General features: G+C 58.3%; 55 protein-coding genes and 1 riboswitch (2 of these 56 only partly in view). Of the genes, 25 read left to right on the top strand and 30 right to left on the bottom strand.

Annotated elements, in window-relative coordinates; genetic code table 11:
• The 4 genes from hslO to gatC all read right to left on the bottom strand — a co-directional run.
• Window positions 1-87, bottom strand: partial view of an Hsp33 family molecular chaperone HslO gene (gene hslO / locus EDC23_RS03530; protein ID WP_134081168.1) — the start only. 786 nt of this gene lie to the left of the window's left edge; only the first 87 of its 873 coding nucleotides appear in the window; the start codon lies at window positions 85-87; its stop codon lies beyond the left edge, outside the window.
• Between the two features lie 43 nt (window positions 88-130).
• Entirely contained in the window at window positions 131-1,564 is a 1,434-nt protein-coding gene (gene gatB, locus EDC23_RS03525) for an Asp-tRNA(Asn)/Glu-tRNA(Gln) amidotransferase subunit GatB (protein WP_134081310.1), read from the bottom strand.
• A gap of 154 nt (window positions 1,565-1,718) precedes the next feature.
• Window positions 1,719-3,173, bottom strand: a complete 1,455-nt coding sequence (gatA, locus tag EDC23_RS03520; protein ID WP_134081166.1) for an Asp-tRNA(Asn)/Glu-tRNA(Gln) amidotransferase subunit GatA — start codon at window positions 3,171-3,173, stop codon at window positions 1,719-1,721.
• A 69-nt stretch (window positions 3,174-3,242) separates the two neighbouring features.
• Window positions 3,243-3,530 carry an Asp-tRNA(Asn)/Glu-tRNA(Gln) amidotransferase subunit GatC gene (gatC, locus tag EDC23_RS03515; RefSeq protein WP_134081164.1) on the bottom strand — a complete coding sequence of 96 codons (288 nt, stop codon included), beginning with the start codon at window positions 3,528-3,530 and terminating at the stop codon, window positions 3,243-3,245.
• Window positions 3,531-3,698: 168 nt separating this feature from the next.
• On the opposite strand from gatC, the gene EDC23_RS03510 reads away from it, so the two are divergent.
• From EDC23_RS03510 to EDC23_RS03450, 13 genes are all read left to right on the top strand, one after another.
• Complete coding sequence (locus EDC23_RS03510) at window positions 3,699-4,745, top strand: rod shape-determining protein (protein WP_134081162.1); 1,047 nt, start codon at window positions 3,699-3,701, stop codon at window positions 4,743-4,745.
• Between the two features lie 54 nt (window positions 4,746-4,799).
• Window positions 4,800-5,720 carry a rod shape-determining protein MreC gene (mreC, locus tag EDC23_RS03505; protein ID WP_208321269.1) on the top strand — a complete coding sequence of 307 codons (921 nt, stop codon included), beginning with the start codon at window positions 4,800-4,802 and terminating at the stop codon, window positions 5,718-5,720.
• A complete protein-coding gene (gene mreD, locus EDC23_RS03500) occupies window positions 5,717-6,205 on the top strand; it encodes a rod shape-determining protein MreD (RefSeq protein WP_243830694.1) in 489 nt (162 codons plus the stop codon). Before mreC ends, mreD begins: the two co-directional genes overlap by 4 nt.
• An 8-nt stretch (window positions 6,206-6,213) precedes the next feature.
• On the top strand, window positions 6,214-8,085 hold the full coding sequence (gene mrdA, locus EDC23_RS03495; protein ID WP_134081158.1) for a penicillin-binding protein 2: 1,872 nt from the start codon (window positions 6,214-6,216) through the stop codon (window positions 8,083-8,085).
• Window positions 8,072-9,211 carry a rod shape-determining protein RodA gene (rodA, locus tag EDC23_RS03490; RefSeq protein ID WP_134081156.1) on the top strand — a complete coding sequence of 380 codons (1,140 nt, stop codon included), beginning with the start codon at window positions 8,072-8,074 and terminating at the stop codon, window positions 9,209-9,211. The genes mrdA and rodA overlap by 14 nt, the downstream gene beginning before the upstream one ends.
• Window positions 9,212-9,233: 22 nt before the next feature.
• Window positions 9,234-10,226, top strand: coding sequence for a lytic murein transglycosylase B (gene mltB, locus EDC23_RS03485; RefSeq protein ID WP_134081154.1), 993 nt, complete (start codon window positions 9,234-9,236; stop codon window positions 10,224-10,226).
• A 24-nt stretch (window positions 10,227-10,250) separates the two neighbouring features.
• Window positions 10,251-11,141 (top strand): septal ring lytic transglycosylase RlpA family protein, encoded by an 891-nt coding sequence (locus tag EDC23_RS03480; protein WP_134081152.1) that lies wholly within the window; start codon window positions 10,251-10,253, stop codon window positions 11,139-11,141.
• Window positions 11,142-11,414: 273 nt separating this feature from the next.
• A complete protein-coding gene (locus EDC23_RS03475) occupies window positions 11,415-12,560 on the top strand; it encodes a D-alanyl-D-alanine carboxypeptidase family protein (RefSeq protein ID WP_134081150.1) in 1,146 nt (381 codons plus the stop codon).
• 16 nt (window positions 12,561-12,576) lie between these two features.
• Window positions 12,577-13,437, top strand: a complete 861-nt coding sequence (locus EDC23_RS03470; RefSeq protein ID WP_134081148.1) for a D-amino acid aminotransferase — start codon at window positions 12,577-12,579, stop codon at window positions 13,435-13,437.
• Window positions 13,438-13,642: 205 nt separating this feature from the next.
• The gene (locus EDC23_RS03465; RefSeq protein ID WP_134081146.1) at window positions 13,643-13,909 is read left to right on the top strand and encodes an HP0495 family protein; all 267 of its coding nucleotides are present in this window, start codon (window positions 13,643-13,645) and stop codon (window positions 13,907-13,909) included.
• A 2-nt stretch (window positions 13,910-13,911) separates the two neighbouring features.
• Window positions 13,912-14,577: a lipoyl(octanoyl) transferase LipB gene (gene lipB / locus EDC23_RS03460; RefSeq protein ID WP_208321250.1), complete on the top strand. Its 666-nt coding sequence runs from the start codon at window positions 13,912-13,914 to the stop codon at window positions 14,575-14,577.
• The gene (gene lipA, locus EDC23_RS03455; protein WP_134081144.1) at window positions 14,570-15,544 is read left to right on the top strand and encodes a lipoyl synthase; all 975 of its coding nucleotides are present in this window, start codon (window positions 14,570-14,572) and stop codon (window positions 15,542-15,544) included. The genes lipB and lipA (EDC23_RS03455) overlap by 8 nt, the downstream gene beginning before the upstream one ends.
• A gap of 52 nt (window positions 15,545-15,596) precedes the next feature.
• Window positions 15,597-16,355, top strand: a complete 759-nt coding sequence (locus EDC23_RS03450) for a YdcF family protein (RefSeq protein ID WP_208321249.1) — start codon at window positions 15,597-15,599, stop codon at window positions 16,353-16,355.
• A 361-nt stretch (window positions 16,356-16,716) separates the two neighbouring features.
• Here EDC23_RS03450 and EDC23_RS03445 read toward each other — a convergent pair whose 3' ends face one another.
• The 4 genes from EDC23_RS03445 to EDC23_RS03430 are packed head-to-tail and all read right to left on the bottom strand — an operon-like array spanning window position 16,717 to window position 20,835.
• Window positions 16,717-17,742, bottom strand: coding sequence for a M14 family metallopeptidase (locus tag EDC23_RS03445; RefSeq protein ID WP_134081142.1), 1,026 nt, complete (start codon window positions 17,740-17,742; stop codon window positions 16,717-16,719).
• Window positions 17,726-19,159: a glutamate-cysteine ligase family protein gene (locus EDC23_RS03440; protein ID WP_134081140.1), complete on the bottom strand. Its 1,434-nt coding sequence runs from the start codon at window positions 19,157-19,159 to the stop codon at window positions 17,726-17,728. The genes EDC23_RS03445 and EDC23_RS03440 overlap by 17 nt, the downstream gene beginning before the upstream one ends.
• Before the next feature lie 6 nt (window positions 19,160-19,165).
• Window positions 19,166-19,828, bottom strand: coding sequence for an N-acetylmuramate alpha-1-phosphate uridylyltransferase MurU (gene murU, locus EDC23_RS03435; RefSeq protein ID WP_134081138.1), 663 nt, complete (start codon window positions 19,826-19,828; stop codon window positions 19,166-19,168).
• Window positions 19,825-20,835, bottom strand: coding sequence for an aminoglycoside phosphotransferase family protein (locus tag EDC23_RS03430; protein ID WP_243830692.1), 1,011 nt, complete (start codon window positions 20,833-20,835; stop codon window positions 19,825-19,827). The genes murU and EDC23_RS03430 overlap by 4 nt, the downstream gene beginning before the upstream one ends.
• A gap of 191 nt (window positions 20,836-21,026) precedes the next feature.
• Between EDC23_RS03430 and EDC23_RS03425 the strand changes: the two genes are divergently transcribed.
• From EDC23_RS03425 to EDC23_RS03390, 8 genes are all read left to right on the top strand, one after another.
• The gene (locus EDC23_RS03425; protein WP_166668757.1) at window positions 21,027-23,231 is read left to right on the top strand and encodes an LPS-assembly protein LptD; all 2,205 of its coding nucleotides are present in this window, start codon (window positions 21,027-21,029) and stop codon (window positions 23,229-23,231) included.
• 68 nt (window positions 23,232-23,299) lie between these two features.
• On the top strand, window positions 23,300-24,595 hold the full coding sequence (locus EDC23_RS03420) for a peptidylprolyl isomerase (RefSeq protein ID WP_243830691.1): 1,296 nt from the start codon (window positions 23,300-23,302) through the stop codon (window positions 24,593-24,595).
• Window positions 24,592-25,584, top strand: coding sequence for a 4-hydroxythreonine-4-phosphate dehydrogenase PdxA (gene pdxA, locus EDC23_RS03415; RefSeq protein WP_243830690.1), 993 nt, complete (start codon window positions 24,592-24,594; stop codon window positions 25,582-25,584). Before EDC23_RS03420 ends, pdxA begins: the two co-directional genes overlap by 4 nt.
• Before the next feature lie 4 nt (window positions 25,585-25,588).
• Window positions 25,589-26,365, top strand: coding sequence for a 16S rRNA (adenine(1518)-N(6)/adenine(1519)-N(6))-dimethyltransferase RsmA (gene rsmA / locus EDC23_RS03410; protein ID WP_134081130.1), 777 nt, complete (start codon window positions 25,589-25,591; stop codon window positions 26,363-26,365).
• A gap of 285 nt (window positions 26,366-26,650) precedes the next feature.
• Window positions 26,651-27,136: a hypothetical protein gene (locus tag EDC23_RS03405; RefSeq protein ID WP_243830689.1), complete on the top strand. Its 486-nt coding sequence runs from the start codon at window positions 26,651-26,653 to the stop codon at window positions 27,134-27,136.
• 257 nt (window positions 27,137-27,393) lie between these two features.
• Window positions 27,394-27,780 carry a Co2+/Mg2+ efflux protein ApaG gene (apaG, locus tag EDC23_RS03400; protein ID WP_134081126.1) on the top strand — a complete coding sequence of 129 codons (387 nt, stop codon included), beginning with the start codon at window positions 27,394-27,396 and terminating at the stop codon, window positions 27,778-27,780.
• Between the two features lie 4 nt (window positions 27,781-27,784).
• A complete protein-coding gene (locus tag EDC23_RS03395; protein ID WP_134081124.1) occupies window positions 27,785-28,390 on the top strand; it encodes a class I SAM-dependent methyltransferase in 606 nt (201 codons plus the stop codon).
• Window positions 28,390-29,223: a symmetrical bis(5'-nucleosyl)-tetraphosphatase gene (locus tag EDC23_RS03390; protein ID WP_134081122.1), complete on the top strand. Its 834-nt coding sequence runs from the start codon at window positions 28,390-28,392 to the stop codon at window positions 29,221-29,223. The genes EDC23_RS03395 and EDC23_RS03390 overlap by 1 nt, the downstream gene beginning before the upstream one ends.
• A 223-nt stretch (window positions 29,224-29,446) precedes the next feature.
• On the opposite strand, the gene folA is transcribed toward EDC23_RS03390, so the two are convergent.
• The 5 genes from folA to EDC23_RS03365 all read right to left on the bottom strand — a co-directional run bounded on the left by folA (window position 29,447) and on the right by EDC23_RS03365 (window position 34,423).
• Window positions 29,447-29,953, bottom strand: coding sequence for a type 3 dihydrofolate reductase (gene folA, locus EDC23_RS03385; protein WP_134081120.1), 507 nt, complete (start codon window positions 29,951-29,953; stop codon window positions 29,447-29,449).
• 284 nt (window positions 29,954-30,237) lie between these two features.
• Window positions 30,238-31,071, bottom strand: coding sequence for a thymidylate synthase (locus EDC23_RS03380; protein ID WP_134081118.1), 834 nt, complete (start codon window positions 31,069-31,071; stop codon window positions 30,238-30,240).
• 232 nt (window positions 31,072-31,303) lie between these two features.
• Window positions 31,304-32,233, bottom strand: coding sequence for a hypothetical protein (locus EDC23_RS03375; protein WP_134081116.1), 930 nt, complete (start codon window positions 32,231-32,233; stop codon window positions 31,304-31,306).
• Window positions 32,234-32,318: 85 nt separating this feature from the next.
• Window positions 32,319-33,113 carry a prolipoprotein diacylglyceryl transferase gene (lgt, locus tag EDC23_RS03370; RefSeq protein WP_134081114.1) on the bottom strand — a complete coding sequence of 265 codons (795 nt, stop codon included), beginning with the start codon at window positions 33,111-33,113 and terminating at the stop codon, window positions 32,319-32,321.
• Window positions 33,114-33,223: 110 nt separating this feature from the next.
• Window positions 33,224-34,423, bottom strand: coding sequence for a class I SAM-dependent rRNA methyltransferase (locus tag EDC23_RS03365; protein WP_134081112.1), 1,200 nt, complete (start codon window positions 34,421-34,423; stop codon window positions 33,224-33,226).
• A gap of 135 nt (window positions 34,424-34,558) precedes the next feature.
• On the opposite strand from EDC23_RS03365, the gene EDC23_RS03360 reads away from it, so the two are divergent.
• The 3 genes from EDC23_RS03360 (at window position 34,559) to EDC23_RS03350 (ending at window position 38,346) form a co-directional block, all read left to right on the top strand.
• Window positions 34,559-36,649 carry a thioredoxin domain-containing protein gene (locus EDC23_RS03360; RefSeq protein WP_134081110.1) on the top strand — a complete coding sequence of 697 codons (2,091 nt, stop codon included), beginning with the start codon at window positions 34,559-34,561 and terminating at the stop codon, window positions 36,647-36,649.
• Between the two features lie 271 nt (window positions 36,650-36,920).
• The gene (locus EDC23_RS03355; protein WP_134081108.1) at window positions 36,921-37,538 is read left to right on the top strand and encodes a class I SAM-dependent methyltransferase; all 618 of its coding nucleotides are present in this window, start codon (window positions 36,921-36,923) and stop codon (window positions 37,536-37,538) included.
• Window positions 37,539-37,617: 79 nt separating this feature from the next.
• Window positions 37,618-38,346 (top strand): DUF429 domain-containing protein, encoded by a 729-nt coding sequence (locus EDC23_RS03350; RefSeq protein WP_134081106.1) that lies wholly within the window; start codon window positions 37,618-37,620, stop codon window positions 38,344-38,346.
• A 5-nt stretch (window positions 38,347-38,351) separates the two neighbouring features.
• On the opposite strand, the gene EDC23_RS03345 is transcribed toward EDC23_RS03350, so the two are convergent.
• The 3 genes from EDC23_RS03345 to EDC23_RS03335 form a co-directional block, all read right to left on the bottom strand.
• A complete protein-coding gene (locus EDC23_RS03345) occupies window positions 38,352-38,591 on the bottom strand; it encodes a YdcH family protein (RefSeq protein WP_134081104.1) in 240 nt (79 codons plus the stop codon).
• Between the two features lie 77 nt (window positions 38,592-38,668).
• Window positions 38,669-39,592: an alpha-E domain-containing protein gene (locus EDC23_RS03340; RefSeq protein WP_243830688.1), complete on the bottom strand. Its 924-nt coding sequence runs from the start codon at window positions 39,590-39,592 to the stop codon at window positions 38,669-38,671.
• Window positions 39,589-41,046 (bottom strand): circularly permuted type 2 ATP-grasp protein, encoded by a 1,458-nt coding sequence (locus tag EDC23_RS03335; protein WP_134081102.1) that lies wholly within the window; start codon window positions 41,044-41,046, stop codon window positions 39,589-39,591. The genes EDC23_RS03340 and EDC23_RS03335 overlap by 4 nt, the downstream gene beginning before the upstream one ends.
• Before the next feature lie 132 nt (window positions 41,047-41,178).
• Here EDC23_RS03335 and EDC23_RS03330 point away from each other — a divergent pair, with 132 nt between their 5' ends.
• Complete coding sequence (locus EDC23_RS03330; RefSeq protein WP_134081100.1) at window positions 41,179-41,916, top strand: proteasome-type protease; 738 nt, start codon at window positions 41,179-41,181, stop codon at window positions 41,914-41,916.
• A gap of 111 nt (window positions 41,917-42,027) precedes the next feature.
• Here EDC23_RS03330 and EDC23_RS03325 read toward each other — a convergent pair whose 3' ends face one another.
• The 14 genes from EDC23_RS03325 to pepP all read right to left on the bottom strand — a co-directional run.
• Window positions 42,028-43,116: a zinc-binding metallopeptidase family protein gene (locus tag EDC23_RS03325; RefSeq protein WP_134081098.1), complete on the bottom strand. Its 1,089-nt coding sequence runs from the start codon at window positions 43,114-43,116 to the stop codon at window positions 42,028-42,030.
• A gap of 86 nt (window positions 43,117-43,202) precedes the next feature.
• The gene (locus EDC23_RS03320) at window positions 43,203-44,132 is read right to left on the bottom strand and encodes a carbohydrate kinase family protein (RefSeq protein ID WP_134081096.1); all 930 of its coding nucleotides are present in this window, start codon (window positions 44,130-44,132) and stop codon (window positions 43,203-43,205) included.
• A gap of 23 nt (window positions 44,133-44,155) precedes the next feature.
• Window positions 44,156-44,515, bottom strand: coding sequence for a diacylglycerol kinase (locus EDC23_RS03315; RefSeq protein ID WP_134081094.1), 360 nt, complete (start codon window positions 44,513-44,515; stop codon window positions 44,156-44,158).
• Between the two features lie 22 nt (window positions 44,516-44,537).
• Entirely contained in the window at window positions 44,538-45,986 is a 1,449-nt protein-coding gene (gene gcvPB, locus EDC23_RS03310; protein WP_134081092.1) for an aminomethyl-transferring glycine dehydrogenase subunit GcvPB, read from the bottom strand.
• A 233-nt stretch (window positions 45,987-46,219) separates the two neighbouring features.
• Window positions 46,220-46,720, bottom strand: coding sequence for a thiol peroxidase (gene tpx, locus EDC23_RS03305; protein WP_134081090.1), 501 nt, complete (start codon window positions 46,718-46,720; stop codon window positions 46,220-46,222).
• A 64-nt stretch (window positions 46,721-46,784) separates the two neighbouring features.
• On the bottom strand, window positions 46,785-48,149 hold the full coding sequence (gene gcvPA / locus EDC23_RS03300) for an aminomethyl-transferring glycine dehydrogenase subunit GcvPA (protein ID WP_134081088.1): 1,365 nt from the start codon (window positions 48,147-48,149) through the stop codon (window positions 46,785-46,787).
• Window positions 48,150-48,193: 44 nt separating this feature from the next.
• Window positions 48,194-48,589: a glycine cleavage system protein GcvH gene (gcvH, locus tag EDC23_RS03295; RefSeq protein WP_134081086.1), complete on the bottom strand. Its 396-nt coding sequence runs from the start codon at window positions 48,587-48,589 to the stop codon at window positions 48,194-48,196.
• Window positions 48,590-48,621: 32 nt separating this feature from the next.
• Window positions 48,622-49,713 (bottom strand): glycine cleavage system aminomethyltransferase GcvT, encoded by a 1,092-nt coding sequence (gene gcvT, locus EDC23_RS03290; RefSeq protein ID WP_134081085.1) that lies wholly within the window; start codon window positions 49,711-49,713, stop codon window positions 48,622-48,624.
• A 45-nt stretch (window positions 49,714-49,758) separates the two neighbouring features.
• Window positions 49,759-50,682 carry a lipoyl synthase gene (lipA, locus tag EDC23_RS03285; RefSeq protein ID WP_134081084.1) on the bottom strand — a complete coding sequence of 308 codons (924 nt, stop codon included), beginning with the start codon at window positions 50,680-50,682 and terminating at the stop codon, window positions 49,759-49,761.
• A gap of 144 nt (window positions 50,683-50,826) precedes the next feature.
• Window positions 50,827-50,914, bottom strand: a riboswitch (glycine riboswitch).
• Window positions 50,915-51,246: 332 nt separating this feature from the next.
• Window positions 51,247-52,860 (bottom strand): ABC transporter permease, encoded by a 1,614-nt coding sequence (locus EDC23_RS03280; protein ID WP_134081082.1) that lies wholly within the window; start codon window positions 52,858-52,860, stop codon window positions 51,247-51,249.
• 102 nt (window positions 52,861-52,962) lie between these two features.
• Entirely contained in the window at window positions 52,963-53,961 is a 999-nt protein-coding gene (locus EDC23_RS03275) for an extracellular solute-binding protein (protein WP_134081080.1), read from the bottom strand.
• A 226-nt stretch (window positions 53,962-54,187) separates the two neighbouring features.
• Entirely contained in the window at window positions 54,188-55,381 is a 1,194-nt protein-coding gene (locus EDC23_RS03270) for a UbiH/UbiF/VisC/COQ6 family ubiquinone biosynthesis hydroxylase (RefSeq protein ID WP_134081078.1), read from the bottom strand.
• A complete protein-coding gene (ubiH, locus tag EDC23_RS03265) occupies window positions 55,378-56,643 on the bottom strand; it encodes a 2-octaprenyl-6-methoxyphenyl hydroxylase (protein ID WP_134081076.1) in 1,266 nt (421 codons plus the stop codon). Before ubiH ends, EDC23_RS03270 begins: the two co-directional genes overlap by 4 nt.
• Window positions 56,640-57,671, bottom strand: the 3' portion of a protein-coding gene (gene pepP, locus EDC23_RS03260; protein WP_134081074.1) for a Xaa-Pro aminopeptidase. Its footprint extends 276 nt past the window's final position; the window shows 1,032 of its 1,308 coding nt (coding positions 277-1,308); the start codon falls outside the window, past its right edge; its stop codon occupies window positions 56,640-56,642. The genes ubiH and pepP overlap by 4 nt, the downstream gene beginning before the upstream one ends.

Here is a 57,671-nt window from a genome sequence, read left to right as displayed (position 1 = left end):
AACCGCCTGCCAGGTAGCATCCAGTTGCACCAGATCGCCACGGATCGCGAGGTTCTCGAATAAAAAGCGTTGTAAAGTATCACTCATGCTGCATCCCCGGCCCTCATTGGCCGGCCGTGCGTTATCAGAATCATTTACCGAGTTTGTCGCGCAGCATCTGATTGAGCTGGGCCGGGTTGCCCTTGCCGCCGGTGGCTTTCATACACTGGCCGACGAAAAAGCCCAGTACCTTCTCCTTGCCGGCCCTGAACTGCTCGACCTGTTCGGGATTGTCGGCGATCACTTTATCAACGATCGCCTCCAGCTCACCCGTGTCGGTGATCTGCTTGAGACCTTTTTGCTCGATAATGGTGTCGGCATCGCCTTCGCCGTTCCACATGGCATCGAACACATCCTTGGCGATCTTGCCGGAGATGGTGTTGTCGCTGATCCGTTTGATTACCCCGGCCAGCATCCCGGCAGTGATCGGGCTGTCGCCGATCGCGATATCTTCCCTGTTCAGGTAACCGGCCAGCTCGCCGATAACCCAGTTGGCGGCCAGTTTCGCTTCGCCGGAAGATTCGACGACCGCCTCAAAATAATCGGCCATCTCCCGGCTGGCGGTCAGAATCACCGCGTCTTCCGCCTTGAGACCATAGTCACTGATAAAGCGATCTTTTTTGGCTTCGGGCAGTTCCGGTAAAGTCGCGCGGATCGACTCGATATGCTCTGAGGTAATTTCCACCGGCAACAGATCGGGATCGGGGAAGTAGCGATAGTCCATCGCCTCCTCCTTGGAGCGCATGGAGCGGGTCTCGTCCCGGTCGGCATCGTACAGTCGGGTCTCCTGAATCACCTCGCCGCCGGCTTCGAGCAGATCGATCTGGCGTTCCACCTCGAAGTTGATCGCACGCTCCACAAAGCGGAAGGAGTTGATGTTCTTCAGTTCCGAACGGGTACCGAACTCGATCTGCCCTCTGGGACGTACCGACACATTGGCGTCACAGCGGAACGACCCTTCCTGCATGTTGCCGTCGCTGATGCCCAGATAGCGCACCAGCGCATGGATCTTTTTCATGTAGGCGACCGCCTCTTCCGCCGACCGCATATCCGGCTCGGAGACGATCTCCAGCAAGGGGGTGCCCGCGCGATTGAGATCGATCCCGGTCATGCCGTGGTAATCCTCGTGCAATGACTTGCCGGCGTCCTCTTCCAGGTGCGCGCGGGTCACACCAATGATCTTTTCGCTGCCGTCCTCCAGACGAATGGCGAGCTTGCCCTGCTCGACGATCGGCAGCTCATACTGGCTGATCTGATAGCCCTTGGGCAGATCGGGATAGAAGTAGTTCTTGCGCGCGAAGATCGAGCGCGGCGCGATCTGCGCCTCGATGGCCAGACCGAACTTGATGGCCATATTGACCACCTCTTTGTTCAGCACCGGCAGCACGCCCGGCAGACCCAGATCCACCGCGCAGGCCTGACTGTTGGGCGGCGCACCATAGGCGGTCGGGGCGCCGGAGAAGATCTTGCTCTGCGTCGCCAGCTGGGTATGAATCTCAAGCCCGATAACCGTTTCCCATTCCATCATGTCAGTTCCGAGGTACGAGGGACGAGGGACGAGGAAATAAAGCCATACCTGTCACTGTCCACATTTTTCAACATAGTCATAATCATCACTAATAACGAATTCTTGATTCCGGGGACAAGACAAATCCTCGTAACTCGTCCCTCGTGACTCGTCACTCGAATCCCGAAGGGATTCGCTGGTGCCAGTCGGTGACCTCTTGGTAACGATGAGCAACGTTGAGCAGGCGCGCTTCGTCGAAGTAGTTGCCGATGATCTGCAGGCCGACCGGCAGGTTGTTCACAAACCCGGCCGGCACCGACATGGCCGGCAGGCCGGCCAGGTTGGCGGCGATGGTGTAGATGTCCGACAGGTACATGGTGATCGGATCGTCGGCTTTTTCGCCCAGCTTGAAGGCAGGGCTCGGGGCGGTCGGACCCATGATCACGTCCACCGACTCGAAGGCCCGTACGAAGTCGTCGCGGATCAGCCGCCGCGCCTGTTGCGCCTTTATATAATAAGCGTCGTAGTAGCCGGCCGACAGGGCGTAGGTGCCGACCATGATGCGCCGCTTGACCTCGGGGCCGAAGGCCTCGCCGCGGCTGCGCTTGTAGAGATCCGCCAGATCCGTCGGATTCTCACAGCGGTAGCCGAAGCGCACCCCGTCGAAGCGCGACAGGTTAGAGGAGCACTCGGCCGGGGCCACCACGTAATAGGCCGGCACCGACAGATGGGTGTTGGGCAGGCTGATCTCCACCACTTCGGCGCCCAGTTTTTTGTACTCGGCCAGTGCGGCATCGACCGCGTCGGCGACGCCCCCGTCCAGGCCGGGATCGAAATGCTCCTTGATCAGGCCGATTTTCAGCCCCGTCAGATCCGCGCCCAGCCCGGCGCTGTAGTCGGGCACCGCTCTGTCCAGGCTGGTGGAGTCGCGCGGATCGAAGCCGGCCATGGCGTTGAGCAGCAGTGCCGCATCCTCGGCGGTTTGGGTGAGCGGACCGGCCTGATCCAGGCTGGAGGCGAAGGCGATCATGCCGTAGCGGGAGACCCGCCCGTAAGTCGGCTTGAGGCCGGTGACCCCGCACAACGCCGCCGGCTGGCGAATCGAGCCGCCGGTATCGGTGCCGGTGGCCGCCGGGGCCAGCCGGGCCGCCACGGCTGCCGCCGATCCGCCGGAGGAGCCGCCGGGCACGGTACCGGTATCCCAGGGATTTTTCACCGGGCCGTAGAAGCTGGTCTCGTTGGAGGAGCCCATGGCGAACTCGTCCATGTTGGTCTTGCCCAGGGTGACCATCCCCGCCTCGTTCAGACGGCTGACCACGGTGGCGTCGTAGGGGGCGATGAAGTTATCCAGCATTTTCGAGCCGCAGCTGGTTTTGAGGCCGTCGGTGCAGAAAATATCCTTGTGCGCCAGCGGGATGCCGGTCAACGGGCCGGCCTCGCCGGCGGCGCGCTGTTCGTCCGCCGCCCGCGCGCGGACCAGTGCCGCGTCGGTGGCGGCGGTAATGTAGCTGTTGAGCTGCGAATCGTGACTGGCGATACGCTCGAGATAGTGTCGGGTCAGCTCCTCGCTGGAGTATGTCCCGCTGTTCAGATCCCGGGCCAGTTCCGCAAGCGTTTTGTCGTGCATGCCATCTCTCTGTAATTATCAGTGTTCGGTGGTGCAGAATTTTAAGGGGAAATCCGCTCGCAGGCGGCGTTATTCAACGACCCGGGGAACCAGATACAGGCCATCATCGACACTGGGGGCCACCGCCTGGAAGCGTTCCCGCTGATCCGTTTCGGTGACCCTGTCCTCGCGCAGGGGTTGTACCGCGTCAAGCGGGTGGGCCATCGGGGTCACCGCGGCGGTATCCACCGCGTTCATCTGTTCGACCATTTCCAGGATACTGGACAGGTTGTCGGCATAGCCGGGAATATCGACCTCGCTGATGCCCAGCTGGGCCAGATGCGCAATTTTTTCGACATCAGATTTATCCAGTGACATGATTTCCTCGGTAGTCCAGACTAATCCACGATCCCGGCGCCAGACCGGCTGTGATGGGCTAGGCAAATTGGCAACGTTACCACAGATGATTCCTTGCCCAAAGCCCTTCTATTTGATTACAGTAACTGTTTATACTGTCGTGTCCTTTCACCTATAAAGATTACAAACATGTTTGAGAGTTTACGGGGTCTTTTCTCCAACGATATTTCGGTCGATCTGGGTACCGCCAATACCCTCATTTATGTCCGTGGCCAGGGTATTGTACTCAATGAGCCCTCGGTCGTGGCGATCCGTCAGGAGCGCGGACCGGGCGGGCCCAAATCGATTGCCGCAGTCGGCGCCGAGGCCAAGCGCATGCTGGGCCGTACCCCCGGTAATATTGTGGCCGTACGGCCGATGAAAGACGGCGTGATCGCCGATTTCACCGTCACCGAAAAAATGCTCCAGCACTTCATTCGCAAGGTCCACGAAACCCGTTTTTTCCGGCCCAGCCCGCGGGTGCTGATCTGCGTTCCCTGCGGCTCCACCCAGGTGGAACGCCGGGCGATTCGCGAATCGGCGGCCGGCGCCGGCGCCCGTGAAGTCTACCTGATTGAAGAGCCGATGGCCGCGGCCATCGGCGCCGGGATGCCCATCTCCGACGCCAGTGGCTCGATGGTCGTGGATGTCGGCGGCGGCACCACCGAAGTCGCCGTCATCTCCCTGAGCGGGATCGTCTATTCCGCCTCGGTGCGCATCGGTGGCGACCGTTTCGACGAGGCGATTATCAACTACGTGCGGCGCAATTACGGCAGCCTGATTGGCGAGGCCACGGCCGAGCGCATCAAAGAAGAAATTGGTACCGCCTACCCCGGCCACGAGGTCCGCGAGATGGAAGTCCGGGGTCGCAACCTGGCCGAAGGGGTACCACGCACCTTTACCCTCAACAGTAACGAGATTCTCGAATCCCTGCAGGAACCCCTGTCGGGCATCATCAGCGCGGTCAAGACCGCCCTGGAACAGACCCCGCCGGAACTGGCTTCGGATATCGCCGAATGCGGCATGGTACTGACCGGCGGCGGGGCCCTGCTCAACGATCTGGATCGTCTGCTGATGGAAGAGACCGGCCTGCCCGTGATCATCGCCGAGGATCCGCTGACCTGTGTGGCACGGGGTGGCGGCCGGGCGCTGGAGATGATCGACGAACATGGCGGCGATCTGTTTACTGTCGAATAGCGTTTCGGCGCATGCCCGGCGGATTCACAATGCCGGGTAAAATCCGGTAACCTCATATCCTGTCCGGTCCAGTCGATTCTGTCAGGGAGCCTGATCGTTAAACTCTTATTTGTACAAGGTCCGTCTGCCACAACGCGCTTGCTGCTGCTGATCCTGCTTTCAGTGGCACTGATGACCATGGATCATCGTACCAGTTATATCCACACCATCCGCTCCGGCATTGCCGTGGTGGTCTATCCCCTGCAATACGCGGTCAACCTGCCCGCCGAACTCATAGGCTGGGCTTCGAATACCTTTGTCTCCCGCGACGAATTGCAAAAACAGAACGCCGAACTGCGCACCCAGAACACCCTGCTCAAGGCCCAGCTGCAGAAGCTGACTTTTATCGAGGCGGAAAACATTCATTTACGCGAATTACTGCAATCCTCCAGACGGGCGGGCGAGCGGATCCTGATTGCCGAACTGCTGGCCGTGGATCTCGATCCTTATCGAAAGCAGATCGTGATCGATAAAGGCAGTAATCACGACGACCTGTATGTCGGCCAACCGCTCATCGACGCCCAGGGAGTCATGGGCAAACTGACCCATGTCACCCCGTTTTCCAGTACCGCCCAGCTTATTACCGACCCCAATCATGCCGTGCCGGTGCAGGTGAATCGCAACGGACTGCGCGCCGTGGCCATCGGCACCGGCGAAGACAGCGTGGAACTGCGGCACCTGCCAAACAACGCTGACATTCAACGCGGCGATCTGCTGGTCAGCTCCGGACTGGGTTGTGTTTACCCCGCCGGCTATCCGGTGGCCACGGTGACCGACGTCACCACCAACCCCAGTCTGCCGTTTGCCGAAATCATTGCCGAACCGGTGGCGCGACTTCAGCGTAGCCGTGAAGTTCTGCTGGTCTGGCCGGCACTGGCCAACCTGCCGGAGATGGAGAACCCCTGCGAAGCGCATAAACGGAGAGAAGAAAAGTGAAAAGCGCAACGCAAAGAGGTGGCGGCGTAATCCTGCTCAGTTTTGTCGTGGCACTGGCTCTGACCATTATGCCCTTGCCCGGGACGCTGGAGGCGCTCCGTCCCGAGTGGGTGATAATGGTCCTGGTATACTGGGTCATGGCCCTTCCGCAACGGATTGGCGTCGGGATCGCCTGGATACTGGGACTGTTACTGGATGTAGTGCGCGACGCCCTGCTCGGCCAATATGCCATTGCCCTGGCACTGATCGCGTTTATTGTGATTAATTTGCATCAACGTATGCGGGTCTTTCCCATATGGCAACAGGCCCTGGCCCTGGCCTTGCTGGTGATACTGCAGTACATCCTGGTTTTCTGGATCAAGGGCATGACCGGCGAATTGCCGTCATTCTGGAAAATGCTATTACCGGCCGTCAGCACACTGGTTTTCTGGACCCCGGTCTACCTGGTATTACGACAGATCCGACGCCGTTATCAGCTCAGCTGAACGAACCGATGCCAAGTAATCCTCAATCAGCCTTCAAGGATAATCTGCACGAAACCGCGTTGTTTAATCGGCGTCTGATGATCGCCGCGATCGTGGTAGGCATACTGACTGCTGTACTGGTTACCAAGCTGTTCTATTTGCAGGTTATCAATCAGACACATTATTCGACTCTGTCGGAAAACAACCGGGTCAACCTGCTGCCTATCCCGCCGACCCGTGGCCTGATTCATGATCGCAATGGCATTGTCCTGGCCCAGAACCAGCCGAGCTTTACCCTGACTCTGGTACCGGAACACATTCCGGATCTGGATGCGACTCTCGAGGCATTAAAGCAACGCATCAATTTAACCGAACGGGACATCGCCCGTTTTCACCGTTACCGTATGCAAAAACGCCGCTTTGAAGGCATCCCTTTACGGTTTAGACTGACCGACGAGGAGGTCGCACGTATTACCGTCGATCAATACCGTCTTCCGGGGGTAGAAATCAAAGCTGAGCTGGTGCGTCATTACCCACTGGGTGAACTGGCTTCCCATGCCATCGGTTATGTCGGACGCATCAGTGAAAATGAGCTCGATGAGAGCCAGGCCGCCAATTACAGCGCTACCTCGCATATCGGCAAAGTCGGAATCGAACGCTATTACGAAGAACAACTACATGGTGAAGTCGGGTATCAACGGGTAGAAACCAACGCGCAGGGGCGCATCCTGCGAGTACTCGAACGGACCTTGCCCAAACCGGGCAAAAACCTGTATCTCAACATTGATGCACGCCTGCAGGAAGTCGCCGAAGAGAGTTTCGGTGACGAAAACGGCGCCCTGGTAGCGATGGATCCGAATAACGGCGCGGTGCTGGCTTTTGTCAGCCTGCCGACCTATGATCCCGGCCTGTTCGTCAACGGCATCGACTCGAAAACCTATCGAGCCCTCACCACCACCCTGTCACGTCCGCTGTTCAATCGCGCCCTGCGCGGTCAGTACCCCCCCGGTTCAACCCTCAAGCCGTTCCTCGGCCTGGCCAGTCTGGAAACCGAAGCACTTGAGCCCGATCATGAATTGAACTGCAAAGGCTGGTACAAACTGAAAAACGACAAGCGTCGTTATCGTGACTGGAAAGAAGAAGGCCATGGCAGAACGGATCTTGGAAAAGCCATTACCGAGTCCTGTGATGTCTTTTTCTATGAACTATCTTTCGAGCTGGGCATCGACAACATTCATAAGTATCTCACGCGTTTTGGCCTCGGCCAGCGCACCGGCATTGATATCCTGGGCGAACGACCCGGGCTGGTGCCGTCGCGTGAATGGAAGCGGCGGACACGCAACGAGTCCTGGTACCATGGTGAAACCCTGATTACCGGTATCGGTCAGGGATTTATGTTGGCCACCCCGTTGCAACTGGCCAATATTACCGCCACTTTGAGCCAGCGCGGTCAACGTCAGACACCACGCATGCTCTATGCCGTTCAGGATGCCACCAATAACGAGTTTACTGTTCAAGAAAGCAAACCACGCGAACCGATTGAGGCAATCGAGGAGCAGCACTGGCAAACCGTCATCCAGGGTATGGAGGATGTTATTCACGGCACCTCCGGTACCGCCCGTGGTATAAGTCGCGGAATGCAGTACAAAGCCGCCGGTAAAACCGGCACCTCCCAGGTATTTGGTATTGCTCAGGATGAAGAGTATGTCGAGGAAGACGTCATCAAAAAGTTGCGCGATCACGGCCTGTTCATCAGTTTTGCGCCTCTGGAGGATCCGCGCATTGCCGTTGCGGTCATTGTGGAAAACGGCGGCAGCGGCAGTTCCTCCGCCGCGCCGATCGCACGCAAAGTGATGGATCATTATCTGCTTAACCGGGATGAACGTCATGAGCCTTACTGACAGCCATCAGTTTGCCAATGAAAACCGCATCAGCGCCGGTCGCCAGTTACTGCAACGCCTGCATCTGGATTTCCCTTTATTACTCGGCCTGTTAATCCTTGCCATTATCGGTGGTTTTGTTCTTTACAGCGCCTCGGATCGGGATGCCGATTTGCTTGTTCGCCATGCCCTGCGGTTCCTGGTCGGTTTCATACTCATGGTGGCTCTGGCGCAACTGAGGCCGGAGACTATCCGCGTCTGGTCACCGTGGCTGTTCGGTATGGGTCTGATATTGCTGCTCGCGGTCCTGCTCGTCGGTCAAGCCGGCGGCGGCGCGCAACGCTGGCTGAACTTTGGTCTGTTCCGTTTTCAACCGTCGGAGATCATGAAAATCGCCGTACCAATGATGATCGCCTGGTATCTGTGCAAGACCGCCATCCCACCGTCACCGGGACGGCTTTTGATCAGCATTCTGCTACTGGTGGTACCCACGTTGTTAATTGCCCGACAGCCGGATCTGGGTACGGCCCTGTTGATTGCCTGTGCCGGATTTTTTGTTCTGTTCCTTGCCGGATTGGGCTGGAAGCTGATTATCGGGGCGCTCCTTGTCCTGATCGCCAGCACCCCGCTAATCTGGAACTATCTGCTGCATGACTATCAGCAGCAACGGGTATTGACTTTTATTAACCCGGAAATTGAACCGCTGGGTTCCGGTTATCATATTATTCAATCCACCATTGCCATCGGTTCAGGCGGTATCTACGGTAAGGGCTGGCTGAACGGGACCCAGGCGCATCTGGACTTTCTGCCGGAACGCTCCACCGATTTTATCTTTGCCGTATTCGGCGAGGAGTTTGGCCTGCTTGGGGCACTGGTCCTGTTACTGCTCTACGGGATATTAATCGCCCGCGGGATGCTCATCGCCGCCCGCGCCCAGAACACTTACAGCCGCCTTCTGGCCGGCAGCCTGATCCTGACATTCTTTATTTATGTGCTTGTCAATATCGGCATGGTCTCCGGCCTGTTGCCGGTGGTGGGCGTTCCCCTGCCCCTGATCAGCTATGGGGGAACATCCATAGTGACCTTGCTGGCCGGTTTCGGTATTCTTATGTCTATCCAGACGCATCGGCGGCTTATATCAACCTGACACTAACTCGTAGTAGGTCATAATGAAAAGGCATCTCCCTCTCCGTTTTACCCTGTTTTTGGCAAGCCTTTGTTTAAGCTTTGCCTCCCACTCCGAAAACAATGATTTTTCCGGTAATGCGGAACTACAGACTTTTATTCAGGAGATGAGCGAGGAGCATGAATTTGACCGGGATCGGTTGCAGAAACTGTTCGACGATGCCCGTCAGCACCAGAGCATCCTTGATGCCATTTCCAGACCGGCGGAAAGCAAACCCTGGCACAAGTACCGCCCCATTTTTGTCACCCCGGAACGCACCAATGGCGGTGTCCGCTTCTGGCGCGAGAACCAGGACACCCTGCAGCGTGCGGAAGAAAAATACGGTGTCCCACCACAGATCATTACCGCCATTATAGGCGTCGAAACCCGCTATGGCCGGCATGCCGGACGCTATCGTGTACTTGATGCATTGGCCACCCTGGCCTTTGCCTATCCGCCGCGGAGCAGTTTTTTCCGCAAGGAGCTGAAGGAGTACCTGCTGATGACCCGGGAGGAAGATCTGGATCCGCTGGAACAGAAGGGATCCTACGCCGGCGCCATGGGAATGCCGCAGTTTATCTCCAGCAGTTTTCGTAATTACGCTATCGATTTCGACGGCGACGGCAAGCGGGACCTGTGGGACAACCCGGATGATGTCATCGGCAGCGTCGCCAACTATTTCCACGAGCACCGCTGGAAACCGGGACAACCGATCGCGCACAAGGTCAAGGTACACGGCAAGAAGTATCGCAGCCTGATCAGTGACAACCTGCGTGCACGCTATAGTCAGCAGGAATTGCTGGACAATGGCGTAATTCTGCCGCGGGATATTCCCCGCGATATCAAGGGCACACTCATCGAGCTGGAGACGGAAGAGGGTCCGGAATACTGGGTCACCTGGCACAACTTTTATGTTATCAGCCGCTATAATCACAGTGCCCTCTATTCAATGGCGGTCTATCAACTGAGTGAACTGATCGCCACTGCCAGGAACTAAATCCGGGAAAGAGGAGGATTGCCCGTGAAAAGCGCGTTTGTCCTGATTGTCACCGCCGCCTGTCTCCTGGCGGGCTGCGCCGGCGGCAGCGGTGGCTCCCGGTATGCCATGCAGCATGACAGCGCGCCGGACGGTGACTTCAACGCCTCACATATTCCCGATGCCGTTCCTCGCGTGGAACCCCCCAGTCGTTATGGTAATCCCGACTCCTATGTCGTTCGCGGCAAGCGCTATCATGTCAAGGCCAGTAGTCAGGGCTATGTTGAACGCGGCCTGGCCTCCTGGTACGGCAAAAAGTTTCATGGTCATCGCACCTCCAGCGGTGAAACATATGACATGTACGCCATGACTGCTGCCCACAAGACACTCCCCCTGCCCACTTACGCCGAGGTCACCAATCTTGACAACGACAAAAAGATCATCGTCAAGATTAACGATCGCGGCCCCTTTCATTCGCAACGCATTATCGACCTCTCCTACGCCGCCGCCAGGAAACTGGATATAACCGACAAGGGCACCGCGCCGGTGCAAGTGCGCGCACTGGATCCCCGCCAGCCGGCTGCACCGGTCCGGGTCAAAACAAAAACCAACTCGTCGCGTTATATTGCCGCGCGGATGGGCCGACAGCCTGATAAGACAGGTCATACCGCCGGGTCGACCACGGCACAAGCCGCCGCCGATAACGAATCAATATTTATCCAGGTCGGGGCATTCTCCAGCCGCGATAACGCCGAAAAGCTGCGCGCACGCCTCACTCAGCGCTTCGACGACCTCGATGTCGCTGCGCCGTTTCACGAAGAGACCCGGCTCTATCGCGTGCGGATTGGCCCCCTGCCCAGCCGCGAACAGGCCGATCAGCTTGTCGAACAACTTGCCCGCAGCGGGCTGGGCTCACCCCGTCTCGTCATCGACTAAGACGGTTTCCAGGGGGCCCGGGCTGGCCCGGCCAGTGCGACATTTCGCCCAGGCGAGCCGATTCACGGACAATTGCGGCTCTCCATCCGGACTTTGCTCGAAGGGTCACTAACACCCAGAATGCAGGTATATGAATTTCACGGCGGTTATTTGGATCTGTGCACCCGTTAAGCTCCGGTCAGTGGTAGACTTCCTGTTTTGCGACTGAGCGCTGGGTTTCCGGCGTTTCAGCCGTTAAAATAGCCGGATACAAAACCTAATTTGAGGGATAAAATGCGCGCCGTATCGCTACTCATCACCCTGCTTGCTGGCCTGTTCAGCCCCAATCTGCTCGCGGCACCGGATCTGGTCCCCGCCCCCCCGCAACTTTCCGCGTCAGCCTCGTTGCTGGTAGATCATCATAGCGGCCGGGTCCTGGTTGAACACAATTCGGAAGCCCGTGTAGAACCGGCCAGTATCACCAAGATCATGACCAGCTATGTCGCGTTTCAAGCCTTGCGTGATAACAGTATCCAGCTGGATGATGAAGTGCGTATCAGCAAGAACGCCCGTTACAAACATACCGAAGGCTCGCGTATGTTTATCGAATATAACTCGCTGGTCAGCGTTGAGGATCTGCTCAGAGGGGTGATTGTTCAGTCGGGCAATGATGCCAGTATCGCCCTGGCCGAGCATATTGCCGGCAGTGAAGAAAGTTTTGCCGAGCTAATGAATCACTACGCCAAGGCCCTGGGCATGGACAACACGCATTTTACCAACAGTACCGGCTGGCCCGATGAGGATCACTACACGACTGCCGAAGACCTGGCCAAACTCGCCCGGGCCATGATCAGCGACTTCCCCGAAGAGTACGCCATGTTCGCAGAACGTCGTTTTACCCATAACGATATCCAACAGTCAAACCGCAACCGACTACTGTGGCTGGATGGTCGGGTCGATGGCATCAAAACAGGATTCACCGAGTCGGCGGACTATTGTCTGGTCTCCTCCGCAAAAGACAATGATATGCGACTTATCTCTGTCGTTATGGGCTCCCCTAGAGCAGAGCAACGCGACGAAGACAGCCGAAAATTATTGAATTACGGTTTCCGCTTCTACGAAACCTTCCCGCTATATGACGCCGACGAAACATTGACGGAAATACGTATCTGGAAAGGCGCGCAGGAAATGGTGGCCCTGGGACTGGAAGAGCCTTTATATATAACCATACCTCGGGGACAACGTCGCAATGTCGAAGCCAACATGAAAGTTGACTCAATGATCATGGCTCCGGCTCAAAAAGGCCAGGAATACGGCACGGTTAACCTGACGTTCGGAGAGGAACAGCTGGCCAGTAAACCACTGGTGGCACTCCATGATGTTGAGGAAGGCAGTCTCTGGCGCAAGTTGCTCGACAATATTAAATTGTTATTCAAGTAAACAGCGGCTAACAGGAATGTCCGAACCAATTTGTTACCTGAACGGCGACTACCAGCCACTGGATGAGGCCTGTGTTCCGGTGCTGGACCGCGGCTTTATCTTCGGCGACGGGGTCTACGAAGTGATTCCTGTCTATGCCGGCAAGCCTTTTCGCCTGGACCACCACCTGGAGCGCCTGAACGACAGCCTCAATAACATTTATCTCGCCAATCCCCTGAGCGATGAACAGTGGACGCGTATAATCCAGCAGGTCATTATGCATAACGCCGAAGGGGACCAGTCCATCTATCTACAGGTCACGCGTGGCGTTGCCAAGCGTGACCACGGATTCCCCGGCGAAACACGCCCCACTGTTTTTGTTATGAGCAATCCGTTCAGTGCGGTCGACACAAAGCTGCTCGAAGAGGGCGTGGGTGCGATTACCCTGGAGGATATTCGCTGGCAGTATTGTCATATCAAAAGTATTGCCCTGCTACCCAACATTCTGTTGCGTCAGCAGGCGCTGAATGCCGGTGCCGCCGAGGCGATTCTGCTCAAGGCTGACAAGGTCACCGAAGGTGCCGCCAGTAACGTGTTTGCTGTTCTTGACGGAAAGTTAGTGACACCGCCCAAGGGCGAGTGCCTGCTGCCGGGGATTACCCGCGATCTGGTGGTCGAGCTGGCGGACAAACACGATATCGCCTGTGAGCAACGGGATATCAGCCGCGAGGAGCTGTTGCATGCGGCGGAGATCTGGATCACCAGCTCCACCCGCGAGATTTTGCCGGTCACCCATCTCGACGGCCACCCGGTCGGCGACGGCCTGCCCGGCCCCCTGTGGCAGAAGATGTACGCTATCTACCAGGATCATAAGAACGAACTACGCCAGGCAACATGATGAATCCGGTCTCCTGAACAAAATCCGCAAATGCACGCAAATAATCATACAAATTGGCGTTCATTCACGTTTATTTGCGGACTGTACTTAATTTATATGGAACAGGGCATAACTTTTTTTCTGCAACCACTTTCAATATTTTGTATCTCTTGCAAAACAGCAAATTTTTCATATATAGATAGTTTAAAGCATTTCGGAATCAACCATGAGTCAGGAAGAAACATTTCTGGAATTTCCCTGCGAGTTTCCCATCAAGGTGATGGGTCGCAGTGATGTGGATCTCCATTCGCTGGTCATGGAACTGGTCGGCAAGCACGTCCCGGAGCTGAGCGAGAAAGACATCACCCGGCGTGACAGCCGTCAGGGTAACTACATCTCTCTGACGGTCACGGTCACCGCTTCCAGCAAGGCTCAACTGGATCAGATCTACCTCGATCTCAACGCCAGTGACGCCGTACTGATGACCCTTTAGCAGTGAGCAAGCCGCAAGCCGACAACCTTCTTCTGATCCGCCAGCGTGGCCTGTGCGAGTACGAACCGATCTGGCACGAGATGCAGGTGTTCACGCAGCAGCGCCAACCCGACACAGCGGACGAACTGTGGTTGTTGCAACATCCGCCGGTCTTCACACTGGGGCGCAACGCCAAACCCGAGCACCTGCTGGATCCCGGCAAGATTCCGGTCATTCCCATCGATCGCGGCGGCCAGGTCACTTATCACGGACCGGGACAGCTGATGGTCTACACCCTGGCGGATCTGAAGCGACTTGGCATGGGGATTCGCGAATTTGTCACTGCGCTGGAACAGGCGGTCATCGATCTGCTGGCCGGGTATCATATCGAGGCGCACGGACGGCGCGATGCGCCGGGGGTCTATGTTGAAGGCGCCAAGATCGCGGCGCTGGGTTTGCGGGTCAAACAGGGCTGTACCTATCACGGCCTGGCGCTGAATATCGACATGGATCTGGCCCCGTTTCAACGGATCAACCCCTGCGGATACGCGGGCATGGCCGTCACCCAATTGCGGGATTTCGGCGTCACGGAGAGCCTGACTGCCGTCAGCGATCGGTTCATTCCCCATCTGCTGACGCATCTGGGCTACAATCAGTGTGAACTGCCGCCTGGAAACGCGCATGAGTAACTCCGATCACAACCCGCAGGATAATCCCGCTCAAACCGGCAACCCGCTCAAGGGCAAATCCAAGACCGAGCGCATTCCGATCAAGGTGGTCCCGGCGGACAAGCCGCTGCCCAAGCCGCGCTGGATCCGGGCCCGCTCGCCCAACTCCCCGGAAGTGGGTCGGCTGAAACAACTGCTGCGCGAACATAACCTGTATACCGTCTGCGAGGAAGCGGCCTGTCCGAATCTGGGTGAATGCTTTGCCCACGGCACCGCCACTTTCATGATCATGGGCGATCGCTGTACCCGGCGCTGTCCGTTTTGCGATGTCGCCCACGGCCGACCGGATCCCCTGGACGAACAGGAGCCGCATAACCTGGCGGTCACCATTGGCGCCATGCAGCTGCGTTATGTGGTGATCACCTCGGTGGACCGCGATGATCTGCGCGACGGCGGCGCCGCCCATTTCAGCCGCTGTATTGCCGCGGTGCGCGAGCAGAGTCCGGCGACCCGCATCGAAGTGCTGGTGCCCGATTTTCGCGGGCGCATGGACAGGGCTCTGACGGCGCTGGCCGGGGCCCTCCCGGATGTCTTCAACCATAATCTGGAAACCGTGCCCCGGCTGTACAAACAGGCCCGGCCCGGCGCCGACTATCACTGGTCGCTCAAACTGCTGCAGGAATTCAAACAACAGCACCCCGACATCCCGACCAAATCCGGGCTGATGCTGGGACTGGGTGAAAACCTCGACGAGGTCGAGCAGGTGATGCAGGATTTGCGTGACCATGACTGCGACATGCTGACCCTGGGCCAGTATCTGCAACCGGGCCCGCATCATCTGCCGGTCAGTCGTTATGTCACACCGGAAGAGTTCAAACAGCTTGAAGTGACTGGCTACCGGATGGGTTTCACCAATGTAGCCAGCGGTCCCATGGTGCGCTCTTCCTACCATGCGGATAAACAGGCCGCCGGCGAATCGGTCGGCTAAAGAATAAACTGCTGTACCCGATACCACTCTAAATAACACCGGGATACTTGCATTGGAAATTCTGCTCATACGTCTGGTTGAAGCGGTGCTCATGCCGCCGGGACTGATGATCCTGATGATGCTGCTCGGCACACTGCTCGTCGGTCGGCTCTTTATTACCGGCAGGCTATTGATCATCGGCGGTTTCGTTCTGCTGGTCGCCGCCAGCCTGCCGGTGGTCTCCAACAATCTGCTGGCCCTGCTGGAACAGACCGCGCCGACCACCCCCGCACAGTTAAACCAGCGTCAGGCCCAGGCCATTGTGATTCTCGGCGGCGGGCGCTACGTGGATGCCCCGGAATATAACGGCGAGGACACGGTCTCGAAACACACCCTGGAGCGCCTGCGTTACGGCGCCCGCCTGCACCGCCAGTCCGGCCTGCCGATTCTGGTCACCGGCGGCAATCCGTACGGTCATGCGAGCGCCGAGGGCGAACTGATGCGCCGGGTACTGGAAAATGAGTTCAGGGTGCCGGTCAAGTGGGTGGAGAGCGCCTCGGCCAACACCTGGGAGAACGCCCGCTACAGCCGGCAACAATTGAAACGCGACGGCATCACCCGTATCGCTCTGGTGACCCACGCCTGGCACATGCCGCGCTCGGTGCTTGTCTTTGAACAACACGATCTCGATGTCATCCCCGCGCCTACCGCCTACAGCACCCGCGCCCGGCCCCTGCTGCTCCACTTCGTCCCCAACGCCGGCGCCCTCGACGATACCCGCAAGGCCCTGCACGAGATTCTCGGCCGACTGTGGTATGCCATGCGATACTAGCCACAACAGATAGACTGGAAAATAAAACGCGGAGGTCGCAGAGGCGCTGAGTCGCGGAGGATACAAAGGTTTTATTATCGGATATTTCCGATCCTGTCAATTTGCGTTATTTTAAGAATAGATAAAGAAAACCACTGAAGGCGCGAATGCACTGATTTGGTGTTGCTCGGTGTTTTCAGTATTTCGATGGTTGATCAGAGGCAGGGTAGAGCATTGAACATCCCAATAATTCTTTTCTCCGCGACTCTGCGCCTCCGCGCCCTCTGCGTTATTTACACTGTACAAAGACATAAAGGTCAGCGGCCTTCGTAGACGATGCGCCCTGGTCCCCCGGCAGGCAAGATGCCGGACAATCGGACCGTCACTCGCCCGTCGGCAACGGCAGGCGTTCCATCAGATAACAGAGACAATCCTGGCGAATAATCCCGGTATCCAGGGTCAGCATCGAGGGCATGACCGGCGTACGGGTATAGATTCGGCCGTCACTTAGTTCAAAATAACGGCCACTGACCTCGTTGCCCAGCTCATCCCGCGCCTCCAGCGCGGTATCGCCGCCGTGGCGATAATGACCGAAACAGGTACCGACCGGCAACTCACTGAAATTGTAATGATCGATCGCCGAACTCAGATCGATATCCGCCCGGGGATCGTCCACGCCGATGGAAAGTTGTTCGGGCACCTTGACCACAGCCACGGTATGAAACAGATCCACATCCTGCGGGGCGACTTCATGTTCGGGGAACGCCGACAGATGCAATGCCGCTTCCACGTATTCGATCACATGGGTCACGCCGTGTGCATCGTCGGGCTTGCCGCATTCGAGCGTCACCGCCGGACACCGACGTGACAAAGCCAGGGAGAGTACCCCATCGGGTTTAAGAAAATAGACCACGGTGCGGCTGAACAGTGTGGCCAGATGCAAATAGTCTTCGTTAAGCCGGTTGATACAGGCATAGTGCGGGTTGGTGCCGGTGTTGTTATGAATATCAATCGCGGCAAACAGGGGACGCTGCTCCAGCCGGTGTAACAATTGCCGGGCCATGGCATGCTCGGGACCGTCGCCGTCACCTTTCCAGATCCGGTTATAGTCCGCCTGATCCGGCAGATGTCGCTGCCGCCGCGCCGCGGCGCTGACATTGCCGATCAACAGATAGAGCGTGCGCGGCAGCCGGGGATACTTTTTCAATATCGCGCGCATGGCATCCCAGCCGGTGGTCTCATTGCCATGCAGTAATACCGAAATAAACAGCGGCTGGGGATCGCTGCCCGGCAGTTCGATCAGGGTCGGCCCCGGCAACATCTCGTGCAGGCGCTCGGCGGGCAGATCGAGCAGGCCCGATGGCAGCTGATCCAGCACTGTCAATACATTGTCAGATGCGCCATTCATGCACCGGATCCCCCTGTTGTTGACGTTCCAGATAGGCGGCGGTCAGCGCGTGCATGTCCCGGCCGTGCTGTTTGACATAATCGCGTTGCCACTGGGCGCCGTTGCGACCGCTGGCCACCCGTTGGGCGATGATCCCCAGATACGTCTGACTGTCGGCCTCGGCCACCCCCAGTTGCGCCAGCCCCTCTCGGGCCAGGGGTAACAAGACTTTTTGTAACAAGTCGCCGACCGACAGCTGCGCCCCGTCGAACCACTGTTGCCGGGCGTGCAACCCGAAACGGGCCGCGGCATAGAAATTGTCCCGCGCCTTGTCGAACGCCAGGCGGCGCCGCGGCGGCATCGGCATGTTGGCCAGCGCGGTCGCCGCGCCGTAATAAAACGCCGCGTTGGCGATGGTATCGATTAACGTCGGACCGGCGGGCACCACCCGATGCTCCACCCGCATATGCGGCCGCCCGTCCGCATCGAAGCCGATCAGGGGACGGTTCCAGCGCCAGATGGTGCCGTTGTGCATGCGCAGATGGGCCAGCTGTTCGGGATCCTCGCCCAGGTCCACCGGCAGCATGACCGGATAGTGGGCCAGATTGTCCTCGAAACATTCCAGCAGGGACTGTCGCACATACCCGTCACCGAAGGTGACCCGACGAATGGGACCGAAACGGGCGGCATCATAGCCGCCGACCGCCACCGCCTGTTCAAACACCGGGATACGGGTCTCGGCCCACAGGTTCTTGCCGAACAAAAACGGCGAGTTGGCACTCAGGGCCACCATGGGTCCGGAGAGGATCATACTGGCATTGAACAGGGGAACGGCGTTTTGCGGGGTCAGCTTCAGGTGAATCTGGAACGAGGTGGCGGCCGATTCGAGCATCACATCACGATGGGTCACCCGCAGATGCTCTTCACCATTGATATCGAGCACCAGCGGCTTGCCGTGTCGCATGCGCACCACTTCCCGGTTCAGCGCCCGATAGCGCTGCATGCCCGACATATTGGCCAGATTCAGGGAATCATTTTCCACCGTCGGCAGAATGCCGATCATGATGACTCCGGCATCCAGCGCGGCGGCGGTCTGCTGGCAATGCTGCCAGGTCTCGGTTAACTCCCGGTGCATGGTGGAGAATACCGCGCCATGCAGCTGCCGCGGAGTGCTGTTGACCTCGAAGTTGAAACTGGCCAGCTCCGGCGAAGCCAGATCCGTATCCAGTCGTTTGAGAAAGACGTCGTTGATCGACAGCGGCCGGAACGCCTCGTCGATCAACCAGGCTTCCAGCTCGAATCCCCCCTGCGGGTCGGTCGCCGCCAGACGCCCTTCCTGCACCCAGCGTTTGAGCAACGCGGTCTCCTGCCGCAGCCGCTGTTCGAAACGGGCGTAATCCTGCGCATCAAACTGGCTGTTCTGTATCTCTTCACCCATGCGCGCTTAGCCGTCGCCCGTCAGTTGCGCGTTCAACTGCGCCAGTCGTTGCGGGGTGCCGATATCCCACCACTGTCCCCGATAGTGTTCGCCACTTACCTTGCCCGCTTGCATGGCCTGACGCAACAACGGGCCCAGCGGCCGCACCCCCGGCGCCAGGCCGGCGAACAGTTCGGCGCGATACACCCCGATGCCGCTGAAGGTCAGGCGCGGTTCACCCTGCTCGCCAAGCCGATCGCCCTGCAGGGCGAAATCCCCCTGCCTGTGGTGCGCCGGGTTGTCGACCATCACCAGGTGGGCCAGACCGGCGGGTTCTTCGGGCAACCGGGCGAAGGGGTAATCGCACCAGATATCGGCATTGACCACCACAAAGGTCTCCCCCAGCCGCGGCAGCGCCTGGACAATCCCGCCGGCGGTCTCCAGCGCCGCCGGCTCCGGCGAGTACTCCAGCTGCACGCCGTAGCGCTGGCCGTCCCCCAGGGCTGTCTCGATCTGCGCGCCCAGCCAGGCGTGGTTGATCACGATCCCGGTGATCCCGGCCCCGGCCAGGGCCTCGATATGGTATTCGATCAACGCCTTGCCGCCGACCTGCAGCAACGGTTTGGGACAGTGGTCGGTCAGCGGCCGCATGCGCTCGCCGCGACCGGCCGCCAGAATCATCGCCTTCATGCCGACACTTCCCGGGGCTGGATCTCTTGCAGCCGTTGCGGTACCCGCAGGTCATGCAACAACTGCGCAAACGCGGCCAGTTCAGGGTAATCCACCATGATTTCCAGAACATATCCCAGGGTCCGCGGAATATCCGCCAGATAACCCGGCTTGTTATCACGGTAGTTGAGCCGGGCAAATATGCCGCTCGCCTTGAGATGGCGCTGTACCCCCATCAGATCGAACCAGCGCTGAAACTGCCCGGCATCGATATGTTGACCAAGAATCCCGGCCTGCCGCGCCTGGTGATGGTAATCGCGCACCCACTGTTCGACCTGCGCCCGCGGCCAGGCGATATAGCAGTCGCGCAGCAAGGAGGCCGGATCGTAGGTCACCGGACCGAGTACCGCGTCCTGAAAATCGATCACCCCGGGATTGGGCTCGCTCAGCAGCAGATTGCGGGAATGGTAATCGCGGTGCACGATCACCCGCGGCTGTGCCAGCGCCACGTCGGCCAGGTGTTCAAAGCTCGCCTGTAAAACGCGCTGCTGTTGTGCAGCCAGTTCCAGCCCGAGATGGCGTTGCAGATACCAGTGTGCAAACAGCTGCATCTCCTGTAACAACAGCGCCCGATCATAATCGGGCAACCAGTCGGGCGCGGGATGCTGCTGCAAACGCAACAACGCATCCAGCGCATCGGCGTACAATGGCTCGACACGCTGCGCATCCAGCACCGAGAGATAGAGCTCGTTGCCCAGATCGCTTAACTGCAAAAAGCCCTGCTCACTATCGTGCGCCTGAATCTGCGGCACATGCAGACCGGCGTCGGCCAGCAGCTGCGCCACCCAGATAAACGGTCCGGTATCCTCCTGTTCCGGCGGCGCGTCCATCACGATAAAACTGGCGCCGGCATGGCGCACCCGGAAATAACGCCGGAAACTGGCATCGGCCGAGGCCGGTTCAAGCTGATAATCGTGATAGCCCAGCGTGTTCAGCCACTGTTCGAGTTGGTGTAAACGTTGATCCAAAAATTTTGCCTGTCGCATCGAACCGAAGGGGAATTATACCGTTTGTCGCCCGCCGCGGGCGGTCTGCAAGAGACGATTTCCCGACATTCGAGGATGCGGCGATCAACCCGTGGGCATGTATAATGCCAGACTATCATAATCAGACCGTCTGCCCCGGCATTCACAACTGTTCAGCAAACCTGAGGTCAGCGTTGCGCCAATCTCTTTCTCATCTTCTATCCCGCCCCGCGCTCGGTCGCGCGGGGTTGCTGGGCGCGCTGCTGTTCTGGGCCGCCCCGGGGATGAGCCAGATCACCTCCTCAGCGGGCGAGCCGGTGGGCGCCCTCTGCCCGCCCGAGACTCACGCGCCCCTGCCCCGGGTTGAGGGCGATTCGACCGATCTGCGCACCCACGTGGAATCGGATCGCGCCGATATCCGCCTTGAGGGGACCAGTGTCTTTCAGGGGGATGTAGTGATTATTCGGGGCCTCAACCAGCTCGATGCCGACCGGGCCGAGTATGATCGACAGCAGGATACCGTGCATGCCGAAGGCGATGTGCGTCTGCTGCGTAACGATCTGCTGGTCACCGGCGAGGAGGCGGACATGGATATGTCGACCCACACCGGCCAGATTACCGCCAGCACTTATCGCACCGGCGAAAACCAGCAGGGGCGGGCCGGCACCATCCGCATCCTGGATGAATACCGCACCGAGTTCGAGGACGCCACCTACACCACCTGTGATCCGGACGATCCCGACTGGCTGTTGAGCGCCGGCCATATCATACTCAACGAAGAAAACCGCCAGGGTGCGGCGCGCAATGTGACGGTCTCCTTCAAGGGGGTACCGTTCCTCTATCTGCCGTACATGCGCTTTCCCATCGGCGACGAGCGCCTCAGCGGCCTGCTCTATCCCTCAGTGGGAGGCTCGGATCAACACGGCGACCGGATCGTGGTCCCTTATTACTGGAACATTGCACCGCAGATGGACGCCACCATTACCCTCGACTACATGAGCCGCCGCGGCCTCATGCTGAAAAACGAGTTCCGTTATCTGACCTCCGCCACCACGGGTCAGGTGGACTGGCATTATCTGGCCGACGACAAGGTGTATGGCGCGGATCGCGAGCGGTTTCGCTGGCAACATGAGGGCAGCGCCGGTCTCGGCTGGAGCAGTCAGGTGGACTACAACTATGTCGCCGATACCGATCACCTGTTCGATTTCGGCGATGATCTCAACGCCACCAGCACCACCCATCTGGAACGACGCGGGGAGCTGGCCTACAACGCCGAACAGTGGCGGTTCACGGCTCTGGCGCAGAGCCATCAGGTGATCCGTGGCAATGAAGCCTATCAACGCCTGCCGCAGCTGGGATTCAGTAGCCGGCTGCCGCAGCCGGACAATGCGCTCAACTACAACGTCGACGCCCAGTGGGTGAATTTCGACCATCGCGGGAACCGGGTGGTGGGCGAGCGACTGGATCTGGCCCCCTCGGTCAGCCTGCCCCTGCGCAAGGTCTATGGTTTTGCCGAGCCCAAGCTGCAGCTGCGCCACAGCCAGTATGATCTGGATCCGGCCACCACCACCGGGGAGACCGGGCCGACCCGCACGGTACCGATCTTCAGTCTCAACAGTGGCCTGTTTTTCGAGCGCGATACCCGCATCGGCGGTACCGATCTGCTGCACACCCTGGAACCGCAGCTGTTTTATGCCTACATCCCCTACCGGGATCAGCAGGATCTGCCGGTGTTCGACACCAGTTTACGCGGCTTTACCATCAACGACCCGTTTCGCGCCAACCGCTTTGAGGGCGTGGATCGCGTCGGCGACACCAACCATCTGACCGCGGCCCTCACCACCCGGCTGCTGAGCCAGCAAACCGGCAACGAGTTATTAATGGCCCGCCTGGCGCAGATATTCTATTTTGATGATCGGCGGGTCACGCTGGGCAACGATAGTCTCGATGAGAGCCGCCGCTCGGACATCATTGCCGAACTGGACGCCCGCCCCAACGCCCGGTGGGCCTTCGACAGCGATCTGACCTGGTCGCCGGAGAGCGAAAAAATCACCACCGCCAACACCCGGCTGCGCTATTCGCCGCTGGACACGCTCTCCCTCTCCGTCGCCTACCGCTTTCAGCGGGATCGCCTGGAGACTAACGAGGCCGGTTTCGACTGGCGGCTCAACCCGAGCTGGCAATTTCACGGACGCCGGCTCTACGATCAGGAAAATCAGCGGGAACTGGAATCGGTCCTCGGGCTGCGCTACGACAGCTGTTGCTGGGGCCTCAATCTGGAGGCCCGCCGCCGCTTCATCAGCAACGACCGGCCCGAGGAGAATGCCCTGATGCTGATACTGGAACTCAAGGGCCTGGCCAGTTTTGGCCAGCAAACCAGCTTCGGCCCGCAGCAGTGAATCCTGGTATCAGGCCCGGCCGCTTGTGTTATGCTTGGCGGCCTGTTGTTAACCGCTTGTCTCCTATCATGAAACACCTGATTTTCGCTCTGCTGGTCAGCCTCCTCGGGCTGTCCGCCGCCCCCCTTGGCGCCGCCACCATCGAGGAACTCGACCACGTGGTCGCCGTCGTCAATGACGATGTGATCACCCGGGTTGAGCTGGACGAACGTCTGCAGCGCATCAAAAACCAGTCCGCCCAGCAACAGCAACGCCTGCCGGAAGATGAAGTGCTCGAACGGCAGGTGCTGGAGAGCCTGGTGATCGAAAAACTGCAACTGCAGATGGCGCAAAGAGTCGGGATCCGGGTGGATGACGAAACCGTCAACCAGGCGATAAACAATATCGCCCGGGAGAACAATCTCAGCATGCCGCAGTTTCAGGAAGTCCTGCGCCGCGACGGCACAAGCTTCGCCGCCTTTCGCGAGAACATCCGCAACGAGATCATTATCAGTCAACTGCGCCAACGCCGGGTCGAGGACAGTGTCGAAGTCACCGAGCGGGAGGTGGAAAATTACCTGACCAATATGGAAAGCCGCCAGGGGCTGAATGACGAATTCCGGCTCGGCCATATCCTGATCGGTGTGCCGGAGGGGGCCACCCCGGACCAGATTGAGCAGGCCAGGAACAAGGCCCGGCAGGTCTACAACCGCCTGCGTCTGGGCGCCGATTTTCATCAGACCGCGGTGGCCGAGTCCAGCGGCCAGAACGCCCTGCAGGGCGGCGATCTCGGCTGGCGCGAAGGCGGCCAGTTGCCGAACGCGCTGGCGGAGACCGTCGTCGAGATGCAACCAGGCAATATCAGCGAGCCCCAGCGCAGCGCCAGCGGTTTTCATATTATCAAATTGATCGATCGTCGCAGTCCCGAGCAGCGGCGTATCGTGGAACAGACCCGGGCCCGGCACATCCTGATCCGCCCCACCCAGGTAGTCTCCAACACCGAGGCGCGTCAACGGCTGGCGCGCCTGCACGAACGCATTCAGCAGGGCGAGAGTTTTGCCGAGCTGGCCCGTGCCCACTCGGACGACACCAGCTCCGCCGCCGAGGGAGGCAGCCTCGGCTGGGTCAATCCCGGCAGCATGGTGCCCCGCTTCGAGGAAAAGATGGGCAAGCTGCAGCCCGGGGAGATCAGCGAGCCCTTCCAGACCCGCTTCGGCTGGCATATTGTCGAAGTTATCGAACGCCGCAAGCACGATGACACCGAACAGTACCAGCGTAACAAGGCCCGTCAGGCCATTCACGAGCGCAAAAGCGACGAAGCCATCGAACAATGGCTGCGTCAGCTGCACGCCGAAGCCTACGTGGACTACCGGCTGAACCAGTGACCCGCCCGCCCCGCACCCTCGCCGTCACCCCCGGCGAACCGGCCGGCATCGGCCCTGATCTGATCATCCAGGCGGCCCAGCAGCCGCGTGAGACGCCGCTGGTGGCCATCGCCGACCCGGCGTTGCTCGAACAACGTGCCCGCCAGCTGGGTCTCTCCCTCGCGTTACAGCCCTGGTCGCCGGACACCCCGGAGACCGGTGCCGGCCGGCTGTCGATCCTGCCGGTGCCGCTGGCGGAACCGGTCACCGCCGGCCAGCTCAATCCGGCCAACGCCGGGTATGTCCTGGCCTGTCTGGATGCTGCGGTCGACGGCTGTGGCGACGGTCGCTTTGATGCCCTGGTGACCGGGCCGGTGCACAAGGGCGTTATCAACGAGGCCGGTTTTCCGTTCAGCGGCCATACCGAATACCTGGCGGCCGCCACCGGCACCGCCCGGGTGGTGATGATGCTGGCCACTCCCGGGCTGCGGGTGGCGCTGGCCACCACCCATCTGGCCCTGCGCGACGTGCCCGGGGCCATCACCCGCGACAGCCTGACGGCCGTGCTGCGGATCCTGCACAGTGAATTGCGGCGCCACTTCGCGCTGGCCTCCCCGCGAATCAAGGTCTGCGGGCTCAATCCCCATGCCGGCGAACAGGGCCATCTGGGGCGCGAGGAGATCGAGGTGATCACCCCGGTGCTGGAGACCCTGCGCGCCGAGGAGATGGATCTGAGCGGCCCCCTGCCGGCCGACACCCTGTTCACCCCGGCCGGGCTGGCGCAGACCGACGCGGTGCTGGCCATGTATCACGATCAGGGGTTGCCGGTACTCAAATATCGGGGGTTTGGCCAGGCGGTCAACATCACCCTCGGCCTGCCCTTTGTCCGTACCTCGGTGGACCACGGCACCGCGTTGGCGCTGGCCGGCCGGGGTAACGCCGAGGCCGGCAGTCTCGAATACGCGATCCAGGTCGCGATCGAGATGGTCCACGCCGCCCGCCCGGCCTGATCCCATGTCCCGCCACCGTCCACGCAAACGCTTCGGCCAGAATTTCCTGCACGATCCGGGCGTCATCCAGCACATTGTCCAGAGCATCGCCCCGCGTCCCGGTGAGCATCTGGTGGAGATCGGCCCCGGCCAGGGCGCCCTGACCGGCCCGCTGCTGGCAGCCTGCGGCCAGCTGGAGGTCGTGGAACTGGATCGGGATCTCATCCCCGTCCTCGAAGCCTGTGGCGCCGGCGCGGGAGAGCTGACCATCCATCATGCCGATGCCCTGCGCGTCGACTTCTGCGCCCTGCGCCACACCGGAGAGCAACTGCGGCTGGTTGGCAATCTGCCCTATAACATCTCCACCCCGTTGCTGTTTCACCTGATGTCCCAGCTGGCCTGTATTCGGGACATGCACTTCATGCTGCAAAAAGAGGTGGTGGATCGCATCGTCGCCCCGCCGGGCAGCAAGGCCTATGGTCGGCTCGGGGTCATGCTGGGCTATTATTGCCAGGCCGAACAGCTGTTCCTCGTCCGTCCCGGCGCCTTCACACCCGCCCCGAAGGTCGACTCCGCCATCGTCCGGCTGATCCCCCACACCGTCCCGCCGGTCCAGGTCAACGATATCAAACAGCTCGACTGGCTGGTAAATCGCCTCTTCAGTCAGCGGCGCAAAATGGTGCGCCATTCGCTGAAGGACTATCTGGACGAGATCCGACTGCGCGAACTGGGTATCGAACCGACTGAACGGCCGGAGCAGCTCGACCTGTCCGCGTTTGCCCGATTGGCAAACGCGCTCTAACGAGACGCCCCGACCACTTTGCTCTTTGCAAGCTGCCCCTGCCGGTACCTGCTCGGACCAGCTGTTTCATCTTTTCTGATGACGGAATAAAAACGCCCGATTCATCGAGATAAACTGAGTTGGCATCATTCTCGTCATCCCCGCTGTCATCTCGCACGCAGAATACCGGTAATCCGAATCCTTCAATTCGCCGGTCTGCTGTTATCGGCATGGGATCCCCCGCTCCGGTTTCCCGGCAGGTCATGATAAAATCCAGTCATGACTGTTCCTGCCACATCTGACGTGATGCCTTGCACCGAAGCCGGCTTGCCCGTGCTGCGACAACTGTTAGCCCGCTATGATCTGGAAGTGGTGCTGATCGATGCGCCGACGCCACTGCCCGGCAGTTTCTGGGGCGATCCCGAGGCCGGTCTGATCGGCCGGCAACTGTTCATTCGTCCACACACCCCGGTGCAATCGGCCCTGCACGAGGCCTGCCATTATATCTGCATGGACACCCGACGCCGTGCCCGGCTGCATACCGATGCCGGGGGCGGGTATGATGAAGAGAACGCCGTCTGTTATCTGCAAATTCTGCTCGCCGATCAGCTGCCGGGCGTGGGCCGCCAACGCATGTGGCAGGATATGGATCGCTGGGGCTACAGTTTCCGGCTGGGCTCGGCCCGGCGCTGGTTCGAGGAGGATGCCGGGGAGGCCTGTCAGTGGTTACTGGAACAGGGCCTGATCGATCAACACCAACACCCGACCGGCCGTTTGCGCATGGGGGAGTGAGTAAGGCACCTCAAAAACGTGCCCTCGCCGGCGAAGCCGGGCCGCTATTTGCCTGTCATGATTGCCGGCGACACATTGAAGCTGTTATCCGGCTCATCGCCATAATGTCGACAGGGTTTTTAACTGTCACGATCCACTGGAACACCAACGATCGAGAAAGCGGTTATCAAGCGGGCCAAAATGACGGTAAACTAGCGCATCAAGCCCCGCGATGATCAGCGTCCGGACACGTACACCAATAGCAAACGAGTTGTTACATGGAACAGACCAACCAGACCTATAACGCGCAAGTCGATGTGGAAACCGCGTATATCGAGGAGCAGTCGGATCCCGAGCAGGATCGTTATGTCTTCTCCTATACCATCACGATCCGCAATGAGGGATCTGTGCCGGCCAAGCTGCTGAGCCGCCACTGGATCATTACCGATGCCGAAGGCAAGGTCCAGGAGGTCGAGGGCGAAGGCGTGGTTGGTGAACAGCCCCATATCAAGCCCGGCGACGGTTATCGCTATACCAGCGGCACCGTACTGGAGACCCCGGTTGGCAGCATGCAGGGCACCTACCATATGCTTGCCGATGACGGCGTCGAATTCGAGGCGGAGATCCCCGCCTTTACCCTGGCGATACCGCGTACGCTGCACTGACGCGATGTCGCTCAAGCACAGTTATACCCTGCTCGCGCCTTTTTATGATTTAATCGTCAACGGACCCACCGCCGGGATGCGGCGCAACAGCCTTGCGCGATTGGGCGATGTGCGGGATCAAACCATTCTGCTCAGCGGAATCGGTACCGGTCTGGATATTCCCGACCTGCCCGCCGGTCCGTCCTATGTTGGAATCGATCTGACCACGGCGATGTTACGCCGTGCGCAACACCGCGTTGGACAACGGGACGACATCCGGCTGCATTGCGGCGATGTCATGCGCCTACCTTATGGCGAACAGCAGTTTGATATCGTGCTCATGCATCTGATTCTCGCGGTGGTCCCCCACCCGGAGCAGGCCCTGCGCGAAGCGACACGGGTCGTGCGGACCGGGGGGCGGATTCTGATCCTCGACAAATTCCTGCGCCACGGCCAGCGTGCACCGCTACGCCGAGCCCTGAACGGGGTAATTCGCCATATTGCCACCCGGACCGATGTGGTACTCGAACCCCTGCTGGCACAATGTCCCGAGCTACAGCTGGTCGAGGAGACCCGTCTGGCACCGGGTGGCTGGTTCCACCAGATAGAATTGAAAAAACAGGATAAGTGATGGCTGTGTATGCGATTGGCGACCTGCAGGGTTGCTATGACGAATTTCGTGCCCTGCTGGATAAACTGCACTTCGACCCCGGGCGCGATCAACTCTGGCTGGTCGGGGATCTGGTTAACCGTGGTCCCAAATCGCTGGAATGCCTGCGCTTCGTCAAATCCATCGAGCAATCGGTTATCACTGTTCTGGGCAACCATGATCTGCATCTGTTGGCGCTGGCCGAAGGGGTCGGCAGCACAAACGATGCAAGCATGCAAGCCATACTGGAGGCGCCGGATAGTACGGAGCTGCTGGACTGGTTACGCCAACGTCCGTTACTGCATTACGATACCGGCCTCGATTATTGCATGGTACATGCGGGCATCTACCCGCTCTGGAGCCTGGCCCAGGCACAACAGTACGCAGGCGAACTCGAGGCAGTATTGCGTGGCGACGACTATCACGCGTTTTTTCAACATATGTACGGCGATCAGCCGGCATACTGGTCGGAACAACTCGAAGGCCGGGATCGGCTGCGCTTTATCTGCAACGCCTTTACCCGCATGCGTTTTTGCAAAAGTGACGGTTCGTTGGATTTGAAAGCCAAGGGCACGCCCGCCGACCCGCCTGCCGACTGCTATCCCTGGTACAACCTGCCCCAACGGGTCGAATTCGACACCCCCATCCTGTTCGGCCACTGGGCCGCCCTGGGCCTGCACGTACAGGACAACGTCCACGCCATCGACACCGGCTGCGTCTGGGGCGGCCAGCTCACCGCCTACCAGCTCGGCCAGCCCGCCAACCGGCACATCACCCACCAGTGCCCCCGGAACTGCCAACCCGGTACACCCTGATTTTTTACCGCAGAGACGCAGAGAACCGCGAAGATATAATTATTAATGTTGAATGTTGAGTTTTGAATGTTTGTATTCGACAGTGCGGATCTATTACATAGATTATCAGGTATCTCTTAGAGCCTGTAATTTACCCAATTCAACATTAAACATTCAGAATTCAAAATTACTCTGTGAACTCTGCGTCTCTGCGGTAAATTTTTCTTGATATCGCCCGGTGCGATTAACGCCTATCCAGAATGACGTAATCGTGGGGATAGGGGTTTTTATCGTCGGCGGGATGGTGGTGGCGTTCGGTTTCCTGCCACTCGTTCGGATCGAATTCGGGAAACCAGGTATCGCCTTCGATGTCGGCATCCACCCAGGTCAGATACAGGCGATCGGCACGCGACAGGGTCTGTTCAAAGAAGGCCGCACCGCCGATGATCATGATCTCGTCCACATCCCCGGCCGCTTCGATGGCCGCCTCAATCGAATGGACCACCACCGCGCCTTCGGCCTGGTAGTTCGTGTCACGACTGATAACAATATTGGGGCGCTTGGGCAGCGGCTTGCCACCGAACGATTCAAAGGTCTTGCGTCCCATTACAATCGGTTTTCCCAGGGTGTGTTTGCGGAACCACTGCATATCCGCCGGCAGACGCCAGGGCAGGCGGTTCTCAATCCCGATCACCCGTTGCGGCGTCAACGCCGCGATCAGCGATATTCGTGGTGATTTATCCTGTGACATATTTCAGTATCCTTTGGACAATATTCCTTCTCCCTGCTCAATTACCGTGGCAAGGTGATACGAAGAATGTCAGGTAGCGCTATGCGCAACCTGACCTACGCAGCTTCAACATCTCTGGAAAGTATTTCCCTCGTCAGAATCAATCACAGTTGCGTAGGTCACGCTGGCGACAGCCTGCGTGACATTCCCTAACGACCATCAATTTCATCCCGGAGTGTCAGGTAGCGCTGCGCGCAACCTGACCTGTGACTTACGACTTATGACTGCCGACTGCCAACTTTTATTTAAATCGCCACCTTCGCCTTGATATGCGGATGATACTGGTAATCGACCAGCTCGAAATCGTCAAAGCGAAAATCGAACAGGTTGTCGATGGCCGGATTGATCTTCATGGTCGGTAACGGATAGGGCTGCCGGCTCAGCTGCTCGTCGGCCTGCTCGAGATGATTGCGATACAGATGGGCGTCACCCAGAGTATGGACAAAGTCGCCCGGCTGTAGATTACTGACCTGGGCCATCATCATGGTCAGCAGGGCATAGGAGGCGATATTGAACGGCACGCCGAGGAAGATATCGGCACTGCGTTGATATAACTGGCAGGAGAGCTTGCCGTCGGCCACATAGAACTGGAAAAAGGCATGGCAGGGCGCCAGTGCCATTTTATTGTTACGGGCATTGTCCTGCGGCGAGATGGACTCGTCGGGCAGGTCAGCCACATTCCAGGCGCTGACGATGATCCGCCGTGAATCGGGCTTGTCCCTGAGCTGCTCGAGCACCTGGCTGATCTGATCGATATGCCGCCCATCGGGAGTCGGCCAGGAGCGCCACTGACTGCCGTAGATCGGCCCGAGGTTGCCGTTTTCATCGGCCCATTCATCCCAGATGGTTACCTTGTTATCGTGCAGATAAGCCGTATTGGTATCACCCCGCAAAAACCACAGCAGTTCATGGATAATGGAACGCAGATGCAGGCGCTTGGTGGTCACCAACGGAAAACCCTGCGCCAGATCGAACCGCATCTGATGGCCAAACACACTGAGGGTGCCGGTGCCGGTCCGATCGTCCTTGCGCGTGCCGTTATCCCGGACATGCCGCATCAGCTCGAGATACTGTTTCACTGCCTGCGCCTCATTCTGAAATAGCTTCTGGTCGGCGATCTTATCATGCCCGTTACGCCCGGGACTATTGCCCAATGCGCAATAAAAACCACCGAAGACAATGAAGCAACACTGAGAATGTTGCCGAGGCCGGCCCGACAAATTAACTCAGTGCCTTCACTGCTTTCGGTGGTTATACACAGGCGCGGCGTGGCATCCATGGTGGATGCGAACCGGGCCGACGGGCTATATGTTACCAGTCATCATCAGCAGCCAGCCCTTGACCGCCGACTGCCTGGATAAAGAATTCCTCATAGACATAGGGCAGGTCCATCAGTTTACCGAAGCTGTGTTCGCCAAACATGCGCAGATCGGGAAATTGCACCGCCAGACGAAAATGGGGATGCAGGGCGAACACGTCACTGCCGTTGACCATGATTTCGTAAGGCAGGTGCGGGGTGCGTCTCAGCTCCTGATGGTCGATCACGTTCATGACAAATTCGTCATTAAGAAACTTCTCTTCGTCAACGTCAGCCTGCAGACTCAGGCCATACACAACCTGTTGCTTGCCCGGAATCTCGATTTTATAGACCCTCCCGATACCGAAATCATTGTTTGCCAACCCCTTTTCAACTTCGCGTATCGCCTTGTCGTGACTGCCATGATCGGCAAGCTCAAGGTGCCCGTAAAAATCCTCCAGTCCGAAGGTATAGTTATATTCCGGCAGTTTGTCCTCGTCGATGCCATCGCCACCGAAATCCTTTTCAAAACCAATGGCTTCGCCGAGACGGCGCTTGGTCTCCTCCAGACGGGTATTCATGTTATAGGCCAGGCCAATGTATTCGGGATTGTTATAACTGACCTGCACCTGTTTGCCGTCATTTGCCCGGGTGACAGAGACCTTGATCACGGCACCAAAGCCGCCGTAATCGCTTTGCGTGGCCGCCTGCTTCAATGCTTCGCTGGTGACCGCGAAAATGTGTGCCCCCTCGTAGGGCTGATAGGTTCCGATGATCTCGAAACCGTCCCGTTTCAGACGTTTTTCAACGTCATCCACCACCCGGGACATCTCGCTTTCGGCGATCCCGGCCAGGGAAAAAGGTTTAAGCGATGCGGCACCGGCACCCAGACTGAAACACAGCAGCAGTCCGGCAGTCAGTACACGTTTGGCTAGTGCGTACATAGTTTATCTCCCTTATGAAGGTGGGGGGCTTACCCAGGGGTTATCGGTTACCCCCCGATTTTTTTTAGACTTTCATCACATTATTTTATATTTCTTGCTGTCGCCGGGAAGGCCGGCGGTAAGCGAGCCCGAGCAGGAACAGCCCCGCGAGAATCAGCGGCAAACTCAACAACTGCCCCATGGTCAGCCAGCCCCAGGCCAGGTAGCCGATATGCGCGTCGGGGGTGCGTACAAATTCCACGGCAAAACGGAACACGCCATAACCCAGGGCAAATACCCCCGATACCGCCCGTTGCGGTCGCGATCGTGATGAGAACCACCACAGGATCACGAACAGGACCAACCCCTCCAGCAACGCTTCATAGAGCGGGTTGGGATGACGCGCCTCCGGGCCGGCCAGGGGAAACACCATTCCCCACGGCAAGTCGGTCGGCTTGCCCCAGAGTTCGCCATTAATAAAATTCCCGATACGCCCGGCGCCCAGACCCAGCGGCACCAGCGGCGCGACAAAATCCAGTGTAACAAAATAGCGCTTATGATACTTGCGGCTAAACAGCCACAACCCCAGCATCACCCCCAGCAGGCCGCCGTGAAACGACATGCCGCCCTCCTTGATCCGAAACAGCATCAGGGGATCGTCGAAAAACGGCCCCAGGTTATAAAACAGCACATAACCCAGCCGCCCCCCGAGGATCACCCCCAGACCGGCATAAAACAGCAAATCATCCACCTGGGCCGCCGTCCAGCCGGAATCCGGACGGCGGGCGCGCAACCGGCCCAGCCACCAGGCGCCGACAAAGCCGACCAGGTACATCAGGCCATACCAGTGGACGCTCAAACCGAACAGTTCGAATGCAACCGGATCAAAATCAACAACCATCAATGTATTCTCTCTTATCAAGCAAGGGCCGAGGTCCCAGGGACGAGGGACGAGTTAAAAAGCAATAAAAACAGCCTCGTCACTCGGCCCTCGTAACTCGTCCCTGTCGATCACATGGCGAGTAATCGACAAAAATAGGCTTTGAGGTAGTCGGTCTCGGGCATGGCGGCGTGCACGGGGTGATCCGGTCCCTGGTGCCCCTGCTCCAGCACCTGCACTTCCTGCTCAAGCTTGTGGGCCGCACGGCGGATGTTATCCAGCAGTTTCTTGCGCCCCAGATGATAGGAACAGGAGGCGGAGATCAGCAGACCATCCTTTTTCAGCAGACGCATCGCCAGGCGGTTGATACGCCGGTAGGCCAGTTCGCCCTCTTTCATATCCTTGCGCCGTTTGATAAATGCCGGGGGATCCAGCACCACAATATCGAACTGTTCACCGTCTTCGTACAATTGACGCAGCACCTCGAAGGCATCACCGTCCAGCGTGGCCAGCCCGCCGGATTTGACCGCGGCGGCATTGGCCTCGGCCACCTGCAGATACTCTTTTGAGGCATCAACGCAGATCACTTCACTGGCGCCGGCGTGCAGCGCCTGCACGCCCCAGGCGCCGACATAGGAGAACACATCCAGCACCCGTTTGCCCGGCGCATAGGCCTGACAACGCAGCCGATTGAGACGGTGATCAAAATACCAGCCGGTCTTCTGGCTCTCGGCCAGGGGGACCTGAAAACGGACTTTATTCTCGATCAGTTCCATCTGCTCCGGCAGTTCCCCCTTGATCACCGTGGTATAACGCTCCAGCCCTTCCTGTTCCCGGGCGCTGCTGTCGTTACGCAGATAGATCACCGCCGGCTGCAATACCGTGTCGAGCACGTCCAGAACAGTGTCGCGCAGGACGTCCATGCCGACCGTGGTGATCTGCACGACCAGAATCCGGTCGTAACGGTCCACGACCAGCCCGGGTAATCCATCACTTTCCCCGTAGATCAGCCGGTAATGGGGCGCGGCAAACAGATCATGGCGAAACTGCAAGGCACGCTCCAGCCGCCCGCGGATCAGATCGGCATCCAGGCTGGCCTCGGGCTGATGACTGAACAGGCGGGCGCAAATCAGACTGTTGGGATTCACATAGGCCGAGCCGAGCACATTGCCGCGATAATCGGCGATCTGCAGCTGTTCACCCGGCGCAATCTCGGTCAGGGGCGTCGTCTTGACGTCGACTTCGTTACTGTAAACCCACAGGTGGCCGGTCTTGAGGCGCCGTTCTTCTCGTTTTTTCAGGCGCAGCTGGCGCGGGTTGTCATCTGTCACGATTGGTTCATATCCTCGGGGAACAGGTTGCCTAACCTACAGAATTTCATACCATTTGCGCAAGGGCGACAGCATCGCAGAATGACGATATAGTTGACATTTTTAATCAGGTATCAACCCCCTACAAGGTGGCTCATGAGTTCGACTAACCGGCTGCTCGACGAAACCAGTCTCTATCTGCAGCAGCATGCCCACAATCCGGTTGAATGGTATCCGTGGGGGCCCGAGGCCCTGCAAAAAGCCCGGGAACAGAACAAACCGATCCTGCTCTCCATCGGCTATTCGGCCTGCCACTGGTGCCATGTGATGGCTCACGAGTCCTTCGAAGATCTGGAAGTCACCGAGGTGATGAACCGGCTCTATATCAATATCAAGGTTGATCGCGAAGAACGGCCGGATCTGGACAAGATCTATCAGACCGCCTTTCAGCTGCTCAATCAGCGCGGTGGCGGCTGGCCACTGAACGTCATCCTGACGCCCGATGATCATACGCCGTTTTTTGCCGGCACCTATTTTCCCCGCGATCCCAAACACGGCCTGCCGCCGTTCACCGAGGTACTGCAAAAGGTCGAGGCCTTCTATCGCGAGAACGAGGGCGATATCCGGCAGCAGAACCGGGCTCTGCAGGAAGCGATGGCGCAAATGCAGCCCGGGGGCGGGGGCGGGGGCGGTACCGGTTCGGGCACGCTCGACAGTTCCCCCCTGGACGCGGCGCGCCATCAACTGGCGCAAAACTACGATTCGACCTATGGCGGGTTCGGTCAGCCCCCCAAGTTCCCGTATCCGTCCAATCTGGAACGACTGATGCGTCACTGGTTTTCAACCGCGCTCAATGACAGTCCCGATCGACAGGCGCATGACATGCTGCGCCTGACCCTGCACGGCATGGGCAGCGGCGGGCTGTACGATCAACTGGGCGGCGGCTTTTACCGTTACTCGGTGGATGAAAAATGGATAATTCCCCACTTTGAAAAAATGCTCTACGACAACGGAGCGCTGTTGCAGCTGTACAGCGAAGCCTGGCAGGCCCTGGGAGACCCGGTCTTCAAACGCATCGCCAGCGAAACCGGCGAATGGGTAATGCGCGAGATGCAATCGCCCGAAGGCGGTTATTATTCGACCCTGGATGCCGACAGCGAAGGCGAGGAAGGCAAGTTCTATGTCTGGACCCCGGCAGAAGTTAAAGACTTGCTCAGCGATGAGGAGTACGCCGTGACGGCGCCCCACTACGGGCTGGACCGCGCGGCCAACTTTGAAGGGCGCTGGCATCTGCATGTCTATACCGGTCTGGAAGAAATTGCCGGGCAGCTGTCAATATCGGTTGAACAGGCCCGGAAACAGCTGCAATCGGCCCGCAATAAACTGTTCACCGCACGTGAGCAACGCATTCGTCCCGGCCGGGACGAGAAGATTCTGACCGCCTGGAACGGCCTGATGATCAAGGGGATGGCCTGTGCCGGACGCCATCTTCAGCGTCAGGACTTTATCGACTCGGCCGGGCGGGCCGTCGACTTTATTCGCCAGACACTCTATGTCGAACAACGGCTGCTGGCCACCTGCAAGGATGGCAAGACCCATCTGATGGCCTATCTGGATGACTATGCCTTTCTGCTCGATGGCCTGCTGGAACTGCTGCAGGCCCGCTGGCGCGACGAGGACATGGCGCTGGCCCGGCAACTGGCCGACGTATTACTGACGCACTTTGAGGATAAACAGCACGGTGGTTTCTACTTTACCGCCAATGATCACGAGCAGTTGTTCCATCGGCCCAAACCGACGCTGGATGAGTCGATCCCGGCGGGCAACGGTATCGCCGCGTATGCCTTGCAACGACTGGGACACCTGCTCGGCGAAGTGCGTTATCTCGACGCCGCCGAACGCACCCTGCAGATGAGCTGGCCGGGCATCACCGAGCTCCCCTATGCCCACTGCGCCCTGCTCCTGGCACTCGAAGAGCACCTCAATCCGCCGCAACTGATCATCCTGCGCGGCAGGCGCGATGCCATGGCGCAGTGGCATGCACGTTGTGATCGCACCTACAGTCCCGCCCGGCTCTGCTTTGCCATCCCCGCAGAAGCCCGGGAACTGCCCGGCCTGCTGGACGAACGCCAGCTCACCGATGCCGATGTCACCGCCTACCCCTGTTCCGGCGCCCATTGCCAGCCGGCCATCACGGAACGTGAGGCGCTGCAACCGCTGTTGCAAGAACGGGAACTGCCCTCCTGAGCCGCGAGACAAAAAGCACACAGGCCCCCGGCGAGCACAGTCCAGCAAAGGAGCGTACCGGGATCTGCGGCGCAGGGACGAGACAACCCGGGATCGCCCAGGTGATTGATTTTAATATAAAATAAGGCAACCCCGCGCCCCGCAACACGTTCATGACGTTCTACAATTAGGGGTACAGGCCGATTTTAAGCCCGGCGGATGGATTCAGTCTTTCCCTGCGGGAATGCTAGAATCATACTTCAAGCTCATAAAACTGGCAGGAGGCATGTGTATGGCTAACAACAATAAAAACAACTCTCAGATAAATGGCCGACAGATCTTCGTTCAGCAATTCCTGAAACATCCTCTTCAAGTGGGTTCGATCATCCCCAGCTCACGCTTTCTGGAACGGCGTATTATTGAAGCCGCCAACGTGGATTCTGCCAGTGTGGTTGTTGAGCTGGGCCCCGGGACCGGTGGCACGACGCGTGCATTATTAAATGCCATGCCACAACATGCCCGACTCGTCAGTATCGAACTCAACGCCTACTTTCACAACCTGATAAGCCAGATTGAGGATGATCGTGTTATCGCGCATCTGGGCAGCGCCTGTGATATCCAGTCGATTCTTGCCGAGTATGACCTTCATGCACCCAATGCAGTGATCTCCGGCATTCCCTTTTCCACCATGAGTCGAAGCCTGGGCACGCAGATCATCGAAGCAGTGTCATCGGTACTGGCACCCCGGGGGCGCTTTGTGGCTTATCAGACACGGGATCGAGTTGCGACTTTATGCCGCCCCATTATGGGATCGGAGCAGGCCGAAATGGAATTCTTCAATCTTCCGCCAACCCGGATTTACCAGTGGGAGAAAAAAATGGACGACATGGTGGAACAACCGGCGCTGTAGTAAAGCCCGCCACATGTTGTGATCGAACCTGTAAGCTTCGCATGACCGATTCAGCCGGTCGGACCCATCCGGCTTTTGCATGATCCGTGCTATCGGCATCGACGGCTGTCGCGGTGGCTGGTTTGCCGTCGTTCGGCAAGCCGACGGCTGGCGCTCCTGGCTGAGCCCGACACTGACGCAGTTGCTGGACCAGCCAGCCGTTGGTACCCCGATCTTTATCGATATTCCGATCGGATTGCCCGACGGGCAAAAGCGGCGTTGCGATCATCTGGCGCGTCGCTTACTCAGCCCTTATCGACACAGCAGTGTTTTCTCCACGCCCGTGAGGGATGCCGTCCACGCCGCCGACTATGCCAGTGCCTGTGCGATTAACGCGCAACAGACCGGCAGCCGGATCAGCCGCCAGATCTGGAATATCTGTCCGAAGATTCGCGAGGTGGATTGTTATCTGTGCCAGCATGTTGAGTGGCAGACTCACCTGTATGAATCTCACCCGGAAGTGGCGTTTTATGCCCTGAACGGGCAGTCCCTCCTGCCAACCCGAAAGAAGTCGCACGAGGGAGAGCAACAACGTCTGGCCCTGTTAACGCACTATATCAACGGCGCTCAAGCATTTTATAGCGATTGCCTGGCACGGTATCCACGCAAGTTATTACAACCTGACGATATACTGGATGCCATGGTGCTTGCCGTAATGGCGGGCGGAGCTGAGCAGAGTGAAGGTGAGTTGATCAGCCTGACGGACCCCGTTGAGTACGACCGTGTCGGTTTGCCCATGCGGATTGTCTATCGCTCCTTCAATCCGTGAGCCGGTTATTCCCCTTTTATCAGGCTGAACAGCTCATCCTTCAGCTTGAGCCGACGCATCTTGAGCTCTTCCGTATATTCGTCCGCGGGGGTCTCGTTCCCCTCTTCGATCCGGCGAACTTCATGCTCGAGCTCGTGATATTCATCAAACAGCTTTGAAAAATGGGGATCGCTCACTTTGAGCTCGTGAATGCGCTCCTTATATTCTGGAAATTCATGGATTAGATCGTGTTTTTCGCCCAGCATGGGAGCCTCGCTTGTATAGTTACTGGTGACAGGAAATAGCTGTTACTTGCGCCCAGTGTCCGACTGGAGCAGATAACCTAGAAATAACTGGCTCTGATTTCGTTGTGTAATCTGGCCAGATCCAACTGCAGAACATCAACAAACCCGTGCAACTCTTCCTGTTGCAGTTGTTCCAGCTTCGCACTGAGAACTTTTTTCTGCAACCGGGTCAGAATTTTCAGCGGTTTTTCATTGTGCGGCAGGTGCTGCAGACAATTTTCCACCTCGCAGGTGGCATGATAAAAGGCACGCGGAAAACGCCGCTCCTGTAACAGAAAACGCAGCACATCGGGGCGGCGCACGCGAATGCGCATTTCGCGTCGGTACATCTGATAGGCCGTCAGGGACTTGAGCACACTCACCCACTGGATATTTTCGAACGGACTGAGGTCCTCGCTCATTTCTGGCAATAACGACGCGGACCGGACATCGACAATGCGCGTCGTCATGTCCGCCCGTTCCAGGTTTCGCCCCATGCGCAGAAAATCGTAACCCTCATCATGGGTCATGGTGCCGGCCAGCATGCCGGTGACGGACTGCGCTCCGAGAATAATACTGCGCAAGAAATCGTCCCGTTTGCGACGCCCCAGGCTGCTGCTGGCATGTTCACGTGCATGTAAATAATTCTGATTGATCTGCTCCCAGGCCTCACGGGGGATAATATCGCGTATCGTACGTGCATTCTCCCGGGCCTGGCGAAGCGAGTTGACGATCGAACCGGGATTGGCCTGTTCGCTAACCATAAAGCGGATCACCTGACGCTCGTCCGCCGTATCATGACGCTGATAGAACAGCGCATCATTACCAAGAATCTCAATAATCGGCTCCCAGCCCAGCCGGATTCGCCTGGGCAAATCCAGCAGCAGGTGACTGTTGACGTTGATCAGCCGGGCGGTATTTTCCGCACGCTCAATATAGCGGGCAGCCCAGTAGATATTATTGGCAACGCGCGAGAGCATCATTGACCCGACTCCATATCGACAATCCAGGTATCCTTGCTGCCGCCGCCCTGCGAGGAGTTGACCACTGTCGATCCCTTGCGCAGCGCCACCCGGGTCAGACCACCGGTTGTCACATAGGTTTTCTCGCCGCTGAGAATAAACGGCCGCAAATCCAGATGCCGGGGCTCGGCCCGGTTGCCGACCAGGGTCGGTGCGGTAGAGAGAGTCAACAGCGGCTGGGCAATATAGTTGCGCGGATCACGGCGAATCAGATTGACGAATTTGTCACGCTCCTCCTGAGTCGCCTGGGGCCCGATCAGCATTCCGTAGCCGCCCGATTCATTGGCCGGTTTAACCACCAGTTTGGCGATGTTCTGGATAACATAATCGCGTTCCGTTTTATTGAAACAGCGATAGGTCGGGACATTGTCGATCAGCGGCTCTTCATTGAGATAATAGCGAATAATTTCCGGTACATAGGAGTAGACTACTTTGTCGTCGGCCACTCCCGCGCCCGGCGCATTGGCCAGAGCAACATTGCCCGCTTTCCAGGCCCGCATCAATCCGGGCACTCCCAGCATGGAATCGGGAGCAAAGGCCTCGGGATCGAGAAACAGGTCATCAATACGCCGGTAAATCACATCCACCTGGGACAACCCCTCGATGGTCCGCATATAGACCATGTTGTGCTTGTCCACGACCAGGTCCGAGCCTTCGACCAGTTCCGCTCCCATCTGCTGTGCCAGATAGGCGTGCTCGAAATAGGCTGAGTTATAAATCCCCGGTGTCAGCACCACGATCTCCGGCTGCTCAATCCCCCGGGGTGCCAGCGAGGCCAGCATGTCATACAGCTGTGAGGGGTAATCATCCACCGGCAGAATGTTGTAGTTCTCAAACAGCTCGGGAAAGACCCGCTTCATGATCTGCCGGTTTTCCAGCATATAGGAGACACCGGACGGTACCCGCAGGTTGTCTTCCAGAACATAGATCGTGCCATCACTGTCGCGCACCAGATCCGAACCGCAGATATGCGCCCAGACACCGTGCGGCGGATCGATCCCGACACACTGGGGGCGGAAGTTTTTTGAATCCTTGAGCAACGCCTCGGGAAAGACCTCGTCCCTGACGATCTGCTGCTTGTGATAGAGATCGTCGATAAACAGATTCAGCGCCTGCACCCGCTGCCTGAGTCCGGCCTCCACCTGCTGCCACTCACTGCGGTCGATAATCCGGGGAATAATGTCAAAGGGCCAGGCACGGTCGATGGAGCCTTCCTCCTCGGAATAGACCGTGAAGGTAATGCCCATAACATGAATAGCGGTCTCGGCGGCTGCCCTGTACTCCTCGATGTCCTTGTCCTTGAGCGCGCGCAGATAGTCACACAGCGCCCGGGCGGCCGGCCGCGGCCGGCCGCTGACCCGGATCAGCTCGTCGTGGAGTCCCTTGACCTTGTAACTGCCCCAGCGTATTGCCATTATGTTATCTAACCTGTTAATTCAGTCGCTTACAGCATAACGTGATGGACAATTTCAGGCAAATAGCGGATCATAAACTTATAACAATAACGCCGGTCAGTGGCCGAACACCATGAACGCTCGGAAAATAACATGACATATTGTCTCGCTATTCGGGTCAACAAAGGGCTGGTCTTTGCCACCGACTCGCGCACCCACGCCGGCGTGGACTACGTCACCACCTATAGCAAGATGCACCGCTTCGCCTGGCCCGGGGAACGCATTTGCGTGATCCTGACCGCCGGGAATCTTGCCACCTCCCAGGCGGTGATCAATCACATCAACAAGGACCTGGAAAAACCGGATGCGGAAATCAATCTGCACAAGGCCGAGCATCTGTACGAAGTGGCCCACTACATCGGCAAACTAAGCCAGGATGAACAGCAGCAACATGCTCCCGCGATGGAGAGCTCAAAAAGCCGTGCCGAAGCCAGCTTTATCCTCGGCGGCCAGATTGCCGGCAAGGATCCGGAAATATATCTGATCTATCCACAAGGCAATTATATCAGCGCCTCGCCGGAAACCCCGTTTTTACAAATCGGCGAGAACAAGTACGGCAAACCGATACTCGATCGCATTATCAGCCCCACGACCAGCCTGGAAGACGCCGCCCGCTGCGCCCTGGTCTCCCTCGATTCCACCATGCGCAGCAACATCTCCGTCGGCCCGCCGCTGGAGCTGTCCATCTATCAGGCCAACAGCCTGGAAGAACCCAGACACATGACCCTCACCCTCAACTCCCCAATCTACAAATCCCTGCAAAAACGCTGGAACGAAGGCCTCAAACGCTCCTTCAACCGCCTGCCCCGCTTCGACTGGGAAGACGAGTAATGAAAGCAATGTTTAATGTTGAGTTTTGAATGTTAAATTGGTGGGCTCAAGCGAACTCCTGTATTTTATATAAGCACCCGCGACCATAAATTCAAAATTTAAAATTCAACATTAATAATTATCCCTGTCGGTGATGAGATGATGGACGAAGCGGAGTTTTTCCAGTACGGGGGCTGACAGTACGAAGGGATAGGCGTCCGGCAGGCCCATGCTGCGATTAAGAGCATTGAGTCCGATGGTCAGGCTGGCCCAGTCTTCCATCAGGGCATTAAAATCTATCCCTTTTACCGAGGAGAGATCGCTTTCTCCTCCTTCGTCACCAGGCGCGTGCGGGTCATTCTGGATACGAAAACCAATATCATTGGCTGTCTCCAGGGTGTCCACCATGTGCAGATAATGCGCCCAGGTTTCGGCCCAGTCCTCCCAGGGATGCGCGCTGGCATAACCGCTGATGAAGCCGTCCTGCCAGGCGGGAGGGGTTTTCTGTCGGTAATAATTTTTCATCGACTGCCTGTAATCCTGGCGTTCGTCACCAAACAGCTCCCGGAAACTTTCAAGTTTTTCGCCTGACTTGATCAGTCGCATCCAGTAATAGTGACCAATCTCATGACGAAAATGGCCCAGCAGGGTGCGATAACCTTCGTTCATTTTTTCCCGCATCTGCTCCCGGGCACTATCCTCGGCCTCAAGAATATTGATGGTAATCACGCCGTTATGGTGGCCGGTCATAACCTGATTCACTTCCGTGACAGCGTTGCTGAACTCATCATAGCGAGTCTGATCCTGCATAAACTTGAATGCCAGGCCTTGCTGTGTATCCTGTTTGCGATCGACCACCGGCAATTTCAGTTTGTACAGGGTATACAACAGGCGCCGTTTTGCAGTCTCTATGCGGTACCAGAGCTTGATATTTTGCGATTCGGAGAGATTGGGAATAATCCGGTTGAGACGGCAGGAGTGGCAATAGGTCTGATTATTTTCGGCGGGGACCAGCCAGTTACAAATATTGTATTGCCGGTAATTGGCACATTGCCGGTAATATCGCGCATTGGATAACGAACGCCACTGCCCGTTTTCCATCGGTTCCAAAGCACTGAGCTGCAGATCCTCCTGGATAAATCCGAGCTGGCGACCACAGACCATGCATTGGCTGTTTTCGAAATGCAGTGTATTACCGCAGTCACAAATAAAGGTTTTCATGATTGGCCGGACTGTAGAGGGATATATTTATCCATGGTAGTCGCTCCTGCCAAAATAAAAAAGCCCGCTGATGCGGGCTTTTTCTGTTACAGGCTCATACCGAAGCTGTCTTTGTAACGTTGCTTGAACTCGTCCATGGTGAAGCTGTGATTTTGTGGGCCGGTGGATTCGACCTTAATCGCACCCATCAGTGAGGCGATACGGCCAGTGGTTTCCCAATCCATATCGTTCAGCAGACCATAGAGAATGCCGGCGCGATAGGCATCACCGCAACCGGTCGGATCGTTAATACCCTTGACCTTGGCGGTCGGGATCTCGTGGCGGTGTTTCTGGGTGTAGATATGTGAACCTTCACCGCCGCGGGTAATAATCAGGGCATCAACCATCTCCGCCAGTTCATGTGGGGATTTGCCGGTGCGCTCTTCAAACATCTGTGCCTCATAATCATTGAGCGCGATATAGCTGGCCTTTTCGGCGAAATCCATCAGTTCATCGCCGCCGAACATCGGCAGACCCTGACCCGGATCGAAAATAAACGGAATACCCTGCTCGGCAAACTGTTCGGCATGCTGAATCATGCCGTCCCGGCCATCCGGAGCAACCAGTCCCACCTTGACGCCCTCGGCATCCTGAACCTGGTTTTCATGGGAGAAGCCCATGGCGCCGGGATGAAAAGCGGTAATCTGGTTATCGTCCTTGTCGGTGGTAATAAAGGCCTGACCGGTATAACTGTTCACTTCCTTGATGTGCTTGCGGCTGATGCCGTTTTTGTCCATCCATTCGGCATAGGGACCGAAATCGGTACCGACGGTGCCCATCGGCAACGGATCGCCACCCAGCAGTTTCAGGTTGTAGGCAATGTTCCCGGCACAACCACCGAACTCACGGCGCATCTCGGGGACCAGAAAGGAGACATTCAGGATATGTACCTTGTCGGGCAGAATGTGGTTTTTAAAGTGATCGGGAAACACCATGATGGTGTCATAGGCAAAAGAGCCACAGATTAAAGCAGACATAAATTACTCCTAAGTTTATAGCGTTAATTATTGATCCGACCGTAGAACAACAGCCCCCAGATAACGAGAACGTTGATCTGCGCGATAAAAACCGCTGCAGAGCCCATATCCTTGGCGCGGCCGGACAGTTCATGTTGTTCACTGCCGAAACGATCCACCACGGCTTCAATCGCGGAATTCATCAGCTCGGTCAGCAACACCAGAAACAGGGTGCCGAACAACAATGCGTATTCCATGAGACTCTGTCCCAGCCAGAACACACAGGGCGTCAGGATCACAAACAGGATCAGTTCAGTACGAAAGGCGGGCTCATGCAGGGCCGCAGCACGCAAGCCCTGCCAGCTGTAGCCACCGGCCCGCCAGATACGTTTAAGCTCGTTCATATCCCGCCAGTTTGACCCAAAATTATTCGGGTTTCCAGGCTAAATCCAGCTCCTTGGCCGCTTTCACATCATCAAGGCGGCGTACCGGCAGGGTATACGGCGCCTGTTTTACGGTCTCCGGTGTGGTCTCGGCCTCGTTCTGAATCGCGATCATCGCCTCGATAAAGGCGTCGATATCTTCCCTGGACTCGGTTTCGGTCGGCTCGATCAGCAGACACTCGGGGACCAGCAGCGGGAAATAGGTGGTCGGGGCGTGAAAGCCGTAATCCAGCAACCGTTTGGCGAAATCCATGGCGTTGACGCCCAGCTCTTTCGCCTGTTTGCGCATGGTGACAATGAATTCATGCGTGGCGCGGCGTTGCGGATAGGCCAGCTCGAAACCGGCATCGCGCATACGGGCCAGCATGTAGTTGGCGTTCAGGGTGGCAAACTCGCTGACCCGGTGCATGCCTTCCTTGCCCAGCAGACGGGCATAGATATAGGCGCGCAACAACACCCCCGCATTGCCCATAAAGGTGGACAGCTTGCCGATTGATTCGGGCCGCTCGTTATCCGTCAGCCAGCGATACTGATCACCTTCCTTGCTCAGCAACGGCACCGGCAGATAGGGTTCCAGCCGTTGGCTGACACCCACCGGCCCGGCGCCGGGACCACCGCCGCCGTGCGGGGTGGAGAAGGTCTTGTGCAGATTCATATGAATCACGTCAAAGCCCATATCGCCCGGCTTGACCTTGCCCAGGATCGCATTGAGATTGGCGCCATCGTAATAGAGCAGACCACCGGCCTCGTGCACGATATCCGCGATCTCCTTGATCTTGCGCTCGAACACGCCCAAGGTCGACGGATTGGTCAGCATGATCCCGGCGGTCTGTGGACCGACCGCGGCTTTCAGAGCTTCCAGATCCACGTCACCCTGGTCATTGGTCGGGATTTCGCGCACCTTGTAATTGCACATCACCGCCGTGGCGGGGTTGGTGCCGTGTGCCGCATCGGGCACCAGAATCTCGGTGCGGGCATCGTCATTGCGCGATTCGTGATACTTGCGAATCATCGCCACGCCGGTGAACTCACCCTGGGCGCCGGCCATCGGCGCCAGCGAAACCGCCTTCATCCCGGTCACATCCTTGAGCATCTCCTGCAGCTCAAACATACAGGCCATGAAACCCTGGCTCATGCTGTCCGGACTCAGGGGATGACGACGCAAAAAACCGGGCAACATCGCCAGGGTATTACACCCGCGCGGGTTGTATTTCATGGTGCAGGAACCCAGCGGATAGAAATGGGTGTCGATGGAGAAGTTCTTCTGCGACAGCCGGGTGTAATGGCGTACCGCCTGCATCTCGGAGACTTCCGGGAGAGTCGGTTTCGACTGGCGTCGAAACTGATCCGGAATGTCATCGATCGCAACATCCTGCAACGGGGCCTGCGGCGGATTGGTCCGGCCACTTCTCGATTGTTCAAAAATCAACATAATCTCATCTCAAGTTCGTCAAACAACGTCTCATCGACGATTCATACAACCATAGTGTCAGCTGGTTTTTAAATTTCTTACCGCAGAGACGCGATGTAATGTTGAATTTTAAGTTTTGAATTTTGAATTTCGGTACCACCTGTAATTCAAAATTTAACATTCAAAATTCAACATTTAAGAACCTTTGCGTACTCTGCGTCTCTGCGTCTCTGCGGTAAAACGCTTTTTAAAAATCAGCCCAGCGCTGCCAGGGCCTTGTCGTAGTCGGGCTCCTGGGCGATTTCCGGGACCATTTCGGTGTAGATCACCTTGTCGTTCTCATCCAGCACGACCACGGCGCGAGCGGTGATGCCGGCCATCGGGCCGTCCTGGATCAATACACCGTAGTCCTTGGCAAAGTTCTTGTCGCGCATCATGGACAGCGGAATCACATTATCCAGCTTCTCGCCGGTACAGAAACGGCCCATGGCAAAGGGCAAATCGGCGGCGATGATCAGCATCACCACATCATCCCGTCCTTTGGCCGCCTCGTTGAACTTGTGGGTCGACGTGGCGCAAACCGGGGTATCCAGACTGGGCACGATATTCAGCAGTTTTTTCTTGCCCGGGTAGTTGTCCAGACCGACATCTTCCAGGTCGGCCGTGGTCAGTTTAAACGCCGGGGCCGCGCTGCCAACGGCCGGCAGTTCGCCGTTGGTATTGATGGGGTCACCTTTTAATGTAATCTGTGCCATGACGCTCCTCCTTACAGGACAGGTTTGGCTTTATGCCTTTGTAATCGACAGAACAGTCCGCCGGTTACAGGCGGCCGGCGATACGTACAACCGCTTCGACAAAGGCGTCGAGATCGGCCTCGGTCTTGGTTTCTGTCGCACACAACAGCAGACAGTTATCCAGTTCCGGATATTCTTCCGCCAGCGGGTAACCACCCACGATACCTTCTTCAGACAGACCTTGAAGAACATCCCGCACCGGTTGTTTCAGCCGCACGACGACCTCATGAAATACCGGACGGTCGAACACTTTCTCGGCCCCGTCCAGTTTATCCACCAGCCTGTCCGCCAGTTTCACCGTGTTGGCGTGGCTATGGCTGGCAACCCGTTGCAGCCCCTGGGGACCGAGCAAGGCCATATAAATAGTGGCCGCGGTGACCAGCAGACCCTGGTTGGTGCAGATGTTGGACGTGGCCTTGGAGCGGCGTATGTGCTGCTCGCGGGCCTGCAGGGTCAGGGCGAAGCCTTCCTTGCCGTCCAGATCCTCGGTACGACCGATGATCCGCCCCGGCATCTGGCGCACGTACGTCTGGCGACAACACATGAAGCCGAAGTACGGTCCGCCGGAAGCGAGCGGCGCGCCCAGCGGCTGACCTTCACCGCAGGCGATATCGGCGCCGATCTCGCCCCATTCACCGGGCGGTGTAATCAGTGCCAGGGCGGTCGGGTTGACCACGCCAATCACCAGTGCGCCATGCTGATGCGCCCAGTCGGTCAGGGTGTCCACCTCTTCGAGATTGCCGAAGAAGTTGGGCTGCGGGATCACCAGCGCGGTGAAATCGCCCGGATCCTTCGGCAATGAGTCGGGATCGATAATGCCGCTGCTGCGATCGTAATCGAGCTCTTCGAGCGCGATACCCTGGTTATGCACGATGGTGTGCGCTACCTTGCGATAGGCCGGGTGTACGCTGCGCGGCATCAGAATGCGTTTGGCCTTGGATTTGCGATTGGCGCGTACCGCCATCAATACCGCCTCGGCCAGCGAGGACGCGCCGTCATACAGCGAGGCGTTGGAGACATCCATACCGGTCAGGCTGGCCATCATGGTCTGATACTCATACAGCAGCTGCAACGTACCCTGACTGGCTTCGGCCTGATACGGCGTATAGGCCGAATAGAACTCGCCACGGGTGGTCAGCTCCCATACCGCCGCCGGGATATGATGTTCATAGGCACCGGCGCCGAGAAAACAGAGCGTCCGCGCATCCTGATCGGCGCGCTCGTGCATCACCCGGGTGACTTCCATTTCATTGGTGCTGGTCGGCACATCCTGCAGACCGGCACTACGCAGGTTGGCCGGGATCTCGTCAAACAGATCCTCGATGCTGTCGGCGCCGATGGCCTTGAGCATTTCGGCAATATCTTTTTCAGTATGGGGTATAAACGGCATTCTGTTTACCTGGTTACGTCAATATTCGATTTGAAGACGGGGTTTCAGTGTTCGTCTTCCGCCACGACCTCGGCATAGGCATCGGCATCCATCAGGCCGTCATAGGCCCCTTCGTCCTCGGGCTTGAGCTTGAAGATCCAGCCATCGCCATAGGGATCGTTGTTGATGGTTTCCGGGGCGTCGGCCAGCGCTTCGTTGCTTTCGATCACTTCGCCGGCAACCGGGCAATAGACGTCGGAGGCGGCCTTGACCGATTCGATCACGGCACAGTCGTCGCTGTCTTTGAAGCTGCTGCCGGCTTCCGGTACCTCGACAAAGACCAGATCACCCAGCAGCTGCTGGGCATGATCGGTAATGCCGATAACCAGTGTACCGTCTTCTTCGCGCTTGACCCATTCGTGAGATTTGGTAAAACGAAGTTCCTGTGGAATGTTGCTCATTGTTCTGTCCTCTGGAAAATTATCAAACTTGTTCAAACATCAATACAGGGTTTGCCATTACGTACAAATGACAGCTTGACCACCCGGGCGTTCAACAGCTTGCCGCGCACATCCACCTGGCAATGCGTACCGACCGAGGCCGGGACTCGCGCAAACGCAATCGACTTGCCCAGCGTCGGCGAGAAACTGCCACTGGTGATCTCACCGGCTTCCTCGCCATCGACGATCACTTTCTGGTGATCGCGCAATACACCGCGATCCTCGAGTACCAGACCGACCAGTTTCCGCTTGACCCCCTCGGACTTCTGCCGGGCAAGGGCGGCACGGCCGATAAAGTCCCGGTCTTCCGGTTCCCAGGCCACGGTCCAGCTCAGGCCGGACTCCAGCGGGGTGGTGTTCTCGTCCATATCATGGCCGTACAGGTTCATCCCGGCTTCCAGACGCAGGGTATCGCGCGCCCCCAGTCCGGTGGGTTTGACACCCGCCTCAACCAGCTGTCGCCAGGTTCCGGGAGCCTGGTTGGCCGGCAGCATGATTTCATAGCCGTCTTCACCGGTATAGCCGGTGCGGGCCACGATAACATCGCCCATCTCGCGCATGAAAAACGGCTTGATGTCCACCAGCTGGTCGGCAATCGCCACCCCCAGTACCTTATGCGCCTTGTCGCGCGCATTGGGACCCTGGACCGCTATCATGGCCATGTCATCCCGGACATTCACTGTCACGTCATAGGCCGCCGCGTGTTTTTCGATCCAGGCCAGGTCCTTTTCCCGGGTCGCGGCATTGACCACCATGCGATAAAACGTCTCGCCCAGATAATAGACGATCAGATCGTCAATGACCCCGCCCTGCTCGTTGAGCATGCAGGTATAGAGGGCCTTGCCCTTGTCCTTCAGCCGGTCCACATTGTTGGCCAGCAGGTACTGCAAAAACGGTTTCACCTTGTCGCCGCTCAGATCGACGATGGTCATGTGCGAGACATCGAACATGCCCGCGTCCTGGCGCACCTGGTTATGCTCCTCGATCTGCGAGCCGTAGTTGATCGGCATGTCCCAGCCGCCAAAATCGACCATCTTGGCGTTGGCGCGAAGGTGTTCTTCATAAAGCGGAGTGCGGTTACCCATAAGCCTGGTTACTCTAAAATTGGGTGAAAAGACGGAACAAACAAGTCAGTTCTGCTGTTCTTCGGCATGATAGGAGGAACGCACCATGGGGCCGGCCTTGACCCAGCCAAAACCCAGCGCCCGGGCCTGTTTGCCGTAATCGTCAAACTCGGCCGGTGACAAATAGCGTTTGACCGCCAGGTGATAACGACTGGGGCGCAGGTACTGGCCGATGGCGATACGGCTGACCCCGACTTCGCGCAGATCGCGCAGCACCTGCAGCACTTCCTCGCGGCTTTCGCCCAGGCCCAGCATGATGGCGGATTTGGCTTCGACGCCCGGTTGCAGGGCGGCCAGGCGCAGCATTTCCAGCGAGCGCTCATAGCTGGAGCCCTTGCGCACCTGTTTATACAGTGACGGCACCGTCTCCACGTTATGTCCCCATACCATCTGCAGTTCGCTGCTCGGATGCACCGCCTCGCGCAACGCGGCATTCATGATCTCGATAGACTGCGCCTGGCAGCGATGAAAATCGGGGGTCAGCAGTTCGACCCCGATCGTCGGCTTGTCGCGACGCAGTGCCTTCACGGTTTCCGCATAGATGGTCGCTCCCCCGTCGGTCATGTCGTCGCGATTGACCGAGGTCAGCACCACATACTCGAGGCCCATATCGCGCACGGCCGTGGCAATGCGCTCCGGCTCCTGATCGTCGAACCAGCCGGGACGGCCGGTCTTGACCGCGCAAAACCCGCAGGCGCGGGTACAGGTATCGCCCAGCAGCATGAAGGTGGCCGTACCCTGACTCCAGCACTCGCCGCGATTGGGACAGCGGGCCTCCTCGCAAACGGTATGCAGGGTATTGCTGTGCACGTTACGCGCGGTCTGGGAATAATTCTCGTGATGACTCAGGGACTGGCGAATCCACTGGGGCATGCGCCCGACATTGGGCTCGTGGGAGAAATCGAAAACTGGAATGACTTTATTGCTCATGGTGCCCGGTCAACCTTTAACTGGTGAAAATAAAAAAGGCGAAACAGAGCAGTCCGGCTGCCTTGTTTCGCCCCTCTGTCCTTTCACCTGAGAGCTTCAGCCCCTTCGGTGCCCCGCATTATCGAGGTCTCTCCAGAGTCAGCCTTGTTCCCCGCGGTCCTTTTGCCTGAGCGATTCCGGGCGGTTGCGCCTTCGGCGGCAGGTCAAGCCTGCACTCTCCCACAGGGTAGTGGCTTATACCGTGATCTTAACGGGTTGGGGAAGAGAATCCAAGCTGAATCCGGGGGTTTATACCTGGGTAATTTACCGGGTCTTTGCAGTAGTTAGGGTGGTTGAAATAACGCGGAGGACGCGGAGGCGCGGAGAACAAAATAATTTTTACGGCATTATGCCTCGGGAGATATGTGCGGATGGCAGCCCCTCATCAAGTCAATTTTGATTGCCGGAAATAGCAGGGTTTTCTTGTCAGTCCATAATGTTACTGAAAACCCAGGATCGATTTTCCTCCGCGTCTCTGCGCCTCCGCGCCCTCCGCGTTAAATCCCAGAGACTTCGAAAAAAGTCCTAACGCTGTTTGACCGGGCGCATGAGGAACCAGAGGACCGGCAGGGTGCCGATGACCAGCATCAGGGCGGCGGGGGCGGCCATCTCCAGCATTTCCTCGCTGGCCTCGATCCAGATGCGTACCGGCAGGGTATCGAAACCGGTGGGCCGCAGGATCAGGGTGGCGGGTAACTCCTTGAGGGTGTCGATGAATACCAGCACCCAGGCGCTGATCATGCCGCCGCGGATCATCGGCAGGATAATGCGGCGCAGATTTTCCCAGGTCCCGGCGCCCAGGCTGCGGGCGGCCTCTTCCATCGACGGCGTCAGTTGTTGCGCGGCCGCCTCCTGGGCCTGGATGGCCAGCGGCAAAAAGCGGATCAGCATGGCAACCACCAGCACCGCCAGGCTGCCGTAGATGATATCCACCTGGCTCAAGACAAAGGCCAGGATACCCAGCGCGATCACCGGCCCGGGCAATACAAACCCGACGCTGGAGACATGCAGATAGGCCTGGCTCAACCAGCTGCGCTCACGGGCGTGGTACAGGGCCACCGGCAACGCCACGACCACGGTCAACGTCGCGGCCAGCACGCTGACCAGCAGGGAATTCCCCACATAGCCCCAGAATCGGTCGCTGATGAGATCCTGCATCCAGGCCTCCCAGCTCCAGACCAGCATCCAGATGATCGGCAGAATAAAGGCAAACAGGGCGATCAGGCCGAGCCAGAACCAGATGGCCGCGGTCTCGAAACGGGTCGCGCGGCGCGCGGTATACCGCCTGGCCTGCGCAGTGCCGTAGTAACGTTGCCGGTTACGAAAGAAACGCTCCAGAATCAAAAAGGTCAGGCTCAGCGAGACCAGCACCAGAGACAGGCCGGCGGCGGCGTTGTAATCGAACCGCCCGGTCATCTGTAAATAGATGCTCAGGGTAAAGGTCTGATAGCGCATCATGCTGACCGCGCCGAAGTCGGACAACACATGCAGCACCACCAGCGCCAGGCCCGCGGCGATGGCCGGGCGCATCAACGGCAGATTGATCCGCCGAAAGACCTGCCCCGGCGTGGCGCCCTGAATCCGTGCCGCCTCTTCCAGGTTCTGCTGGGAACGGGACAGGGAATCCTGCACCAGCAAAAACACATAGGAAAAACCGGCCAGGGTGAGAATAAAACTGACGCCCACCACGTTATACAGATCCGGTGCCGAAGTGCCGGCGCCGAACAGCCATTGCCAGGCCTGACCGATCCAGCCACGGTCATCGAACAGGGTGGTGTAGATGTGGGCGAAGACATAGGTGGGAATGGTCAGTGGCAGGACCATCAACCAGATGGCAAGGCGCCGACCGGGAAACTCCCGCCGGGTAATCCACCAGGCGGCGGACACCCCGAGTACGATGCTGCCGATCCCCACCAGTACCGACAACGACAACGTATTCCACAACAAACCCGGCAGGCGGCTGGTCCACAACCCGGCCCAACCCGCGGCATCGAGCTGCAGACTGCTGTAAACCACAAAGACCAGCGGGATCGCCGCCAGCAGCACAACCAGCAGTGACAGGGCACCGCGCAGGGTCATTCGGCTGTTAAACAGCGGCAGGCTGACAGTTTGTGTGGCACTCAACTCAGATGTCTTCAACGCATACTTCCGGATTCAAACAGATTCCGCCCGGCACACCGGGCGGCAAGGCACTATACCCTGCCCCGATGACGGCGCACCGTCACCGGGTGCAGGACTCGATTACGGCATGCCCACCTGCTCGATCAGATCCAGCGTGGCATTACGTTGTTCGCCCAGTCGGGCCATGGGTACATCGGCCACCTTGTAGGAATCCAGTGGCGGTACTTCATCGGCCGCAGGAACACCGGGACGGGTGGGATATTCGCGATTCACTTCGGCAAACATCTTCTGGCCCTTTTCGGAAACCACAAAGTCCAGGAATTTTTCCGCCGCCTCGCTCTTCTGACTATGACGACTCATGGCAATGCCGGCCACGTTCCAGGCGACGCCCATTCCGTCCTCACCCTGATCCGGCGGGATTACCTTGAGCGGTGCATCGGGATACTGATCCAGATGGCGGTAAATATAGTAGTGATTGACCAGACCGATGGCTTTTTTACCGTCCGCAACGGCGTTGACGATCTTGCTGTGTTTGTTAAACACACTGCCGCCCACATTCTCCTTCATGCCCTGCAGCCAGTCGCGAGTCACTTCCTTGCCGGCCGCCAGCATGTAGACCGTCACCCCGGCGATATAGCTTTCGTTACCGCTGTGCGTAATAGCCAGCTTGCCCTTGAGGCGCGGATCCGCGAGATCGAACACCGAGTCGACGAAATCGGTCTGGGACTGCTCGCTGTTGGCCACCAGCATGCGGGCCCGGGCGGACAGCCCCAGCCAGGTGTTGTCCGGTGCCCGGAAATTGGCCGGAATCTGCCCGGCAATCTCTTCGGGAACCGGGCGGAACAGCTTCATTTCGCTACCCTTTTGCAGGTTACCGGCATCATTACTGATGTAGAGATCCGCGTCAGTGCGCTTGCCTTCCAGCTTGAGTTTGTTCAGCAATGCCGTGGAACCGCCGGCATGCACCAGCACCTCGATGCCGGTCTCTTTTTCAAAGGCCTCGACCACCGGCTTGACGAACTTGTCGGAACGGCCGGAATAGATCACCAGCGGATCGGCCGCGGCAGCCTGCAGAGTCAATAACCCTGATAAAAGAAAGAGTATAAGACGTGATTGCATAATCTCCTGCCTATATATATAGAATGCCTGTTTAATGAATGATAATTATTATCATTCCCAAACGCAACAGGGAGCGACGCTGTTTACTGCCCGGGGCGACCAGAGGCACGACCGCCGCCGGGGCCCGGTACTGTTTCCCTATCATAAAAAGGGACTTCTCGCGATTCGGCCATACGCCGGCCCCGGACGGCCACGAAAACCGGCTTCCAGCCACTCGCAGCTGGATCTAGTCGCGGTCCGGCGGGCTCCCCATCGCCTGGCGCATGATGATCTGTTTGAGCGGGCCGAGCCGGTCAGTCAGGTTGAGGCCAGTGTTGCGCAACCAGCGCAGCGGCCCCCATTGACTGCCGAACAGACGTTTAAAGCTGTCCATGGCGATCAACATGGCGCGGTTGTCGGCGCGTCGCCAGCGCTCGTAACGGCGCAGGACCGGCTGGCTGCCAATGTCCTGTTGCCGTTGCTGCGCCTCGCGGATCACCTGCGCCAGGGATTGGGCATCGGCGAAGCCGAGGTTGACCCCCTGCCCGGCCAGCGGATGAATGGTATGCGCCGCATCGCCGACCAGTGTCAGGCGTGGACGAATGTAATGTTCGGTTTCGAAAAAGCGCAACGGGAACACAGCGCGCGGGCCGCTGTCTTCGATCTCGCCCAGGGTATGCCCGAAGCTGGCGGCCAGTTCCTGACGAAACGGCGCCTCGTCCAGCTGCTGCAGTTGCCGCGCATGCTGCGGCGAGGTGGACCAGACAATCGAGGAATAGCCCTCGCTCAGCGGCAAAAACGCCAGTGGCCCGTCGGGCAAGAAGCGTTGCCAGGCGGTCTCCTGGTGAAACTGTTCGGTTTTCACCCAGGTGACCAGCGCGGCCTGATCATAATCCCAGCCGCGCACACTGATTCCGGCCTGACGCCGTACCCACGAATTGCCACCGTCGGCCCCGACCAGCAGCTTCGCCGTCAGCGGTTCACCGTCTTCCAGGAGCAGGCGCGCCTGTTTGTCATCGAATTCGATCGCCGTCGGTGCCACCGGGGCCAGATAATCGATATTCTTCGCCGCGTCGATTTGCCGATGCAACGTTTTGATCAGCACCCGGTTTTCGACAATGTGCCCGAGTGTCGCCTCGCCCAGTTCGGCGCTGTCAAAGTGAATCACACCATCGCCGGTGGCATCCCAGACATGCATCTCGCGAAACGGACTGACCCGTTCAGCGTGATCGCCAGGCCAGGCATCCAGCTGTTGCAAAAATGCCTCGCTGGCACGGGTGATGGCACTGACCCGCAGATCGAACCCGTCGGCCGGCCAGTCGGCCTCGAAACGTTTTGCATCGAGCAGGGCAATCCGTAACGGGGTGTCGGCCAGGGCACAGGCCAGGCTGGCCCCGACCATGCTGCCGCCGACGATGATCAGATCGTAATCCCGGCTCACGGCTTCAATCCCCGCGCCAGACGCGGCAGTTTGCCCACATAGCCCATGGCATGGCGCACCAGCTGTTTTTTCAGCGGCGGCAGGGTATCCAGCAGCGTCAGTCCCAGGTTGCGCGCCACCGCCAGGGGCAGGAAATTGTTGGAGAACACCCGCACCAGCGCATCAGTGGCCAGTGAGGTCTGCAGATGATCCCGCCGGCGCCAGCGGGCATACCGACGCAGGACACCCAGATCACCGGGATCGTCATTCTGTGCCAGCGCGTCGATCAGCACCTGTGAGAGCACCGCCACGTCACGCAGCCCGAGATTAAACCCCTGCCCCGCGACCGGATGCAGGGTATGCGCGGCGTTACCAATCACAGCCAGGCGCGGCCGCACGTGCTCGCGGGTTTGCAGGAATTTCAGCGGATAGAGATGCCGTTGACTGCTGCGGGTAAACTGCCCGGCCCGCTCGCCGAAACGTTGTTGCAGTTGGGACAAAAAAGTGGCCTCGTCCCAGCCCTGCACCGCCTCCACCTGTTCCGGTTTGAGGGTCCAGACCAGGGCAAAGGTGTTGTCGTTGCCCTGCTCGTCGCGGGTCGGCAGCAGCGCCATCGGTCCGCTGTCGGTAAAGCGCTCGTAAGCAATGTTCCGGTGGGGACGATCCACGGCCACGTTGCTGATCAGCGCACTCTGATGATAATCGAGGGTGAAGGTGGCAATGCCGCTGTCGTTGCGAATAAACGAATTTCCGCCATCCGCCGCCACCACCAGAGCCGCGGTAATCTCGTGCAGTGCATCGTCGTGCTGCAAAACGACCTTCGCGTGCGCCGGCGCAAACTGTACCGCCTTGACGCTGGCCGGACAGAACAGGGTCACATTGGCCTGTTGTTCAAGTTGCCGGGAGAGCACCTGGCCGAGAACCCGGATGTCGGCCACGTAGCCCATCGCCGCCAGCCCCTGCTCGGCGGCATCCAGGTGCGCGCTGCCGGCGTGGCCGCGATCGGAGACATGAATACGGCGGATCGGCGTCACCCCCTGCGCGGCGATCGCCTCCCACAAGCCCATGGCGTTAAAGATCTGTTGCGAACCGGCGGCCAGCGCCACGGTGCGCGCATCAAAGCCGGGATGTTGTTCGGTATTGAACGGCTGCGCCTCAACCATCGCGATACGCAGCGGTGACTCGGCCAGGGCACAGGCCAGGCTGGCGCCGACCAGGCCGCCGCCGACAATCACCAGATCAAACTCGTTCAGCTTGGTTGCATTCGGCTTGGTTGCGTTCATCCGGCCATCAACGCCTCGATCTCGTCAGGATCCTTGGGCACATCCCGGCTCAGTACTTCGTAACCCTCTTTAGTCACCAGCACATCGTCCTCGATGCGAATCCCGATGTTGTGCCACTTCTTTGCCAGCTCACTATGCCGGGCCGACAGATAGAGGCCGGGCTCCACGGTCAGGGTCATGCCCGGCTCGAGTACCCGCCATTCGGTATCCACCTTGTAATCCCCCACATCATGCACATCCATCCCCAGCCAGTGGCCGGTACGGTGCATGAAATAGGGTTTATAGGCCTGGTCCGCGATCAGTTTGTCCAGCTCGCCTTCGAGGATCCCCACATCCCTGAGCCCTTGCGTCAGCACCCTGACCGCCGCCTCATGCGGATCGTTCCAGTGATTGCCCGGTTTGACCTGTTCGATGGCCGCGTACTGGGCGTCCAGTACGATATCGTACAGGGTCCGTTGCGCCTTGCTGTATTTGCCGTTAACGGGAAAGGTACGGGAGATATCCGCCGCGTAATAGTCATACTCGGCTCCCGCATCGATGAGCACCAGATCCCCGTCGTTCAATACCGAGTGATTATCAACGTAATGCAAAATACAGCCGTTGGCGCCGCTGCCGACAATGGAGGGATAGGCCGGAAAGCGAGCGCCCTGGTGCATGAAGTTGTAAAGCAGCTCGGCCTCGAGTTGATATTCGCCCATGCCCGGCTTGCACGCCTGCATGGCGCGACTATGCGCCCGGGCAGAGATTTTAGCCGCCTTGCGCATCGCCTTGATCTCGTTACTGCTCTTGTACAGCCGCATGTCGTGCAGGTGATGTTCCAGCGAGACAAACTCGCCCGGGGTGTGAATGCCGGCGCGGGACTGCTTGCGCAGACGATTGACCCAGCCGATCAGCCGCTGATCGAAATCGGGACTGGCGCCCATGGTATAAAACACCCGCTCCTTGTTCTCCAGCAGACCGGGCAGGATGTCGTCGATGTCGTCGATGGGAAACGAATCATCCGCCTTGTAATGCTCCACCGCACCGTC

Origin of the sequence: Thiohalophilus thiocyanatoxydans (assembly GCF_004366735.1) — a bacterium.
Lineage (GTDB): Bacteria > Pseudomonadota > Gammaproteobacteria > UBA6429 > Thiohalophilaceae > Thiohalophilus > Thiohalophilus thiocyanatoxydans.
The sequence above is the reverse complement of the archived record's forward strand: the minus strand, read 5'-3'. Positions and strand labels throughout refer to the sequence as shown.

Excerpts from the sequence above, each read along its gene's own strand:
- gatB (WP_134081310.1), bottom strand. The coding sequence starts at position 1,564 with ATGGAATGGGAAACGGTTATCGGGCTTGAGATTCATACCCAGCTGGCG.
- gatA (WP_134081166.1), bottom strand. The coding sequence starts at position 3,173 with ATGCACGACAAAACGCTTGCGGAACTGGCCCGGGATCTGAACAGCGGG.
- gatC (WP_134081164.1), bottom strand. The coding sequence starts at position 3,530 with ATGTCACTGGATAAATCTGATGTCGAAAAAATTGCGCATCTGGCCCAG.
- EDC23_RS03510 (WP_134081162.1), top strand. The coding sequence starts at position 3,699 with ATGTTTGAGAGTTTACGGGGTCTTTTCTCCAACGATATTTCGGTCGAT.
- mrdA (WP_134081158.1), top strand. The coding sequence starts at position 6,214 with ATGCCAAGTAATCCTCAATCAGCCTTCAAGGATAATCTGCACGAAACC.
- rodA (WP_134081156.1), top strand. The coding sequence starts at position 8,072 with ATGAGCCTTACTGACAGCCATCAGTTTGCCAATGAAAACCGCATCAGC.
- mltB (WP_134081154.1), top strand. The coding sequence starts at position 9,234 with ATGAAAAGGCATCTCCCTCTCCGTTTTACCCTGTTTTTGGCAAGCCTT.
- EDC23_RS03475 (WP_134081150.1), top strand. The coding sequence starts at position 11,415 with ATGCGCGCCGTATCGCTACTCATCACCCTGCTTGCTGGCCTGTTCAGC.
- EDC23_RS03470 (WP_134081148.1), top strand. The coding sequence starts at position 12,577 with ATGTCCGAACCAATTTGTTACCTGAACGGCGACTACCAGCCACTGGAT.
- EDC23_RS03465 (WP_134081146.1), top strand. The coding sequence starts at position 13,643 with ATGAGTCAGGAAGAAACATTTCTGGAATTTCCCTGCGAGTTTCCCATC.
- lipA (WP_134081144.1), top strand. The coding sequence starts at position 14,570 with ATGAGTAACTCCGATCACAACCCGCAGGATAATCCCGCTCAAACCGGC.
- EDC23_RS03445 (WP_134081142.1), bottom strand. The coding sequence starts at position 17,742 with ATGAATGGCGCATCTGACAATGTATTGACAGTGCTGGATCAGCTGCCA.
- EDC23_RS03440 (WP_134081140.1), bottom strand. The coding sequence starts at position 19,159 with ATGGGTGAAGAGATACAGAACAGCCAGTTTGATGCGCAGGATTACGCC.
- murU (WP_134081138.1), bottom strand. The coding sequence starts at position 19,828 with ATGAAGGCGATGATTCTGGCGGCCGGTCGCGGCGAGCGCATGCGGCCG.
- EDC23_RS03420 (WP_243830691.1), top strand. The coding sequence starts at position 23,300 with ATGAAACACCTGATTTTCGCTCTGCTGGTCAGCCTCCTCGGGCTGTCC.
- rsmA (WP_134081130.1), top strand. The coding sequence starts at position 25,589 with ATGTCCCGCCACCGTCCACGCAAACGCTTCGGCCAGAATTTCCTGCAC.
- EDC23_RS03405 (WP_243830689.1), top strand. The coding sequence starts at position 26,651 with ATGCCTTGCACCGAAGCCGGCTTGCCCGTGCTGCGACAACTGTTAGCC.
- apaG (WP_134081126.1), top strand. The coding sequence starts at position 27,394 with ATGGAACAGACCAACCAGACCTATAACGCGCAAGTCGATGTGGAAACC.
- EDC23_RS03395 (WP_134081124.1), top strand. The coding sequence starts at position 27,785 with ATGTCGCTCAAGCACAGTTATACCCTGCTCGCGCCTTTTTATGATTTA.
- EDC23_RS03390 (WP_134081122.1), top strand. The coding sequence starts at position 28,390 with ATGGCTGTGTATGCGATTGGCGACCTGCAGGGTTGCTATGACGAATTT.
- folA (WP_134081120.1), bottom strand. The coding sequence starts at position 29,953 with ATGTCACAGGATAAATCACCACGAATATCGCTGATCGCGGCGTTGACG.
- EDC23_RS03375 (WP_134081116.1), bottom strand. The coding sequence starts at position 32,233 with ATGTACGCACTAGCCAAACGTGTACTGACTGCCGGACTGCTGCTGTGT.
- lgt (WP_134081114.1), bottom strand. The coding sequence starts at position 33,113 with ATGGTTGTTGATTTTGATCCGGTTGCATTCGAACTGTTCGGTTTGAGC.
- EDC23_RS03360 (WP_134081110.1), top strand. The coding sequence starts at position 34,559 with ATGAGTTCGACTAACCGGCTGCTCGACGAAACCAGTCTCTATCTGCAG.
- EDC23_RS03355 (WP_134081108.1), top strand. The coding sequence starts at position 36,921 with ATGGCTAACAACAATAAAAACAACTCTCAGATAAATGGCCGACAGATC.
- EDC23_RS03350 (WP_134081106.1), top strand. The coding sequence starts at position 37,618 with ATGATCCGTGCTATCGGCATCGACGGCTGTCGCGGTGGCTGGTTTGCC.
- EDC23_RS03345 (WP_134081104.1), bottom strand. The coding sequence starts at position 38,591 with ATGCTGGGCGAAAAACACGATCTAATCCATGAATTTCCAGAATATAAG.
- EDC23_RS03340 (WP_243830688.1), bottom strand. The coding sequence starts at position 39,592 with ATGATGCTCTCGCGCGTTGCCAATAATATCTACTGGGCTGCCCGCTAT.
- EDC23_RS03335 (WP_134081102.1), bottom strand. The coding sequence starts at position 41,046 with ATGGCAATACGCTGGGGCAGTTACAAGGTCAAGGGACTCCACGACGAG.
- EDC23_RS03330 (WP_134081100.1), top strand. The coding sequence starts at position 41,179 with ATGACATATTGTCTCGCTATTCGGGTCAACAAAGGGCTGGTCTTTGCC.
- EDC23_RS03325 (WP_134081098.1), bottom strand. The coding sequence starts at position 43,116 with ATGAAAACCTTTATTTGTGACTGCGGTAATACACTGCATTTCGAAAAC.
- EDC23_RS03320 (WP_134081096.1), bottom strand. The coding sequence starts at position 44,132 with ATGTCTGCTTTAATCTGTGGCTCTTTTGCCTATGACACCATCATGGTG.
- EDC23_RS03315 (WP_134081094.1), bottom strand. The coding sequence starts at position 44,515 with ATGAACGAGCTTAAACGTATCTGGCGGGCCGGTGGCTACAGCTGGCAG.
- gcvPB (WP_134081092.1), bottom strand. The coding sequence starts at position 45,986 with ATGTTGATTTTTGAACAATCGAGAAGTGGCCGGACCAATCCGCCGCAG.
- tpx (WP_134081090.1), bottom strand. The coding sequence starts at position 46,720 with ATGGCACAGATTACATTAAAAGGTGACCCCATCAATACCAACGGCGAA.
- gcvPA (WP_134081088.1), bottom strand. The coding sequence starts at position 48,149 with ATGCCGTTTATACCCCATACTGAAAAAGATATTGCCGAAATGCTCAAG.
- gcvH (WP_134081086.1), bottom strand. The coding sequence starts at position 48,589 with ATGAGCAACATTCCACAGGAACTTCGTTTTACCAAATCTCACGAATGG.
- gcvT (WP_134081085.1), bottom strand. The coding sequence starts at position 49,713 with ATGGGTAACCGCACTCCGCTTTATGAAGAACACCTTCGCGCCAACGCC.
- lipA (WP_134081084.1), bottom strand. The coding sequence starts at position 50,682 with ATGAGCAATAAAGTCATTCCAGTTTTCGATTTCTCCCACGAGCCCAAT.
- EDC23_RS03275 (WP_134081080.1), bottom strand. The coding sequence starts at position 53,961 with ATGCAATCACGTCTTATACTCTTTCTTTTATCAGGGTTATTGACTCTG.
- ubiH (WP_134081076.1), bottom strand. The coding sequence starts at position 56,643 with ATGAACGCAACCAAGCCGAATGCAACCAAGCTGAACGAGTTTGATCTG.